Genomic DNA, 55,148 nt, shown 5'->3' with positions numbered 1-55,148 from the left:
GAGAAGAGCGACTGGTCCCAGTCGATCGCGCCCGCGGTGGCCTTCGCATAAGGGTCGAGCAGGAGCTTGTTGGGATTGAAGCGCTGGCCGTTCGCGGGGTCGTACGCGCCGTGCACCCGGTAGCCGTAGCGCTGGCCCGGCTGCACCTGCGGGAGGTACGCGTGCCAGACGAAGGCGTCGACCTCATAGAGGTCGATGCAGGTCTCCACCCCCTCGTCGTCGAAGAGGCACAGCTCCACTTTCTCGGCTCCCTCGCTGAAGAGTGCGAAGTTGGTCCCGCTCCCGTCGTAGGTTGCTCCGAGCGGGTAGGCCGATCCTGGCCATGACTGCATCTGGTCTCCTGTCGATTGCAGTGTTCACCGTACCCGGTTCGCGGTAGCGTTGGCCCATGGCGAACCTCGTGGAAACCCTGACCGACGCGACCAAGTCCATCGGAGTGGGTGCCGCCTACGGCGCGCCTGTCACGCTCGATGGCGCGACCATCGTTCCCGTGGCGCTCGTCTGGTCGGGCTTCGGCGGCGGCAACGGCACCGCATCGTCTCCCGGTGCGTCGCAGCAGAAGATCGGCGCGGGCGATGCCGGCGGCGAGGGCTTCGGCGGTGGCGGTGTCGCGATCCCGATCGGCGCGTACGTCACGACCGACGGGAAGGCCCAGTTCGAGCCCAACCTCATCGCGCTCCTCGCGGTCTCGATCCCCGTGATCGTCACGACGGGCTGGGCGCTCTCGAAGTTCGTCCGGGCCCTCAAGAAGTAGCGGCCGGCCCGGCCCCTGCCGGCCCCCGCCCCCTCCTGCCCGCCGCTTTCACCCACTTGACACAAGATGTGCCAAGTCGGCGCTTTTGGGCGCGACTTCTGTCAAGTCGATGCCTCGAGGGCGGGTAGGGGCGGGGCGCGGCGCGGCGGGGTCGAGCGAGGTCGGGGTCGGGCGCGACGGCGCCCCTCAGAGAGCCGAGCGGTCCGGCCAACCGTGCTCGCGCATCCGTGACTCGACGGCTCGAAGTGCCGCGACTCCCGATCCGCTCATCGCGGTCCGCTCCACGCGCACGAGCCCGATGTCGAGCCGCCGCAGCTGCTCCACCCGCTCGCCGTCCCGCGCGAACTGCCGGTCGCTCGTGCGGTGCTGCTGCCCGTCGTACTCGACGGCCAGCCTCAGCCCGGGGTAGAACATGTCGAGCCACGTGACGACCCCGCCGGACTCGTCGGTGACCCTGACATCGGTGAGCGGTTCCGGAAGTCCGCCGTCGGCGAGGAGCAGTCGGAGCCGCGTCTCCTGCGGCGAGTCGACCCCGTCGCGCACCCGCCCGAGCGCGAGCACGGCGGCCCGGCGGCCACGCCCGCGATGGCCGTCGAGCCGTGCCGCGAGCTCTGCACGGGTGCAGAACGGGCGCAGCTCCTCGGGATCAGGGACGCGGGGCACCCGCACGAGATGATCGCCCACTGCGACCAGCCGACCGTGGTCGACCGCCCGGGCGAGATGCAGGAACGTCGACACGGGGTCGGCGACGCGCAGCCCGTGGCGTTCGAGCACGCGCACCCGAACGTCTTCGAACTGGTGGCCCCGCACCCCGGCGACCCTGGGTGCCCTCAGCGGTGCGGGCTCGGCCACGTCGAGGAGCTCCTCGGGTGACCACGGCGGCACGGGGAGGCCCCACAGCCGTGCCGCGGTCACGTGGCTGAAGAACTGGCTCGATCGCATGATCGTGGCGTAGGCGTGGCACCGTGCGAGCAGCGGGACGAGGTCTGCGCCCGCACGCGCATCCGAGCCGTCGTCCACGCTCTCGAAGACCCCCGGCGGCACGCGCACGGCCCGGTGGGGCCTCCGGAGGTCTCGGCCCCGCATCCGCTGGTCGGTGACACCGGATGCGCGACCGGCGTCGACGGAGAACGGCCGCCACCGCAGGTCGCTCGGAAGTTCGGACGGGGTGCGCATCGCCCTATGGTGCCCGCCCGCCGAAGCCCCGAACGGGTTATCCACAGGACCCGACCCGACCCCCGCCATCGACTTGACACAAGGTGCGCCTAAGTACGCCGACTTGGCACATCTTGTGTCAAGTGGGCGAGGCGGGCGGCGGGAGGGGCGGGGCTATAGTGGAGCCACACGGGAGTCCGGTGAGCCGGGCTGAGAGGAAGGTTCTCAACCTTCGACCGTCGAACCTGATCTGGATCATGCCAGCGCAGGGAGGCATCTCAGGCCCCGCGGCCGAGGCCCGCGTCACGGGCCGCGAGCGCGTGGTCACCCGTGCCCCTTCCTCCGGACGAAAGGGCACGTCAGTGCATTCCACCATCGAGAACCAGGGCGCCAAGCCCTTCACCCGCCGCCGCGGAAGCCTCCGCTGGCGCGTCGTCGACATCGTCGTGGCCGCGGTCATCGGCGTGGCCGCCGGACTCATCTTCTGGGTCTGGAACCTCACCTACACCCCCCTCAGCGCGCCGCTCGAGGCCCTGCTCCCCGGCGCCCAGTCGCTGCTCTACGGCGTCTGGCTCTTCGCCGGCGTGCTCGGCGGCCTCATCATCCGGAAGCCCGGCGCCGCGCTCTTCACCGAACTCGTCGCCGCCACCGTGTCGGCCCTCGTCGGAACCCAGTGGGGCCCGCTCACCCTGGTCTCCGGCCTCGTGCAGGGACTCGGCGCGGAGCTCGTCTTCGCGATCTTCCTCTACGCCAACTACCGCGTCTACGTCGCCGTGCTCGCGGGTGCGGGCGCCGGACTCGCGATGGGCATCAACGACTCCATCCTCTGGTACGCCGGCACCGGCGCCGACTTCAAGACGATCTACATCGTCTGCGCCGTGATCGGCGGCGCACTGGTGGCGGGCCTGCTCTCCTGGGTCGTGGTGCGGGCGCTCGCGAGAACGGGGGCGCTCAGCCGCTTCGCCGCCGGCCGCGAGGTCACGGCCCGGAGCTAGGAGTGCCGATCGGGACCCACGGGGAGGACACCGCTGCCGCGCGCGACGAACGCGCGGCAGCGGGCCTTCGCGCCGAGAACTGGGGCTGGCGCCACGCGGGCCGCTCCTCGTGGGCGCTGCGCGGACTCGACCTCGTGATCGAGCCGGGCGAGCGGGTGCTCCTGCTCGGCGCATCCGGAGCGGGCAAGTCGACCCTCATGCACGCCTTCGCGGGAGTCCTCGGCGGCGCCGACGAGGGCGAGGAGGAGGGCGAGCTGCTCGTGGGCGGCCGCCGGCCGGAGGAGACCCGTGGGCGGGTGGGCCTCGTGCTGCAGGATCCCGACTCCCAGATCGTGCTCGCGCGCGTGGGCGACGACGTGGCGTTCGGATGCGAGAACCTCGGAGTGCCGAGAGACGAGATCTGGCCACGGGTCGGCAAGGCCCTCGCCGAGGTGGGGCTCGACCTCGCCCTCGACCGACCCACCTCGGCGCTCTCGGGCGGGCAGAAGCAGCGGGTCGCGCTCGCCGGTGTCATCGCCATGCGCCCCGACGTGGTGCTGCTCGACGAGCCCACGGCGAACCTCGACCCCGCGGGGGTCGTCGAGGTGCGGGATGCCGTGGCCGGCGTCGTGCGGGCCTCGAACGCCACCTTCGTGGTGATCGAGCACCGGGTCGACGTCTGGCTCGACGTCGTGGACCGCGTGATCGTGCTCGAACCCGGCGGGGGAGTGCTCGCCGACGGCGATCCGGCGACCGTGCTGAGGGAGCGCGGGGAGGAGCTGGCGGCCGGCGGCGTGTGGGTGCCCGGGGCGGATCCGCTCGGCGGCGGGCCCGCCCGCGAGCGGCCCGTCCTCGAGCGTGCCGTCACGCACCCGCTGCTCCTCGAGGCGGCCGCGCTCGCCGTGGAGCGTGTGCCGGGCACAGTTGTGGCCGACTGCATCGACGTGCGCGTCCGGGCGGGCGAGGCCACCGCCGTGACGGGCCCGAACGGCGCGGGCAAGTCGACGCTCGCGCTCACCCTGGCCGGCCTCATCCCGCGCGCCGGGGGCACGCTGGTGGCGACGCCCGAGCTGTCGGGCGTCGATCCCGCCGACGGAGTCCCGCCGCGTCCGCGCCTGCTGCGCCTCGGCCGCTGGCGACACGACGTCACCCCGGCCGCCGATCCGGCCCGCTGGACGTCCCGCGCGCTCCTGACACGCATCGGCACCGTCTTCCAGGATCCGGAGCACCAGTTCGTCTCCGGCTCCGTGCGCGGAGAGCTGGAGGTCTCCCTCAGAGCCCTCCGTCTCCCGCCCGAGGAGATCGCGGAGAGAGTCGCCGACGTCGCAGGACGGCTCCGCCTCGAGGAGCTCCTCGACGCCAACCCCTACACGCTCTCCGGCGGCGAGAAGCGGCGCCTCTCGGTGGCGTCGGCGCTCGTGGCCCGGCCCCGCATCCTCGTGCTCGACGAACCCACGTTCGGCCAGGACTCCCGCACCTGGGCCGAGCTCGTGCGCCTCCTCGGCGAGCAGCTCGACCGTGGCACCGCCGTCGTGGCCGTCACCCACGACCGCGCCTTCATCGAGGCCCTCGCTGACCAGGTGCTCGAGGTGGGTGGCTCATGAGCATCCTCACGCCGATCCGGGGCACGGCCCGCATCTACACTGTCAACCCGGTCGCGAAGCTCGCGGCGGCGCTGCTGCTCAGCGGGTTCCTCATCGTCACCATCGACTGGGTGTCGGCGGCGGTGGCACTCGTGCTCGAGAGCCTTCTGTTCGCGAACGCCGGCCTGGATGGGCGCGCCTTCTTCCGCCGCACGGCCGCGATCTGGATCGCCGCCCCCCTCGCCGGCCTCACCACGCTGCTCTACGGCGTGCAGGACGGCCGGACGTACGTCGAGCTCTGGCTCATCCACATCAGCGACGGCTCGATCGTGCTCGCCATCGCCACCGTGCTCCGCATCCTCGCCATCGGGCTGCCGGCCGTGGTGCTCTTCGCCACGATCGACCCGACCGACCTCGCCGACGGCCTCGCCCAGGTCTGGCACCTCCCGAGCCGGTTCGTGCTCGGAGCGCTCGCGGGACTCCGCCTGATCAGCCTGTTCCTCGACGACTGGCGCCAGCTCGAGCTCGCCCGCCGCGCGAGGGGGCTCGGCGACACCGGCCGCGTGCGCCGCTTCGCCGGGCAGGCCTTCGCGCTGCTCGTGCTGTCGCTCCGCCGCGGCAGCAAGCTCGCCACCGCGATGGAGGCGCGCGGCTTCGGCGGCTCCATCACCCGCACCTGGGCTCGCGAGTCGGTCTTCGGCTCCCGCGAGTGGCTGCTCGTCGCGATCGGTGCCTCGATCGGCGCCATCGCGCTCGCCACCTCCATCGCGACCGGCGCCGTGCGCTTCGTGGTCGGGTGAGAGGCGTGAACGGTGTGAGCGGCGTGAGCGACGTGAACGGCGTGAACGGCGTGAGCGTCATCCTCATCGACGGCCCGAGCGGATCGGGCAAGACCGACTACGCCGAGCGTCTCGTCGCCGAGTGGGCGGGCCCCGTGCCCCTGACCCTCGTGCAGCTCGACAGCATCTACCCGGGCTGGGACGGCCTCGAGGCCGCGAGCGCCCAGATCACCGAGCACCTGCTGCGGCCCTACCGCACAGGAGCCCTGGCGCGCTGGCGCCGCTACGACTGGGCGGAGGAGCGGCAGGCCGAGTGGCACGTGGTCGATCCCGCGGCCCCCCTGGTCGTCGAGGGCTGCGGTGCGCTCAGCCGGGCCAACGCGGCCCTCGCCGACCGCACGATCTGGGTCGAGACCGACGACGCGGAGCGGAAGCGCCGGGCACTCCTCCGCGACGGCGACCTCTACGCGCGGGAGTGGGATCGCTGGGAGCGGCAGTGGAGCGCCTTCGTCGAGCGGGAGCGGCCCCGGGAGCTCGCCGACGTCTTGGTGCCGACCTGACGTTCCAGGACCAGGCCGCGGCGTCGAGCGGCGTCAGTCGGTCCGCGACTCGATGAAGGCCGTGATCACGGGCACGGGGTTGCCGAGCCGCCACATGGGGCCCGGATCGCCGAGCCGGGCGTCGAGCTCGAGCAGCACGGTGACGTCGCCGTCGGGCGTCGACACGGTCACGCTGCCCACGTCGCGGCCGGCGGATGCGGTGCTCAGCTCCTCGGCGTCGACCCGGTACTCCAGGGGCGACGTCACCCACAGCATCCGCGTCTCGGTCGAGCGGGCGACGCCCTGCGCGGTCTCGCCCCAGGCGGTCGTGTAGGTCACGAAGGGCTGCCCCGCGGTGATCACGGGGGTCTGCCGAATGGTGGTCGCCGCCGTCGAGGCGAGCGTCTCGAGGTCGGCGTCGACGGTGTCCCAGTCGGGCTCGCGGAGCAGCGCGCCGTAGAGGGTGACGGTCTCGCCGGCATCGGCCACCGGCACCTGGAGGGCGAAGAGGAAGCAGATGCCCGCCTGGTCGGTGTAGCTCCGCGAGAGGCCGAGGTAGCCGAGGTCGGGCAGGTAGCCCGAGAGGTTCTCGACGGATCGCCCGCCGGTGAGCTTCGCGCCGTCCTCTGCCATCACCTCGGCGATCGCGGGCTCGGCGAAGGCGAGGGCCGTGATGCGGGCGAGATCCGAGGCCGTGCCGATGTCGCCCTCGTCGAGGCCCGTGGCGTCGACGAGCTCGACGCTCGAGAGCCCGCGCTCGGCGAGCCAGGCGTCGGCGGCCGCGAGATAGCCCTCGATCGAGCCGAAGGCCCAGCGCGCGAGCGCGTCGGCGTGGTTGTTGCTCGAGCCGAGCAGGGCGGCCTGCAGCATCTCGCGCTGCGTCCAGGTCTCGCCGGCGATGAAGGGCACGGCTCGGGCGCTCTCGGAGATGTAGCGCACGAAGCCGTCGTAGTCCTCGCGCGAGATCGTGACGGAGCCACCGGGGGAGCCGGCCTCCATGGGCTTCGCGTCGAGCACGACGAGCGCCGTGATGACCTTCGCCGAGCCGCCGATGGGCACCGCCTCGGGAAGACCCGCCGTGGCCAGCACCTGGTCGGAGCCCTCGGCCACGAGGGCGCTCGCGCCCGTCGTGGGCAGCGTGGGTGTGCCGGTGACCCCCGCATCGGCGGAGGTCTCGAGGAGCGTCGCCGTGGCCGGCGGCAGAGGGCCCACGAGCGTGGCGGGGCCGTAGAGCCCGATGGCGAGGATGACGAACACGCCGATCACGATCACGACCGCGCGGATCGCCTTGCGTCCAGCTGAACCTGCCATGCCCCCAGGCTATGGTGCGGTGGGTGCCGATCCCGGCATCGACCCGGCGCGCTCAGCCCCAGCCGAGCTCGTGCAGCTTCTCGTCGTCGATCCCGTAGTAGTGGGCGATCTCGTGCACGAGGGTGACGTGCACCTGGTCGCGCAGCTCGTCGAGGGTCTCCACCATCGCCAGCAGCGGCTCCCGGTAGATCGTGATGCGGTCGGGCATCTCGCCGAAGCCGTACTGGCCGCGTTCGGTGAGCGCGACGCCGTCGTAGAGCCCCAGCAGGTCGAGGGTGCCGTCCTCGGGTCGGTCCTCCACCACGATCACGACGTTGTCGAGACCGTCGACCATCTCGTCGGGCAGTTCGTCGAGCTCGTCGCCCACGAGCTGCTCGAACGCATCGGCGTCCATCTCGACCATCTGCACCTCGCCGTAGACGACGATGGCCCGGCGTGAACCGGGCCATCGTGTGTGTTGGGGTGAATAACGGGACTCGAACCCGCGACATCCGGCACCACAAGCCAGCGCTCTACCAACTGAGCTATATCCACCATGTTCACCTCATGATCATGATCACGGGGCGACGAAGAAAGATTCTATTACATCCGGGCGGCGAATTCTTCCACCACGCTCGAAGAGATGGTTTTCAGCTCTGCGGAGGTGGGGCCGGGCTCGGCGATGAAGACCGCTTTGCGGTAGTACTCGAGCTCGCGGATCGACTCCAGGATGTCGGCGAGGGCACGGTGCCCGCCCGCCTTCTCCGGGGCGTTGAAGTAGACGCGGGGGAACCAGCGGCGCGAGAGCTCCTTGATGGAGGAGACGTCGATGCTGCGGTAGTGCAGGTGACCGTCGACCCGCGGCATGAACTTGGCGAGGAACGCCCGGTCGGTGCCGATGGTGTTGCCCGCGAGGGGGGCCTGCTGCGCAGTGGGGACGTGCTTCAGGATGTACTCGAGCACCTGGTACTCGGCATCCGCGAGACTCACCCCGTGCGGGATCTCGTCGGCGAGGCCGCTCGAGGCGTGCATGTTCGTGACGAACTCGTTCATGTGCGCCAGCGCGGAGTCGTCGGGCTTGATGACGATGCTGAAACCGGGGTCGACGAGGTTCAGGTCGAAGTCGGTCACGACCACCGCGACCTCCACCAGCTCGTCTACCTCCAGGTCGAGCCCCGTCATCTCGCAGTCGATCCAGACGAGGCGGTCGGAGGAAGAACTCATGGTCCGAGTCTAGAGCGCCTCCTAGAATGGCCGGGATGATTACCGCACTCGCCATCCTGCTCATCGTCAACGCCGCGTGGAACGCGATCGTCTGGCCCCAGTTCTACCGTCGGGTCAGTCGCGACGAGCGTGCGAGGGATGCCCTGGGCAAGCCCACGAAGTTCCTCGTCGTGCACGCGGTGCTGATCGCGATCTCGCTGGCCATCGCGCTCGCGTCGCTGATCGCCGCGATCGCGGCTCTCGCCGGCGCCTGGTAGAGGTGCCCCTGGCTGGATTCGAACCAGCGACAAACGGATTAGAAGGCCGGTGCTCTATCCACTGAGCTACAGGGGCGACCCCGAAAGCGTACTACTCCGAGCCGACCTTGCGCGGAGGGAAGGCGTTGACCGGCGGCGGGATCTCGCCCGCGGCCCTGGCCTCGCCGGGGTCGGTCGTGAGCTCGAGATCTCCGAGCGACGACGCCTCCGCCGTGGCCACCGAGCCCGAGGCCTGGGCGGCGCCGCGGCTGCCGGTACCCGCGGCGACCTGCTGCACGGTGGGCCGTGGCTCGTGCGTGGGGGGCAGGGGCGCGGCCGGCGCGATGACCGTCGAGGCCGTGGGAAGGCGCGGAGATTCGTAGGCCCCGGCGCTGGCGGCCGGGATCCCGGATGCCTGCTGCGGCTTCGCGTAGGGCGATGCAGATGCGGATGATGCAGATGCCTTCCCGGCGGCGGGCGCGGAGACGGAGTCCGACGGAGCCCCGAACTGGTTGTGGTGCTGCTGCGCCACCCACGCGTCCTGCTGCGCGAGCAGCTCGCGCTCGCTCGACTCGTCTTCGGCGGCCCAGCGCTCGAGGTCGCTCTGGAAGACGCGCTTGGCGCGGCCCGGCTTCTGCTGCCATTCGATCAGGCGGTCGCGGAACTCGAACACCGCGGGCTCCACCTGGTAGCCGAAGGTGGCGGAGTCGCGCTTCATCTGCGCGAGCGCGTGAGCCGCCCAGTTCGCGGCCACGTCTGCGCCCTTGATCGGCAGCAGGCGCACCTGGATGTCGGACTGCCCGGTGGCGCGATCGGCGAGGATCTGCTCCTGGGGCGTGAGCGAGTTCCAGACGGAGGCCTGCTCGGCGGCGTCGATGAGTGCGGCGATGGCCGAGATCTTGAGCTCGCGATCGTGCTTCGCGAGCAGCTGCTTCACGGCACCGCGGGCGATCCAGGCCGCGAGCAGGCCGGCCACGATGATGGCGACGGCCGGCACGACGATGTTGGAGATGACGGCCTCGCCGTCTGACGAGGAGAGCCACCGGACGAGATCATTCCACCATTCCATGGCGGCACCCTAACCCCGGCCGCGCACGATAGGAGGGAGGGGGAGCCGGTGTGTCAGCGCAGGCTCTGCATCAGCGCAGTCTCGTCATCACCACAGTCTCTTTCAGCGCAGGCACTCGACGGCCTCGGACACGTCGCCGAACTCGCCGACCTCCGCGATGCGCGTGGCGGCGAACAGCCTCTTCGCCCGGAACCGGATGCCTGCTCCCTCTCCCACCTCCTCGACGTAGCCGAGGACGACGCCGGATGCGGCCGTCACCCTCCAGTAGCCGTCGCGGACGCGACGGAGGGCCGGGTGTGCGCTGGCGGTACGTGCGATCGTGGACATGTCCCGACGGTACGGCGAGCCACCGACATCGGACCCGCGTGCCCATTCCGACGCAGTAGAATCCGGACATGGAAACTTTCGTACTCGCAGGCGGCTGCTTCTGGTGCCTCGACGCCGTCTACCGCACCCTCGAGGGCGTGCACGACGTGGTCTCGGGCTACACCGGCGGAACGGTCGAGAACCCCAGCTACGAGGAGGTCTGCACCGGCACGACCGGCCAGGCCGAGGCCGTGGCCGTGACGTTCGACCCCGAGGTCATCCCGGCCGAGGTCATCCTCGACGTGTTCTTCACGCTGCACGACCCGCGCCAGCTCAACCGTCAGGGCAACGACGTGGGCACCCAGTACCGCTCGGCCATGTTCTATGACGGTGACGAGCAGCAGGCCCTCTTCGAAGCGGCCCTCGAGCGGGCCGCGGATCTCTGGGACGGCGGGATCGTGACCACCCTCGAGCCGCTCGGCGCCTACTACCCGGCCGAGGAGTACCACCAGGACTTCTTCGCCAAGAACCCGGGCCAGGGCTACTGCATGGCCGTCGCGGTCCCGAAGGTCAACAAGGTGCGGAAGGCCTACGCGAAGTACATCAAGGCGGCCTGAAGCCGCCTCTCGCTTCCTGCACAGCCATGAACGGCCGGGCACCTCTCCACAGATGAGGCGCCCGGCCGTTCCGTGTCCGGCCCGCCGCGCAGTCTTGGGGGCACGACCGATCGCGTCGTCCCACCTCGACCGCAAGGAGCCCGCAATGCCCGACTTTCTGACCCTCACCGGCGTCGTCGCCACCCCGCCCCGCCACGTCGTCACCAACTCGGGCCTCGACATCGTGAGCTTCCGGCTCGCCTCCGCCCAGCGCCGCTACGACAAGTCGGCGTCGAAGTGGATCGATGCCGACACGAACTGGTACACGGTCTCCGCTTTCCGCCAGCTCGCCCAGAACGTGCTCGTCTCGATCGAGCGGGGTCAGCACGTGGTCGTCACCGGGAGGCTCCGCATCCGCTCGTGGGAGGCGGGTGAGAAGACCGGCATCACCGTCGAGGTCGATGCGGATGCCATCGGGCACGACCTCAGCTGGGGCACGACGGCGCTCACGAGGTCGTTGCATTCGCCGTCGGGGTCGCTGCTCGGGCAGCCGGGTCGGGAGGCCGAGGAGTTCCCCTCCGGCCTGCCGCTCGAGCCCGAGGAGCCCGATCAGGCGGCTCGGGCGGGCTCCGAAGCGCTGATCCCGTTCTGATGACGGCGGGCGGTGGCAAGGGAGTCTCCCAGGCGGCGACGGCGCGCACGCCCTAAACTCAGGGAGGTTTCAGGAGCCGCCGCACCGGGGGGACCGCGATCGAGAGGACGCTGCGAGGCATGCAGAGAGCGACATCGAGGCTGGGGCGTTCACGCGCGAGCGAGACGACCGGAACGCGGGGCACGGGCAGCGCCACCGGCATGGGCGAGGCCACCGCGACCGCTGCGGGCACGCCCACGGCGGCACGGGGGTCGCTGCGCTGGGCGGCGGCCGCACTCGTGCCGGCAGCGCTCCTCGTGGTGCTCACGGGCTGCGTGCCGAGTGACGGCGGTGCCACCCCCGCGGCCACGACCGCTCCTCCCACCTCGGCGGCCCCCACCCCGCCGCCCGCTCCCGACCCCACGCTGCAGCTCCTCCCCGAGGGCACGGCGCTCGAGAACCAGCCGTTCTTCGACTCGGTCAACCGCACGCTCATCGCGGCGAATCCGGCCGCAGGCGGCGTGGAGTTCACGAGCACCCTCCGCGACAACGGCTTCGACCTGGCGGCGATGCAGGTCACGCCCGACATCACGACGGTCGGCGTCGCGGCCGACGCGGTGCAGTTCTCCGTGCGGTGGAAGGACAACAACTGCCTGATCGGCCAGTACGGCCACGGCATCTACACGAGCACGGTCGTGCCCGCGCTCGGAACCGGGGCGTGCCTCGTGGGGCAGACCCGGCCAATAGACTGGTAACCATGGCCGAATACATTTACTCGATGGTGCGCGCCCGCAAAGCGGTGGGCGACAAGGTGATCCTCGACGACGTCACGATGGCGTTCATCCCGGGAGCCAAGATCGGGGTCGTCGGGCCGAACGGCGCCGGCAAGTCCACCATCCTCAAGATCATGGCGGGGCTCGACACCCCGTCCAACGGCGAGGCGAAGCTCACGCCGGGCTTCACCGTGGGCATCCTCATGCAGGAGCCCGAGCTCGACGAGTCGAAGACCGTCCTCGAGAACGTGCAGGAGGGCGTCGGCCCGATCAAGGGCAAGCTCGACCGCTTCAACGAGATCAGCGCCCTGATGGCCGAGCCCGACGCCGACTTCGACGCACTGCTCGAAGAGATGGGCACGCTCCAGGAGGCCATCGACGCGGCCGATGCGTGGGATCTCGACTCCCAGCTCGAGCAGGCGATGGACGCCCTGCGCACCCCGCCAGGCGACTACGAGGTCGCGAACCTCTCCGGTGGTGAGAAGCGCCGCGTCGCGCTCTGCAAGCTCCTGCTGCAGAAGCCCGACCTGCTGCTGCTCGACGAGCCCACCAACCACCTCGACGCCGAGAGCGTGCTCTGGCTCGAGCAGCACCTGGCCCAGTACCACGGCGCCGTGCTCGCCGTCACGCACGACCGGTACTTCCTCGACCACGTGGCCGAGTGGATCGCGGAGGTCGACCGCGGCCGCCTCTACCCCTACGAGGGCAACTACTCCACCTACCTCGAGAAGAAGCGCGAGCGGCTCGCGGTGCAGGGCAAGAAAGACGCCAAGCTCTCCAAGCGCCTCGCCGAGGAGCTCGACTGGGTGCGCAGCAACGCCAAGGGCCGCCAGGCCAAGTCGAAGGCCCGACTCGCACGCTACGAGGAGATGGTCACCGAGGCCGAGCGTACCAAGAAGCTCGACTTCGAGGAGATCCAGATCCCGGTGGGCCCGCGCCTGGGTTCCCAGGTGATCGACGCCAAGAAGCTCCGCAAGGGCTTCGGCGAGCGCGTGCTCATCGACAACCTCTCCTTCACCCTCCCGCGGAACGGCATCGTCGGGGTCATCGGCCCGAACGGTGTCGGCAAGTCGACGCTCTTCAAGACGATCGTGGGGCTCGAGCCGCTCGACGGCGGTGACCTCAAGATCGGTGAGACGGTCGACATCTCCTACGTCGACCAGTCGCGTGGCGGGATCGACCCGAACAAGACACTGTTCGAGGTCGTGTCGGACGGATTCGACTACATCCAGGTGGGCAAGACCGAGATCCCCGCTCGCGCCTACGTGGGCACCTTCGGCTTCAAGGGCCCCGACCAGCAGAAGAAGGCCGGTGTGCTCTCCGGTGGTGAGCGCAACCGTCTCAACCTCGCGCTCACGCTCAAGCAGGGCGGCAACCTGCTGCTGCTCGACGAGCCCACGAACGACCTCGACGTCGAGACCCTCTCGAGCCTCGAGAACGCGCTGCTCGAGTACCCCGGCTGCGCCGTGGTCATCACGCACGACCGGTGGTTCCTCGACCGCATCGCCACCCACATCCTCGCCTACGAGGGCACGGAGGACGACCCGGCCAACTGGTACTGGTTCGAGGGCAACTTCGAGTCCTACGAGGAGAACAAGATCGAGCGGCTCGGGCCCGATGCGGCCAAGCCGAACCGGTCGGCCTACCGCAAGCTCACCCGCGACTAGCGCACGGGCCCCGATGCGACTGCACGTGCCGATCCAGCTCCGCTGGTCGGACCTCGACGCCTACGGGCACGTCAACAACGCCTCGATGCTGAAGATCCTCGAGGAGGCACGCGTCTTCGCGTTCTGGGTCGACGGCGATGTCGCCGACCCGGCGCAGGCGGAGTGGACCACGGCGGTCATCGACGCGAGCCCCACGACCGACACCAAGAGCGTGATCTCCCGCCAGGAGATTGAGTACGTACGGTCGATGCCCTACATCCGGCAGCCGATCGACGTCGAGCTCTGGATCGGGCACCTGGGCGGCGCGAGCCTCGACGTGTACTACGAGATCAAGAGCCCGCTCGGCGGCGAGCCCCAGATCACCTACGTCAAGGCCTCGACCACGCTCGTGCTCGTCGATGCGGCCACCGACCGGCCCCGTCGCATCCTGCCGCACGAGCGGGCGGCCTGGGAGCCGTACCTCGACGAGCCGCTGACCTTCCGCCGCCGCAGCTAGTCGCCGACGCGGATCATGCCCTCCTGGGCGACCGTGGCGATCAGCCGTCCCTCGCGGTCGAAGATGGTGCCGCGCGAGAGCCCGCGCCCTCCGCTCGCGCTCGGGGATTCCTGCACGTAGAGCAGCCACTCGTCGGCGCGCGCGAACCGGTGCCACCACATCGCATGGTCGAGGCTCGCCATCTTGAAGTTCGGCCGCGCCCAGGCCACACCGTGCCGCCGCATGACGGGCTCGAGGATGCTGTAGTCGCTCGCGTAGGCGAGGGCCGCGCGGTGCACGGCCGGGTCGTCGGGCAGGCGTCCGAGGGCCCGGATCCACACGGCCTGCTTTGCCTCGCGCGGGCCGTCGACCGACATGTAGACCGACGACGGGATGTGCCGCATGTCGAAGGCCCGCTCGCGGGCCCAGACCGCGGCGACCGGGTGCGAGAACGCCGACAGCACCTCGACAGCACTCGGCAGCTCCTCCGGCTGGGGCAGGTCGGTCGGCATCTCGGCCTGGTGCTCGAGCCCCTCGTCCTCGGTCTGGAACGACATGATCGCCGAGAGGATGGGGACCCCGCTCTGGTAGGCCTGCGTACGCCTGGTCGAGAACGAGCGGCCGTCGTGGATCCGGTCGACCCCGAAGGTGATGCCCGCCGACGCGTCGCCCGGGCGCAGGAAGTAGCCGTGCAGGGAGTGCACCGAGCGGTCGTCATCGACCGTGCGGGTGGCGGCGATCAGCGCCTGCGCGAGCACCTGGCCGCCGAAGACCCGGCCGTTCGGCATCCACTGCGAGGGTCCGGTGAAGATGTCCTCATCGGTGCGGGCTCCCGTGTCGACGAGGTCGAGGGTGGTGAGGAAGCCGGCGAGGGGGTCGGACATGGATCCTCCGGTGTGGTTCGGTGGGCGGCGGGCTCGCTGTGAAGTAGTTTAGACAGCACAGATGGTCCAGTCCTTCAGCCTCATCGACGCCGCGTCGCTCGGCGACCTCAAGGTGTACCTGGGGCGCGCAGCCCGGGTCGAGAACGGGTCGGTGCGCCTCATCGGCGGCCTCGGCGTGCTCGCCGCGTACACCGCCACCCTCACACCGAAGGGCCTGCTCGACCGCACGCCCACGGTGCTCGGCCTCCGCACGTTCGCGCTCGCGGTGTCGGACGGCTTCGACGTGGTCGTGCCGATCCGTGCGATGCTCGACCGCCTGGCGCAGCTCTCGCTCCAGGCCAACTCCAACGAGGGGCCGCTCGAGGTGTCCCTCCCGCCGGCCGAGACGGGCGTCGCCTGGGCGGGCATCAGCCCCCCGCGGGGCGGCTGGCAGGCTGCGGGAACGCTCGAGGCGAACGTGCTCGAGCACATCGCGCGCGCGGGCATCGCCGAGGTGGCCGAGACCGTGGGCTCCGAGACGGGGGAGCAGCTCGTGCACCGTGTGCGCTCCGAGGTCTGGGGCCGCGACATCGAGACCCCGGATGCCGTGGACGTCGTCATCCCCGCCGGCGCCGCCTTCGCCGCCGACAGCCTCGGCTTCATCAAGCGCGACGACATCGTGATGATCTACTCCTCCGGCCCGTGGGTGCGCCTCACCACCCGCCGGGGCCACGTGCTGGTCCGTCGCTAGCCGCCACGACCTCCCCGGAGACTGCACGGCCGCTACACGGACTCCGCGGCCGCCCGTCCCGCCACGCGCCCGGAGAACAGGCACCCGCCGAGGAACGTGCCCTCGAGCGCCCGGTAGCCGTGGATGCCACCTCCGCCGAAGCCGCTCGCCTCGCCCGCCGCGTAGAGGCCGGGCACCGGCTGCCCGGCGGCATCGAGCGCGCGCCCTGACAGGTCGGTCTGCACCCCGCCGAGCGACTTGCGCGTGAGCACGTGCAGCTTCACGGCGATCAGGGGCCCGGCTTTCGGATCGAGCAGCCGGTGCGGCTTCGCCACCCGGATGAGCTTGTCGCCGAGGTACTTCCGTGCGCCGCGGAGAGCCGTGATCTGCGAGTCCTTGCTGAACGGATTCGCGAGCTCGCGATCCCGGGCGAACACCTCGCGCGTCACCTGGGCGGCGTCGAGCACGGGTGACTCCTCGAGCGCCCTCATGCCCCGCACGAGCTCCGGCAGCGAGTCGGCCACCACGAAGTCGGCGCCCTTCTCCTTGAACGCCTCCACCGGCCCCGGGGCGCCGGGACGGATGCGCTGGGCGAGCAACCGCAGGTCGCGGCCGGTGAGGTCCGGGTTCTGCTCGCTGCCCGAGAGGGCGAACTCCTTCTCGATGATCGCCTGCGTCAGCACGAACCAGCTGTGGTCGTGGCCGGTCGAGAGGATGTGCTCGAGGGTGCCGAGCGTGTCGAAGCCGGGGAACAGCGGCACCGGCAGGCGCTTCCCGGTGGCGTCGAGCCAGAGCGACGAGGGGCCGGGGAGGATGCGGATGCCGTGCCGCGCCCACACCGGAGCATGGTTGGCGATGCCCTCCGTGTAGTGCCACATGCGGTCGGTGTTCACGAGGCGCGCGCCGGCCCGCTCGGTGATGCCGAGCATCCGCCCGTCGACGTGCGCAGGAACGCCCGAGAGCATCGAGGCCGGGGGAGTGCCGAGACGCTCGGGCCAGAGCGAGCGCACGAGGTCGTGGTCGCCGCCGATGCCGCCTGAGGCGACCACGACGGCGCCCGCCTCGAGCGAGAACGAGCCCGCCGCATCCCGGCTGCTCGCCTCGCCGCGGCCGACGGCGCTCGCGGCGAGCACGGTGCCTCGCGCACCTGTGACGCGCCCCGCGGAGACGATCAGCTCGTCCACGCGATGCCGGTGCAGGATGCGCGCCCGGCCCTCCGCGACGCCCGCGGCGAACCGTGCGAGGAACGGGTCGAGCACGCCCGGTCCGGTGCCCCACGTGATGTGGAAGCGCGGGACCGAGTTGCCGTGCCCCATCGCCACGCCGCCCCCGCGCTCGGCCCAGCCGACCACCGGGAAGAAGCGCACCCCGAGCCCGTGCAGCCACGACCGCTTCTCGCCCGCGGCGAACTCGAGGTAGGCATCCGCCCAGCGGCGTCCCCACTCGTCCTCCGGCCGGTCGAACCCGGCGCTGCCGAACCAGTCTTGGCGGGCGAGGTCGATCGAGTCCCGCACGCGCATACGACGCTGCTCAGGGCTGTCGATGAGGAAGAGCCCGCCGAACGACCACCAGGCCTGACCGCCCAGAGACGCCGCGGGCTCCTGCTCGAGCACGGTCACGTGCCGTCCGGCATCGAGCACCTCGCAGGCGGCCACGAGGCCCGAGAGGCCGCCCCCCACCACGATCACGTCGGTCTGGGCAGGGCTCATGCGGCAACTCCCTCGTCGCGGCTACTCGTCGAACGTATTCACCATGGCATGTGCGGCGCGCTCGAGATAGTCCCAGATCAGATCGCGGTCGGCCGGGGCGAGCTCGAGCGAGTCGACGGCCACGCGCATGTGCGAGAGCCAGCGGTCCCGCGCATCCGGGTTCACCTTGAAGGGGTTGTGGCGCATCCGGAGTCGCGGGTGGCCGCGCTGCTCGCTGTAGGTGCCCGGGCCGCCCCAGTACTGCTCGAGGAAGGCGGTGAGGCGCCAGACCGCGCCGTCCCAGTCGTCGGCCGGGTACATCGGCGCGAGCACCTCGTCGTCGCGGATGCCGGCGTAGAAGGTCTCGACGAGCTTCACGAACGTCTCGTGGCCGCCGACCTGCTCGTAGAACGGGTTGCGGTCGGGGACCTTGGGGGTGAGCTCGATCATGGGACTATCTTCCGCTGTTCGGCGTCTGCGGGGTGTTCGTGGGGATGGGGCGGGTGCCGGGCGGGCGGGCGCCCTTGACGCTCGCGGCGCCGTCGAAGCCCGAGAGCACGACGGTGTTGAGCGAGGGCAGGGTCACCTCGAGCTCGTCGAGGGAGCGCTTCAGGCGCATGCGGAGCTCGCGCGCCACGTCGTCCTTCGCCGAGGTGCGGGTCTTCACCACGAGGCGGATGACGAGCGCCTCGGCCGAGATCGACTCGAGCCCCCAGATCTCGGGCCGCTCCACGATGCGCGAGCGCCACTTCGGCTCGGTCGACATGGCGACGGCGGTGTCGAGCATCTTCTCCTGCACCGTGTCGAGGTCGGAGTCGTAGGGGATGGCGAGGTCGATGATGACCCGCGACCAGCCCTGCGACATGTTCCCGACGCGCAGGATCTCGCCGTTCCGCACGAACCAGAGCGTGCCGTTCACGTCGCGCACCTGGGTGATGCGGATGCCGACGGCCTCGACCACGCCCGTGGCCGGCCCCAGGTCGACGACGTCGCCCACACCGAGCTGATCCTCGAACACCATGAAGAGGCCGTTCAGCACGTCTTTCACGATGTTCTGGGCGCCGAAGCCGAGGCCGGCGCCGAGAGCCGCGGTGAGCAGCGCGAGCGAGCCGATGATGTTCGGATCGATCGTGGTGACGATGAGGATGATCGCCACGATCACCACGGTCACGTTGATGACGTTCGTCGAGACGGTGCCGATCGTGCGGGTGCGCTGCACGATCCGCACGGCTGCGAGCGGCGAGGCGACGAGCGCCTGCGTGTCGGTGACGTTCTGCTTCTTCTTGACGCCGTTGACAACCTGGTCGACGAGTCGTCGCACCAGGAACAGCAGCACCGCGCGCGCGATGAACGCGACGATGATGATCGTCAGGATGCCGATGGGGATGCGGTAGTCGTGCATGAACGACCCGAGGTTCGCCCAAAAAGTGTTCCAGTCCATAGGTGGAAGATCTTAGGCGGGCACGCTTAGTACACCCTGAGGTGACCTCCTGGGGGAGACGAACGCAACGGGCCGTACTCGACGACCCAGGGTGGGGTCCCGGCCGCGAAGCGACCGGAACCCCACATGTCGCGCTGCGCCGCAGAGGCGGCGGCGCAGCCTGCGGGGGCCGCGCGAAGCACGGCCCCCGCAGCAGCCAGCATCTGTTACTTGCTGCCTGCGTCCTTCTTCTGTGCCGCCAGGGCCCGATCCACACCCGCGAGGTTCTCGATCACGATCCTCCGGAGGGCCGGGGGCTCGGGGTTCGCGTCGAGCCAGGCGGCCGTCGCGTCGCGGAGCGCCTGGTTCGCGAGGGCGCCAGGGTAGAGGCCGTTGATCACGGAGGCGGCGATCGCGTAGCTGCGGGTCTCCCAGAGGGACTGCAGCGAGGCGAAGTAGCGCTCCACGAGCGGCTCGAACAGGGCGGGATCGGTGCCGCGCTGGAAGCCGAGGCCCGTGGCGCGCACGATCGCGTTCGGTGCCGCATCGCTCTCGACGAGTGAGGCGAACGCCGCCGCCTTGCCCTCCGGGGTGGCGATGGCGGCGCGGGCGTGCGCGGCCGACTGCTGGCCCGAGGCCGTGCTGTCGGCGGCGAGCGTCGCGTCGATCTCGGCGTCCCCGGCCTTGCCGCCCGCCACGAGCGAGATGAGCAGCTCCCAGGTGAGGTCGGTGTCGATGTCGAGACCCTCGAGCACGACGGTGCCGTTCAGCAGGTGCGACACGTTCTCGAGCTGCTCCTCGGTGCCCGCGAGGGCGGCGAAGAACTTCACGAACTGGAACTGCGCGTCGCTGCCGGGGGCGGCGTCGAGGGCGAGTCTCCACAGCGCGTCCGCGGCCGTCCGCACGGTCTCGTCGCGCGCATCCGGAGCCACGTACGAGGTGGCGGCGAGCACGAGCTGCCCGAGCACGGTGCGGATCGTGGTCGACTCGGTCTCGCTCGCGATGTTGCCGAGAACGAGCCGCACGAAGTCGCGGGCCGGTGTCTCGGCGTCGCGCGTCGCATCCCACGCCGAACCCCACACGAGAGAGCGGGCGAGGGGGCTCTCGATGCCGGCGAGGCGCTCGATCGCCACGTCGAGCGAGTACGCGTCGAGGCGGATCTTGGCGTAGGCGAGGTCGTCGTCGTTCAGCAGCACGAGCGCCGGGCGGGCGCGGCCCACGAGGGCGGGCACCGGGGTGGAGGTGCCGTCGACGTCGAGCTCGACGCGGTAGGTGCGCACGAGCGAGTCGCCCTCGAGGTCGTAGAAGCCGATCGCCAGGCGGTGCGGGCGGATCGTCGGGTAGTCGAGCGGAGCCTCCTGCAGCACCTCGAACGAGGTGATGACGTCGTTCTCGTCGAACTCGATGGCCGGCCGCAGGGTGTTGACGCCCGCGGTCTCGAGCCAGAGCTGCGACCACTCGGTGAGGTCGCGGCCGCTCGTGGTCTCGAGCTCGGTGAGCAGGTCGACGAGCTCGGTGTTGGCGAACTGGTGCTTGTTCACGTAGGCCGCGACGCCCTTCATGAACTCCTCCTGGCCCACCCACGCCACGAGCTGCTTGAGCACCGAGGCGCCCTTGGCGTAGGTGATGCCGTCGAAGTTCACCTGCACGTCTTCGAGGTCGTTGATCTGCGCCACGATCGGGTGGGTCGAGGGCAGCTGGTCCTGGCGGTAGGCCCAGCTCTTCTCCATGGCGGCGAAGGTGGTCCAGGCCTCCTTCCACTCCGTGGCCTCGGCGGCGGCGAGGGTCGACATGTACTCGGCGAACGACTCGTTCAGCCACAGGTCGTTCCACCAGCGCATGGTCACCAGGTCGCCGAACCACATGTGGGCGAGCTCGTGCAGGATCGTGATGACCCGGCGCTCGCGCACCGCCTCGGTGACCTTGGAGCGGAACACGTAGGTCTCGGTGAAGGTCACCGCTCCCGCGTTCTCCATCGCGCCCGCGTTGAACTCGGGCACGAAGAGCTGGTCGTACTTCTCGAACGGGTAGGGGAAGTCGTACTGCTTCTCGTAGAACTCGAAGCCCTCGCGGGTCTTCTCGAAGATGTAGTCGGCGTCCATGTACTGCGAGAGCGAGGCGCGGCTGAAGACGCCGAGCGGGATCTCGCGGCCGTCGGCGCTCGTGAGGCTCGAGCGCTCCACGATGTAGGGGCCGGCCACGAGAGCGGTGATGTAGCTCGAGATGCGCGGGGTGGGGGCGAAGGTCCAGGTGGCCGACTCGCCCTCGACCGCGGTGATGGGCTCGGGGGTGGGGGAGTTCGACACGACCTCCCAGTAGTCGGGGGCCGTGACCGTGAAGGCGAACGTGGCCTTGAGGTCGGGCTGCTCGAACACCGCGAACATACGGCGCGAGTCCGGCACCTCGAACTGGCTGTAGAGGTAGACCTCGTCGTCGACGGGGTCGACGAAGCGGTGCAGGCCCTCTCCGGTGTTGGTGTAGATCATGTCGGCGTCGACCACGAGCTCGTTCTCGGCCGCGAGGGAGGGCAGCTGGATGCGCACACCGTCGCTCACCTCCGCGGGGTCGAGCGACTCGCCGTTCAGCGTCACCGCGTGCACCGTGCGGGTGATGGCGTCGACGAAGGTCGAGGCTCCCGGGGTGGCGGTGAAGCGGATCGTGGTGGTGCTGCGGAACGTCTCGGGACCCGTCGTGAGGTCGAGGGCCACGTCGTAGCTCGTGGTGGCCACGATCGAGGCGCGTTCGCGGGCTTCTGCGCGGGTGAGGTTTTCTCCAGGCACTGAATGCTCTCCTTCTTCGATTGCCCGATCAGCCTAGTTCGGGTGCGAGGATGGCCGTATGACTTCTGAGAAGACGCTGGTGGATTTCTGGTTCGACCCCTCGTGCCCCTGGGCCTGGATGACCTCGCGCTGGGTCGACGAGGTCGCCGCGCACCGCGACCTCGAGGTGACGTGGCACATCATGTCGCTCGCCGTGCTCAACGAGGACAACCACGACCTCCCCGAGGAGTACAAGGCCTTCTTCCCGCGCGCCCTCCGCTACACGCGGCTCGTGGCCGCGGCCCAGGAGCGCCATGGCAAGGAGGTCGTGAAGCCCCTCTACGACGCGCTCGGCACGCGCATCCACCCGGGCGGCAGCCTCGACCCCGACGAGGTCATCCCCGCGGCGCTCGCCGAGGTGGGCCTGCCCGCCGACCTCGCCGCCTTCTCGCTCTCGGACGAGTACGACGACGCCATGCGCGCCTCCCACTTCGACGGCATCGGCCGTGTGGGTCAGGACGTCGGCACCCCCGTCATCGCCGTCAACGGCACGGCCTTCTTCGGCCCGGTCATCAGCCCGGCCCCCACGGGCGAGATCGCCCTCACCCTCTGGGACGGCATCGTGGCGGCGGCCTCCTACGACGGCTTCTTCGAACTGAAGCGGTCGCGCACGCGCGAGCCGCAGTTCTAAATAAACTCATTCCCATGCGCATCCACATCGGCACCGATCACGCCGGGCTCGAGTTCAGTCGGCACATCCAGGATCACCTGACGGCGAAGGGGCACGAGGTCGTCGACCACGGCCCCGAGAGCTATGACCCCGTCGACGACTACCCCTCGTTCTGCATCAACGCCGCGCACGCGGTGGTTCAGGACCAGCAGGCCGGGGTGGAGTCGCTCGGCGTGGTGTTCGGCGGCTCCGGCAACGGCGAGCAGATCTCGGCGAACAAGGTGAAGGGCGTGCGCGCGGCGCTCGCCTGGAACGAGGCCACCGCGAAGCTCGCCCGCGAGCACAACGACGCGAACGTCATCTCGATCGGCGCCCGCCAGCACACCCTCGAGGAGGCCACGGCCCTCATCGACTGGTTCATCGAGGAGCCCTTCTCGTTCGAGGAGCGGCACGTGCGCCGGATCGCCCAGATGGCCGAGTACGAGACCACCGGCACCATCGCCGACCGCGTCGTCGACGCCTAGCCGGCGCGGCCGTTCCATGCCCGAGGGTCATTCCGTCCATCGCATCGCGCGCCAGTTCGCCCGCAACTTCGTGGGGCGACGGATCGCGGTGAGCTCGCCGCAGGCCCGCTTCGTCGACGGCGCGGCGATGCTCGACGGCAAGACGATGACGGCGTCGCGCGCCGTGGGCAAGCAGATGTTCCTCGAGTTCGACGGCGTGCTGTGGCTCCGCGTGCACCTCGGCATCTACGGCGCGTGGGACTTCGCGGGCGAGATCACCACCGACGCCACCATCCGCTCGGCGGGCGGCCGGATGGGCCAGACGAACCAGCGCGGCACCGACGAGCCGGCCGGTCTCGGCGAGCAGGCGGAGGGGGCCCTCGCCGACATCGCACCCGGAGCCATGGGCGTCGACGATGCCGACGGTGAGGACTCCGTGCGCTCCATCGGCGCCCCGCGGCTCGCCCGCGTGCGGATGGCCGAGCAGGAGAAGGAGGGCGAGCTCGAGACGTTCCCGCCCGAGCCCGTCGGCGCCGTGCGCGTGCGCCTGCTCACCGAGACCGCCGTCGCCGACCTCCGCGGCCCCACCGCCTGCCAGGTGCTCGAACCGGCCGAGGTCGACGCCGTGATCGCGAAGCTCGGCCCCGATCCGCTGCTCGACGACTCCGCCGAGGCCGAGCAGCGCTTCGTCGACGTCGTGCGCCGGAAGCCCACCCCCATCGGTCTGCTGCTCATGGACCAGTCGGTCGTGAGCGGCATCGGCAACGTCTACCGGGCCGAGATGCTCTTCCGCGCGAGGCTCAACCCGCACACCCCCGGCAAGCTCGTGCCCGAGGAGACGGCGCGGGCGCTCTGGCGCGACTGGGCCTACCTGCTCGACCTCGGGGTGCGCACCGGGCAGATGATGACGATGGACGACCTCGATCCGGATGCCTACGCCAAGGCGATGGCCAAGCGCGAGGACCGGCACTGGGTCTACAAGCGCGAGGGCCTGCCCTGCCGGCTCTGCGGCACCCACATCGTGCTCGAGGAGTTCGGTGCCCGCAAGCTCTACTGGTGCCCGAAGGACCAGGCCTGACGTGACGGGCTCCCTGCTTCTCCTGGGTGCCCGCCTGCCCGGATCCGGCGCCCCGGTCGACGTGCGGATCGACGACGGCGTCGTGACCGGGATCGGCCCGGCCGGGGTGGTGGAGACGAGCTCGGCCACCGAGCGCATCCGCCTCGACGGCCGGTGGCTCGTACCCGGCCTCTGGGACAACCACGTGCACTTCACCCAGTGGGCGTCGTCGGCCCGGCGGCTCGATGTCTCGACCGCGCGCTCGGCCGCGGAGACGGTGGCGCTGGTGGCGGCCGCAACGGCCGCAACGACGGCGTCGGCCGAGTCAGCAGCACGAGAGAGGCAGGCCGGCTCTCCCGCCCTCCTCGTGGGCATCGGCTTCCGCGACGGCCTCTGGAGCGACGCCCCCACGGCCGCCGCCCTCGACGCCGTCACGGGCGACCGCCCGGTGGTGCTCATCAGCGCCGACCTGCACTGCTGCTGGCTCAACACGGCCGCGCTCGCCTCGTTCGGCGTCACGGGGCATCCGGATGGCGTGCTGCGCGAGGAGGACGCCTTCGCGGTGCACCGCGCCCTCGACGACGTGCCCACCACCACGAGCGACGCCTGGGCCCAGGATGCGGCCCGCGCCGCCGCCGCGCGCGGTGTCGTGGGCGTCGTCGACCTCGAGATGGCCTGGAACCACGAGGTCTGGCAGCGGCGTTCCGCCGCCGGCCACGACCTCCTGCGGGTGGAGTTCGGCGTCTACCCGCAGCACCTCGAGCGCGCGATCGCCGAGGGCCTGCAGACGGGCGACGCGGTGACCGATCTCGTGACGGTGGGCCCGTTCAAGGTCATCACCGACGGATCGCTCAACACCCGCACCGCCTTCTGCTTCGACGAGTACCCGGGGCTCGAGGGCCTCCCGGCGTCCCGCGGCGTCCTCACCGTCGAGCCCCACGAGCTCGAACCCCTGCTCGCCCGTGCGAGCGCCGCCGGGTTCACGGTGGCCGTGCACGCGATCGGCGACCACGCCAACCGCCTCGCGCTCGACGCCTTCGCGGCCACGGGCAGCACGGGATCGATCGAGCACGCGCAGCTGCTCGCGCCCGAGGAGTTCCCGCGCTTCGCCGCGCTCGGCGCGGTCGCGAGCGTGCAGCCCGAGCACGCGCTCGACGACCGCGACGTGGCCGACCGCTTCTGGGCGGGTCGCACCGGGCGGGCCTTCGCCCTCGGTGCCCTGCTCGAGGCGGGGGCGCAGCTCGCGCTCGGCTCGGACGCCCCCGTGGCGCCGCTCGACCCCTGGGTCACGATCGCCGCCGCCGTGGGTCGAGAGCGCGACGGCCGGGCTCCCTGGCACCCCGAGCAGCGCATCCCGGTGTCAGCGGCCCTCGCAGCGTCGGCACGGGGACGCGAGGGCGTCGCGGTGGGCGACGTGGCCGACCTCGTGGCGGTCGACCGCGATCCGCTCGCCGCCTCGCCCGCGGAGCTCCGCTCGATGCCGGTCGCGCTGACGCTCCTCGCCGGCCGCCCCACGCACACGAGCCTCTGACCCCGACCGGCCCCGAACGACGCCGCGCGGCCGCGAACGCCGAACGGCGGGTGCGCCCCGAAGGGTGCACCCGCCGTTCGCGAGGGGAAGAGGCTCTACTCGGAGATGTGAGCGAAGAGGAACCAGCGGTCCTTGTCGAGGCCGCGGGCGATCTCGATCGCCACGTCCTGGCTGGAGGCGTCGATCTCGGCGAGCTCCTTGACGGCCTTGTTGACCACGGCGAGCGCCACGTCGATCTGACCGATGATGGTCGCGATCGTCGCATCCGACTTCTGGAAGCCGGCGGGCATCGGGGCGGTGCCGGTCTTGGCGGCGACCGTCTGGATGCGGGCGTCGATCGGCAGTCCCAGGGCGACGACGCGCTCGGCGGCGGTGTCGGCGTAGTCCTGGGCGTGCTCGACCACGGTGTCGAGGAGCTCGTGGACACCGATGAAGTTCGATCCGCGCACGTGCCAGTGCGCCTGCTTGCCGTTGACCGCGAGGGCCTGCAGCTCGATGACCACGGGGCTCAGGAACTGGGCTGCCGCGGCGGCCACATCGGGGCTCGTGGTGCTGGTGGGGGTGGTGATGACTTCAGTCATGGTCGGTGTCCTTTCGTCCCTACTGACAGCAACGCTACTCAGCTGGAAATCTTCCGCAAGCAAGCTGAGGCTGGGCTAACCGCCGCTACTTGGCGGGGAAAGGGGCCCGGAAGTAGGCGTTCGAGTTGGGCAGGAACATCGTGATGAGGGCCACCACGAGCACGAGCGCGTGGGCGATCGCGACGGCCGGGTTGGCCTGGAACTCGAGGATGATGCCGAAGAGTCCGAGCACACCGAGGATCGTGAGGGTGTTGCGGGCCCAGACGCGGCCCCGCAGCATGAGCACGGTGGCCACGATCCGGAACACGGCCACGAGGATGAGCACGACGCCGATCACGGTCATGATGGCGAGCGTCGCCTCGGCGGCAGCGCCGTCGGCACCGGCCACGGCCAGCACGAGGCCGGCGGCGGCGATCACGAGCACACCGTTCACGATGCCGAGGATGGCCTCTGCGAGCCACAGGGCGAACGAGAGCTTGAGCTCCCACGGCGCGGCCTGCAGTGCGGTTTCTCCGGTGAATTCCGGGCCGGAGAGTTCTGAACGAGACATGCGTCGGCGCCTTTCGTCGAGCGGGTGTGATTCAGAGACTAGGGGATCCGGGTGCCTCGTCCTCGTCCCAGCCGGTCTCCGGAGTGGCGCAGGTGTTGCGGAAGACGTACTGCGACGGCAGCTTGCGTTCGTGGCTCGACCAGTCGATCGCGGGCCGCTTCGCGTCGTGCGGGAGGTAGCCGAGGCGGTAGACGGCCATCAGCTCGAGGTCGTCGGGCACGCCGAGCAGCTCCTCGATCTGCGCCCAGCGGCCCGGCACCTCCATGGGGAAGGACACGAACTGGATGCCCATGCCGAGCTCCACCGTGGTCAGCCAGATGTTCTCCATCGCGGCGCCCATGCTGAAGACGGAGTAGAAGGAACTCAGTTCGCCGGGCCGGTACTCCGAGCGGTCGAGCATGACGCCGATCAGGAGCGGTGACCCCGCCACGAGTGCACGGTTCTCCTCGCCGAGGGTCTGCGGCACGCGGAAGGTGTTCATGAGCTTCTGCCCGCGGGGCGTGAAGACCTGCTTGGTGAAGGGCCTGAGCGCCGCCGGGAGCTTGTCGAAGAGCATGCCGCTGCGCTTCTGCCGCATCTCGTCGGCGCTGAACCGGAAGTAGGGCTTGTAGCGCTCGAAGAAGGTGCCGTTCGACATCGCCTCCGTCATGCTCTCGCCGCTGATGCCGGCGATCCGCTCGATCACGGCGCGGTCGTCCACGAGCACGAACCGCCACGGCTGGCTGTTCAGCTGCGAGGGTGCTCGCCCGGCCACCTCCATGAGGAGGCGCTGGTGCTCCCGGCTCACCGCGTCCGGGCGGAAGGGCCCGTTGGTGGTCTTCCGTCGTCGCACGACGTCGAGGAACTCCATGTCACTTCCCTCCAGGGCGGCGGCGAGCGGATGCGGGGCGCGCCGAGAGCAGGAGCCCGGCGACGAAGAAGGGTGCGGCCGTGAGCGCGAGCTTCACGTGCCCGCTCGAGCGGGCGCTGATGCGGGGGATGAGCGCCAAGGGCACCGCGGCCGGTGCCAGGGCGAGGGCGGCGAGCGCGGTGCGCGGATGCGGCGCCCTGCCTCGCCTGCCCGGGCCGCTCGGCACGAACGGCGTCAGAGCAGCGGATGCGGCGAGCACGCAGGTGGCGATGTAGACGGCGTGGTGCAGCCACCGGAATCCGCTCGTGTCGACCAGGCGGAGGGCCACGGATGCGCCCAGCGCGCAGTTCGCCGTATAGCTCGCGGCGGCTGCGACGAAGAGCGGCTGCGGTCCCATGCGGCCAGACTACGCGGGCCGGTGCCCGGGCCGCACCGGGCCGTGACACACTGAATCCGATGACGAACGCGCCACCGCCCTCCGACCTCCCGCCGGTCCCGGAGCTCCCGTCGGGATACTCGACCGGAGCGGTCGAGGCGGCCCCGGCGTCGCCGGCCGGTGCTCCCGCGGTTGCGGCGCCGAAGAACCCCGCACTGCCCCCGCTGCCGCGCGGGGTCGACCCGGATGCGCCGCCGGCGAGCCCGCTGGAGGGCGTCCCACCTGTAGGCACGGGGTGGCCTGTGCCCAGCCTTCCTCCGGTGAATGCTCCGACAACCGCCGCTGCACGGCCCGCCCCTGCACAGACTCCGTACGTCAAGACGGTCCGCAGCCGCCACGAGCCCCGCCGTGGTTCCTCCCGCCCGCCGGAGCCTGCTCGCGGCAGCCGGGTGAGCCCACTGGTCGTCGCCGCCGTCGTGGTGGGGATCGTCGCCCTGGCCCTCGCGTTCGTCCCGATCGTCAACTACGGGGCCTGGCTGCTCGCGGTCGCGGGAGTCGTGCTCGGTGCGGTCGCCCTCATCCGTCGGCGTCGGCCCCGGACGCTCGCTCTCGCGGGCACCGTCATCTCCGGCCTCGCGTTCGTGCTCTCGATCGTGCTCGCCCTCGTCTACACGGCGGGCCTCCTCTCATCCGTCGGTGGCGGCGGAGTCGCGCCTGCTCCCGCGCCCACGGACCAGGCTCCGGATGCGACGGCCGTCGAGTCGGTCCCCGCGACCTTCGGCCAGACCGTCACCTACGACGACGGCATGCAGATCGCCGTGAGCGAGCCGCTGCCGTTCACCCCCTCGGCCGACGCCGCCGGGCTCGAGGGCGACCTCGCCCTCTCGTTCACGGTCACGATCTACAACGGCACCGAGGCCGACTACGAGCTCTTCCCGTTCACGCTCGTGACAGCCGACGGCCAGCCGGGCAGCGTGGTCGTCGACGAGGCCAACTCGATGCCCGGTGTCCCGCCGGTCGCCACGATCGCCGCGGGCCAGACGGTCACCTCGATCGAGGGCTACTCGTTCCCGGCCGCCGCCGACGCCTCCGCCGCGGTCGTCTACCAGGTGGCTCCCGGGCCGGAGTACCTGCCCTCGCGCTTCACGCAGTAGAGCGTCGTCTGTCTGGAGGGGATGACGGGAATCGAACCCGCGTGATCAGTTTGGAAGACTGAGGCTCTACCATTGAGCTACATCCCCGGGCACGGCGTGAGCCGGGCACTCGCAACATCGTAGTACAGCTTCGAAGGCGCTGTGTGACCAGTGTCGGGCGTGCGGTAGAGTTGCCGAGGCCATTTCGCCACCGGGGCGTAGCTCAGCTTGGCTAGAGCGCCCGCTTTGGGAGCGGGAGGTCGCAGGTTCGAATCCTGTCGCCCCGACACGACACCGAACCACAGAAACCATCAGGAGAGACCCAACGTGAAGACCTCGGTCGAAAAGCTCAGCCCCACCCGCGTGAAGATCCAGATCTTCGTCACCCCCGATGAGCTGAAGCCCAGCATCGATCACGCCTACAGCCACATCGCTGAGCAGATCAACATCCCCGGCTTCCGCAAGGGCAAGGTTCCGCCGCCCATCATCAACCAGCGCGTCGGCAAGGAAGCCGTGCTCGAGCACGCCGTCAACGACGGCCTCGACCGCTTCTACCGCGAGGCCGTGACCGAGAACGAGCTGCGCCCGCTCGGCCGCCCGCAGGCCGACATCGTCGAGTGGCCCAAGGCCGCCGACTTCTCCGGTGACCTCGAACTCGCCATCGAGGTCGACGTGCGCCCCGAGATCGAGCTGCCCGACTACGAGGGCTTCGAGGTGGCCGTGGAGCCCGCCGTCGTCGCCGACAGCGACGTCGACGACGAGCTCGAGCGCCTGCGCAGCCGCTTCGGCACCCTCGTCACGGTCGAGCGCCCCGCCAAGAAGGGCGACTTCGCCCAGCTCGACCTCGTGGCCACGGTCGACGACGTCGAGGTCGACACCGCCTCCGGCATCTCCTACGAGATCGGCTCGGGAGAGCTGCTCGAGGGCATCGACGAGGCCCTCGACACCCTCACCGCCGGTGAGACCACTACGTTCGAGGCCCCGCTGCTCGGCGGCGAGTACGCCGGACGCGACGCCCTCGTGACCGTCACCCTCAACGCCGTCAAGGAGCGCGAGCTCCCCGAGGCCGACGACGACTTCGCCCAGATCGCGAGCGAGTTCGACACGCTCGACGAGCTGAAGAAGTCGCTCAAGGAGCAGGTCGAGAAGCAGAAGGCGTTCGGCCAGGCCTCCGAGGCCCGCACCAAGATCGTGGAGTCGCTCCTCGAGAAGGTGGAGATCCCGGTTCCGCCCGCGCTCATCGAAGACGAGGTGCACCGCCACCTCGAGGGCGAGAACCGCCTCGAGGACGACGAGCACCGCGCCGAGGTCACCGAGTCGTCGACGAACACCTTCAAGACCCAGATCCTGCTCGACGCGGTCGTCGACAAGGAGCAGGTCAAGGTCTCGCAGGACGAGCTGACCCAGTACCTCGTGCAGTCCGCCGCCCAGTACGGCATGGAGCCCAACGAGTTCGTCAAGATCCTCTCCGAGTCCAACCAGATCCCGGCGATGGTGGCCGAGGTGGCCCGCAACAAGGCCCTCGCCATCGTGCTGTCGAAGGCCAAGGTCGTCGACACCGACGGCAAGGCCGTCGACATCTCCGAGTTCACGACCCTCGCGGCCGACGACGAAGAGGGCGACAACCTCCTCGACGCCGCCGACGAGCCGGCCGGTCACGACCACGACGACCACGAGGGCCACTCGCACTAGTCGCGACACCCCGTTCCGAAAGGGCCTGCATCCAGCGGATGCGGGCCCTTTCGCGTGAGGGCGTGCGGGATGCTCCCGACACCGTCACACTGGGGGCATGGCCGCGCCGACGAAAGACGCCCCCGCCCATCCCCACGCGCTCGACGACGGTGATCGCCGCTGGGCGAACTGGGGGCTCGTGCCGGCCTTCCTCGTGTGCGCGGCGGCGTTCTTCATCTTCGCGCTGCTGACACCGATCCCGGGCTACACGATGCTCGTGCTGGGTGTCGGCCTCGCCTTCCTGCTCGAGCGGCGCGGGCTCACCACGGCCGGGCTCGGCCGCGACCTCTTCCTGGTGGCGCTCGGCCAGAGCATCGTGAGCACCATCTCGGTCAAGGCTGACATCGGCTGGGGCAACATGGTGCTGATGGGCTCGGTGCTCGCGGTCGCGGTGGCCGCGCCCTACCTCATCTCGCGCTTCGTCTTCAAGGACCACGCCATCCGCTTCCCGTGGCGTGGAGGCGGCCGGTGGGGCCGGTTCCACTGGGGCTACATCGCCCTCGTGATCGGTCTGGGCTGGTTCATCCTGCCGTTCTACTTCATCACCTCGGGCGTCTACCTCAACTGGCCCACCGTGGCCGAGCCCTCGGAGCTCGCCCGGCTCTTCGTGGGCGTGAACGCCGTGGGCACCTGGGACGAGCTCTTCTTCATCTGCACGATCTTCGCCCTGCTGCGCCGCCACTTCCCGTTCTGGGCCGCGAACCTGCTGCAGACCATCGTGTTCGTCTCGTTCCTCTGGGAGCTCGGCTACCAGGCCTGGGGCCCCCTCCTCACCATCCCGTTCGCCCTGCTGCAGGGCTTCATCTTCGTGCGCACGAGGTCGCTCGCCTACGTGGTCACGGTGCACCTGCTGTTCGACGCGGTGGTCTTCCTCGTCATCGCGCGGGCCCACAATCCGAGCTGGCCGCCGTTCTTCCTGGTCGGCTGAGAGGCGGCCGATCCGGCGCCGGACTCTGCCGACGGCGAACACGGGCGCCGAGGCGGGACGGCTCCAGTAGATTCAAACCACTGCAAGCGAATTGGAGCGACACACATGGCCGAACAGGCTCTCCCATCCAGCGTCTTCGACCGACTGCTGAAGGACCGCATCATCTGGCTCGGATCCGAGGTGCGTGACGACAACGCCAACGAGATCTGCGCCAAGATCCTGCTCCTGGCGGCCGAGGACCCCGAGCGCGACATCTACCTCTACATCAACTCGCCCGGCGGCTCGATCACGGCCGGCATGGCGATCTACGACACGATGAAGTTCGTGCCGAACGACATCGTGACCGTGGGCATCGGGATGGCGGCCTCCATGGGCCAGTTCCTCCTCACGAGCGGCACCAAGGGCAAGCGCTACATCACGCCCAACGCCCGCGTGCTCCTGCACCAGCCGCACGGCGGCTTCGGCGGCACCGCGAGCGACATCCAGACCCAGGCCCAGCTCATCCTGAGCATGAAGAACACCCTCGCCCAGATCACCGCAGACCAGACGGGCAAGACCGTCGAGCAGGTCAACGAAGACGGCGACCGCGACCGCTGGTTCAGCGCGCAGGAGGCCCTCGAGTACGGCTTCGTCGACCACGTGCGCGAGTTCGCCACCGACGTCGTCGGCGGCGGCGGCACCATCGAAGCAGACAACTAGCACCGGATCTTTCGAGAGAACAGGTAAAGAGAACTCATGGAAACCCCCACTTTCGGTGCGAGCGCCTACGGCAACGGCACCATGCCGACCGACCGCTACATCCTGCCGAGCTTCGAGGAGCGCACGGCCTACGGCTTCAAGCGCCAGGACCCGTACGCGAAGCTGTTCGAGGATCGCATCATCTTCCTCGGCGTGCAGATCGACGACGCGTCGGCCGATGACGTGATGGCCCAGCTGCTCGTGCTCGAGTCGCAGGATCCCGACCGCGACATCGAGATGTACATCAACTCGCCCGGTGGCTCCTTCACCGCGATGACCGCGATCTACGACACGATGCAGTACGTGCGCCCGCAGATCCAGACCGTGTGCCTCGGCCAGGCGGCCTCCGCCGCCGCCGTGCTGCTCGCGGCCGGCAGCCCCGGCAAGCGTCTCGCCCTCCCGAACGCCCGCATCCTCATCCACCAGCCGGCCACCGGCCAGGGCGGCGGCCAGGCGTCGGACATCGAGATCCAGGCGCGCGAGATCCTGCGCATGCGCTCGTGGCTCGAGACCACCCTCTCGCACCACTCCAAGCGCAGCCCCGAAGAGGTCAACAAGGACATCGACCGCGACAAGATCCTGTCGGCGAACGAGGCCCTCGAGTACGGCCTCATCGACCAGGTGCTCTCGTCGCGCAAGAACGTGCCGGCACTGGTCGGCTGACCCGCCGCCGCACCGACATGGGCGACCAGGACTGGTTGCACGACAGCCGGGCCATCCGCGAGATCTCCTTCTTCGCGGATGCCCCGGCTGTCGCCGGTTCGTGGCCCATGACGGTCCCCGCGGTCGCGCAGCTCGGCCGCGGGCTCGAGCTGCCCGCCGGCGTCACGTTCCTGGTGGGCGAGAACGGCAGCGGCAAGTCGACGGTGCTCGAGGGCATCGCCATGGCCTTCGGCTTCCCCGCCGAGGGCGGCAGCCGCAACGGCGGTGCCGCCACGCGCTCGAGCGAGTCGCCGCTGGGGGAGTGGCTGAAGCTCCGGCGCGGCCTGGTGTCACCGAAGTGGGGCTTCTTCCTCCGCGCCGAGACCATGCACGGCTACTACAGCTACCTCGAGTCGCTCGGCTACCAGGACGCCGATCTGCACGAGATGAGTCACGGCGAGTCATTCCTCGCCCTGCTCGAGCGCAAGATCGACTCGCCGGGCTTCTTCTGTCTCGACGAGCCGGAGGCGGCCCTGTCGTTCCAGTCGACGCTGCGCTACATGGCCCAGCTCGACTCCCTCGCGAAGGCGGGCGCGCAGATCGTCTGCGCCACGCACTCGCCAGTGCTGGCGTCGCTCCCGGGCGCCACGATCCTCGAGCTCGGGGAGTGGGGCATCCGCGAGACCACGTGGGAGCAGCTCGAGATCGTGCAGCACTGGCGGAGCTTCCTCGAGGCTCCGGGCCGCTACCTGCGCCACCTTCTCGAGTGACGACGGGTGTCGGCCCAATCCTGCGTGGTTGTCGAGCAGTGTCGGGCGTTCGGGTTAGGCTCGTGAGAAGACAGCGTTTAGGAGGCTGGGCATGGCACGCATAGGTGAGAGCGCCGATCTGCTCAAGTGCTCGTTCTGCGGAAAGAGCCAGAAGCAGGTGCAGCAGCTCATCGCCGGGCCCGGCGTCTACATCTGCGACGAGTGCGTCGAGCTCTGCAACGAGATCATCGAGGAGCGTCTCTCCGAGGCCAGCGAAGAAGCGGCCGGCGAGTTCGAGCTCCCGAAGCCCAAAGAGATCTACTCCTTCCTCGAGGAGTACGTCATCGGTCAGGATGCCGCGAAGCGCGCCCTGAGCGTGGCCGTCTACAACCACTACAAGCGCACGAAGGCCCGCACGGCCATCGTCTCGGCCGAGGCGCAGGCCTCCGAGGTCGAGATCGCCAAGAGCAACATCCTGCTCATCGGCCCCACCGGCTGCGGCAAGACCTATCTGGCGCAGACCCTGGCGAAGCGGCTCAACGTGCCGTTCGCGGTGGCGGATGCGACGGCGCTCACCGAGGCCGGCTACGTCGGCGAAGACGTCGAGAACATCCTGCTGAAACTCATCCAGGCCGCCGACTACGACGTGAAGCGCGCCGAGACCGGCATCATCTACATCGACGAGGTCGACAAGATCGCCCGCAAGGCCGAGAACCCGTCGATCACGCGCGACGTGTCGGGCGAGGGCGTGCAGCAGGCGCTGCTGAAGATCCTCGAGGGCACCGTGGCGAGCGTGCCGCCGCAGGGCGGGCGCAAGCACCCGCACCAGGAGTTCATCCAGATCGACACCACGAACGTGCTCTTCATCGTGGCGGGCGCCTTCTCGGGGCTCGAGGAGATCATCTCCCAGCGTGCGGGCCGTCGCGGCATCGGCTTCAACTCCCCGCTCTACAGCAAGAAGGCCGAAGCCAACCTCTTCGGCGAGGTGCTGCCGGAAGACCTGCACAAGTTCGGCCTCATCCCCGAGTTCATCGGCCGTCTCCCCGTGGTCACCACGGTCACCCCGCTCGACCAGGCCGCGCTCATGCAGATCCTCACGGAGCCGCGCAACGCCCTCGTGCGCCAGTACCAGCGCATGTTCGAGCTCGACGGTGTGGAGCTCGAGTTCGAGACCGACGCCCTCGAGGCCATCGCCGATCTCGCGGTGCTCCGCCAGACCGGTGCTCGCGGCCTCCGCGCCATCATGGAGGAGGTGCTCGGCCCCATCATGTTCGAGGTGCCCTCCACCGACGAGGTGGCAGGCGTGATCGTCACCCGCGAGGCCGTGCTCGAGAACGCAGCTCCCACGATCGTGCCGCGCAAGGCACGTCGCGAGGAGAAGTCGGCCTAGCCATCATCCAGCCGATCTCGGCGGGGATCGTCTCCGCCCTCACCGGGTTCGCCAGTTCGTTCGTGCTGGTCGTCGCGGGCCTCAGGGCCGTCGGGGCCAGCGAGCAGCAGGCCTCGAGCGGCCTGCTCGCGGTGTGCGTCATCAGCGGACTGTGCTGCATCCTGCTCGCGTGGCGGTTCCGGATGCCGATCTCGTTCGCGTGGTCGACTCCCGGAGCGGCCCTCCTCGTCGCCGCGGCCGCCACCACCGACGACTTCGGCGCGGCGGTGGGCGCGTTCCTCGTCTGCGGCACGCTCATCCTCCTCTGCGGGCTGTGGCCGGCGCTCGGCCGCGCCATCACGCGCATCCCGAAGCCGCTCGCGAGCGCGATGCTCGCCGGCATCCTGTTCCCCATCTGTCTCGCGCCCATCACGGCGGCGGTCGAGATCCCGTGGCTCGCGCTGCCGGTCATCCTCACCTGGCTCGTGCTCTTCCGGTCCGCCCCGCGCTGGGCGGTGCCGGCCGCCATGGTCGTGGCGCTCGTGGGCATCGGCGTGAGTGCGGGCCCGAACGCGCTCACCGGCGCGAGCCTGCTGCCGCAGGTCACGTTCGTGGTGCCGCAGTTCGACCCGCTCGTGATCGTGAGCCTCGGGCTGCCGCTCTTCATCGTCACGATGGCGGGGCAGAACGTGCCGGGCTTCGCCGTGATGTCGACCTTCGGCTACACGGTGCCGCCTCGGCCGGCACTCCTGGCCTCGGGCCTCGGCACGATGGCGGGCTCGTTCTTCGGCGGGCACCCGGTCAACCTCGCCGCGATCACGGCGGCGCTCATGGCCGGTCCCGACTCGCATCCCGACAAGTCGAAGCGGTGGGTCGCGACCGTCACCTCCGGCATCCTGTTCATCGTGCTGGGCCTGGCGGCGGGCGTCGCCACGGCGCTCATCTCGGCCGCCCCTCCCGTGCTCATCACCGCCGTGGCCGGGCTGGCTCTGCTCGGGGCGCTCGTCACCGCCGTCGTCTCGGCGCTGGAGGACCCGGCCCATCGCATCCCGGCCATCGCCACGTTCCTCGTCACCGCCTCCGGCATCGTCATCGTCAGCATCGGCTCCGCCTTCTGGGGTCTGCTGGTGGGCGGCGTCGTCATGCTCTGGAGCGCCTTCCCCGGGCGCCGGAGCACTCCCCGCACCGTCGCGAAAGGATGAACACCATGGAACCCGTCCGTCTGGGCCGCTCAGGCCTGAAGATCTCGCCCGTGGTCCTCGGCTGCATGAGCTACGGCGAGCCCCTCCGCGGGCCGCACTCGTGGACCATGCCCGAGGCCGAGTCCCGGCCCTTCTTCGAGCGCGCGCTCGAGGCCGGCATCACGACCTTCGACACCGCCGACATGTACTCCGACGGCACGAGCGAGGAGATCGTGGGCCGTGTGCTCGGCGAGATCGCGCAGCGCGAAGAGATCGAGATCGCCACGAAGGTGTTCTTCCCCTCGCGCCCCTCGGCCAACGGGGGCGGGCTCTCGCGCCGGCACATCCTCACCGCGATCGACGACAGTCTGCGCCGACTCGGAACGGACTACGTCGACCTCTACCAGATCCACCGGTTCGACCCGGAGACGCCGGTGGAGGAGACGATGGAGGCGCTGCACGACGTCGTGAAGTCGGGCAAGGCGCGCTACATCGGGGCCTCGTCGATGTGGGCGTGGCAGTTCGCCACGATGCAGCACGCGGCCGACCTCGGGGGCTGGACGAGGTTCGTCTCGATGCAGGACCAGTACAACCTGCTTCAGCGCGAGGAGGAGCGGGAGATGCACCCGTATGCCCTCGACCAGGGCGTGGGCGTGCTGCCCTGGAGCCCACTCGCCCGCGGCCGCCTCGCCCGCCCCTGGGGCGAGGAGACGTCGCGCACCGGCACCGACCTCGTGACCCAGTCGATGTACAACCAGGCCGAAGACGCCGACCGCGCCATCACCGAGGCGGTCGCCCAGGTGGCCGAGGCCCGTGGCATCCCACGCGCCCAGGTGGCCCTCGCCTGGGCGCGCCAGCAGCCGGCGGTCACGTCCCCCATCGTCGGCGCCACGAAACCCCACCACATCGACGACGCGGTAGCCAGCGTCGCCCTCACCCTCACCCCCGACGAGCTCGCGTCCCTAGAGTCCCCCTACACCCCCCGAAACCCCGAGGGCTTCGAGTAGGGGAGGGCAGACCCCGGTTTTCAGGAACCGGGGGTGACGACCGCCGCGTCGTTCTCCGCGTCGTACTCCACCACGGTCTCGTCGTCGAGCTCGACGACGGGCCGCCCCTCGAGCCACGTCAGCGTCCAGCTCCAGTCGGAGGCGTCGACGCCCTGTTCGGCGAGCTCGCCCTCGACCTCGTAGATCGCGTCGATCACGGCCTGCGGGAGCCTGGAGGGCGGCTCGTCGCCGACGAGCCAGCGGGTGCCGAGCTGGATCATCATCAGAGCGCCTTGTCGTAGGTGACCCACTTGGTCTTCTCGGCGACCTGGTCGTAGAGGGCGCGGGCGGCCTCGTTGTCCTTCGCCGTGATCCAGCGCAGGATGGTGGCCTTGCGGGCGCGCCCCACGTCGGCCACGCCCTCGATCAGGGCCCGGCCGACTCCGTGCTTGCGGGCCTCGGGCAGCACGAAGAGGTCGTCGATGTAGATGCCCTTCGAGCCGTCGAGCGGGCGGCTGAACGAGCGGTAGTGGGCGACCCCCACGAGGGAGCCCTCCTCGTCGACGGCCACGAGGCACTCGAGCTCGTGCGCGTCGTCGATGATCCAGCTCCACACGAGCACGGCCTTCTTGTCGTGCAGCGGCGTCTCGTAGAACTCGCCGTAGCCCGTGTACACCGCGTGCCAGGGGAAGAACTCTCCCGCCGCCACCGGTCTGACCTCGATCGGCATCGTCGCCTCCTGGCTCATGCTGTCGCCTCCGGCTTGTCCTCGGGCGCTAGAACTACATCCTGCACCACGAGCTCGTCGCCCGTGGCGAACGACAGCCCGGCGATCCGGCCCACCGCCTGCAGGTCGGCGGCGGCGAGCTCGAGCAGTGCGATCTCCTCGCCGGGGCCGGCGATCACCGCGGTCCCGACCGGGGTCTTCTGCGAGGCCTTGGCGTCGGTCTTGGCGCGACGGATGCCCACGAGGGCCCGCGAGGCCAGCGGCAAGAGCCCGGCGTGCTGCGGCAGCTCGGCGACCACGCCCGAGGGCAGGGCCGACGAGACCGTCGTGGGCCACGCGGCGGTGTGCACCGAGCCGTCGTGGGTCCACGACCAGACCTCCTCGGTGGCGAAGGGCAGGTAGGGCGCGAACAGGCGCAGCAGCACGTCGACCGCGGCCTGCAGCGCGAGCACGGCCGAGGCCTTGCCGGCCGGGTCGGACTCGGCGCGGTAGGCGCGCTCCTTGACGAGCTCGAGGTAGTCGTCGCAGAAGGTCCAGAAGAACGTCTCCGCGACCTCGAGGGCGCGTGCGTGGTCGTACTTGTCGAGCGCGGCGGTCGCGGTGCGCACCACGTCGTCGAGCTCGGTGAGCATGCTCACGTCGAGCGCCTCCGAGACGGTCGAGTGCCCCTCGGGCAGCTCGAAGCCGTAGACGAACTTCGCCGCGTTCAGGATCTTGATGGCCAGTCGCCGCCCGATCTTGATCTGGGTGGGGTTCTTCTCGTCGAAGGCCGCGTCGGTGCCGAGGCGCGACGAGGCGGCCCAGTAGCGCACCGCATCCGAGCCGTGGCTGGCCAGGATGTCGGCGGGTGTGACGACGTTGCCCTTCGACTTCGACATCTTCTTGCGGTCGGGGTCGACGATGAAGCCGGAGAGCGCGGCGTGAGCCCAGGGCTTCTCGTTCGTCTCGAGCGTCGAGCGCAGCATGGTGGAGAAGAGCCAGGTGCGGATGATGTCCTGCCCCTGGGGCCGCAGGTCGAACGGGAACACGGTCTCCCAGAGCTCCTGATCGCGCTCCCAGCCGCCCGCGAGCTGCGGGGTGAGCGAGGAGGTCGCCCAGGTGTCCATGACGTCGACCTCGCCCTGGAAGCCGCCGGGCACTCCCCGCTGCGACTCGTCGTAGCCGGGTGCGGCATCCGAGGAGGGATCGACGGGCAGGATGTCCTGGGTCGCCACGATCGGCCGGTCGAACACGGGGTTGCCGTCGCCGTCGAGCGGGTACCAGACGGGCAGGGGCACGCCGAAGAAGCGCTGGCGCGAGATGAGCCAGTCGCCGGTGAGCCCGCCCACCCAGTTCTCGTAGCGCACCCGCATGAAGTCGGGGTGCCACTCGAGTTCGGCGCCGAGCTCGAGCAGGCGCGCGCGCAGCTCCTCGTCGCGGGCGCCGTTCCGGATGTACCACTGGCGGGTCGACACGATCTCGAGGGGCCGGTCGCCCTTCTCGAAGAACTTCACGGGGTGGGTGATGGGCTTGGGCTCGCCGATCAGCTCGCCGGTGCCCCTCAGCAGCTCCACCACGGCCTGCTTGGCCGAGAAGACGGTCTTGCCGGCGAGCTGCGCGTACGCCTCGCGTCCGGCCTCGGAGGTGATCGCACCCGGAGCCTCGCTCACCACGCGGCCGTCGAAGCCGATGATCGCGCGGTTGGGCAGGTCGAGGTCGCGCCACCAGATCACGTCGTTGAGGTCGCCGAAGGTGCAGACCATGGCGATGCCCGAGCCCTTGTCGGGCTGGGCGAGGTGGTGGGCCACCACGGGCACCTCGACGCCGAACACGGGGGTCGTGACGGTGGTGCCGAACAGCGCCTTGTAGCGCTCGTCGTCCGGATGCGCCACGAGCGCCACGCAGGCGGGGAGCAGCTCCGGCCGGGTCGTCTCGATGAAGACGGGGGAGCCGTCGGCGCCGTGGAACTCGAGCCGGTGGTAGGCGCCCGGCTGCTCCTTGTCCTCGAGCTCGGCCTGGGCCACCGCGGTGCGGAACGTCACGTCCCAGAGCGTGGGCGCCATGGCCTGGTAGGCCTCGCCGCGCTCGATGTTGCGGAGGAAGGCGAGCTGGGAGGCGGCCTGGGACTCCCGCGAGATGGTGCGGTAGGTCTGGGTCCAGTCGACCGAGAGGCCGAGGTCGCGCCAGAGCGACTCGAACTGCTTCTCGTCCTCGACCGTGAGCACCTCGCAGAGCTCGATGAAGTTGCGGCGCGAGATGGGGATCTGGTCGGCGGCCTTCGACGACTTGTTGTCGCCGCCCTCGAACGGCGGCGTGAAGTCGGGGTCGTAGGGGAGCGTGGGGTCGCAGCGCACGCCGTAGTAGTTCTGCACCCGGCGCTCGGTCGGCAGGCCGTTGTCGTCCCAGCCGATGGGGTAGAACACGCGCTTGCCCGTCATGCGCTGGTAGCGGGCGATCACATCCGTGTGCGTGTAGGAGAAGACGTGCCCGATGTGCAGCGATCCGGAGGCGGTGGGCGGCGGGGTGTCGATCGAGTAGACCGTCTCGCGGGTGGCGCCGTCGCGCGGGAAGAGGTAGGTGCCCTTCTCCGTCCACTCGGCGTCCCACTTGGCTTCGAGGCCTTCAAGGGCGGGCTTGTCGGGCACGTGCGCGGTCATGGGACCTCCAGGTATGGGCGGCACCGTGTCAGTGGTGAGGTGCCTCGATGCGTCTCACCAGAATACAGTTCGGCAGGATGCCGAACGGCCGCCACCCGGTGGGCGACGGCCGTTCTGGTCGGGCAGAGCGCGTCAGCGGATGTTCGACCGCAGCGTCGAGAGCTCGCGCTGCAGGCGGTCGGGGACCGCGGATCCGCTGCCCTCGGAGAGCTCGTCGAAGTAGCGGGCGACCTCGTCGACCTCGCGGTTCCAGGCCGGCCGGTCGACCGCGAGGATGGCCTGCAGCTGCTCGTAGGGCAGGTCGAGGCCGTCGACGTTGAAGTCGCGCACCTTGGGCAGCTTGCCGATGGGCGTCTCGACCACCTCGACGTCGCCCTCGAGCCGGCGCACGATCCACTCGAGCACACGTGCGTTCTCGGAGAAGCCGGGCCAGATGAACTTCCCGTCCGCGTCCTTCCGGAACCAGTTGACCGAGAACACCGGGGGAGCGTCGTCGCCGAGCGAGTCGCCGATCTCGAGCCAGTGGGCGAAGTAGTCGGTGATGTTGTAGCCGCAGAACGGCAGCATCGCGAACGGGTCGTGGCGGAGGCGCCCCACGGCGCCCTCGGCGGCCGCGGTGGTCTCAGAGGCCATTGTGGCCCCCATGAACACGCCGTGGGTCCAGTCGCGGGCCTGGGAGACGAGCGGAACCGTGGAGGGCCGGCGTCCGCCGAAGAGGATCGCGTCGATCTGCACGCCGTCCGGGGAGTCCCAGTCAGAGGCGATCGAGGGGCACTGGTCGGCCGTCACCGTGAAGCGCGAGTTCGGGTGCGCCGCGGGCGTCGACGACGCGGGGGTCCAGTCGTTGCCCTGCCAGTCGATGAGGTGCGCGGGCGCCTTCGGGGTGAGGCCCTCCCACCAGATGTCGCCGTCGTCGCGGAGCGCGACGTTGGTGAAGATCGAGTTGCCCCACACGGTGTCGACCGCGGTGGGGTTCGTCGTGATGCCCGTGCCCGGAGCCACACCGAAGAAGCCGCGCTCGGGGTTGATGGCCCGGAGCTTGCCGTCGGGGCCCTGACGCATCCAGGCGATGTCGTCGCCGATGGTCTCGACCTTCCAGCCCGGGATCGACGGGTTCAGCATGGCGAGGTTCGTCTTGCCGCACGCCGAGGGGAACGCGGCGGCCACGTGGTAGACCTTGCCGGCGGGCGAGGTGATCTTGATGATGAGCATGTGCTCGGCGAGCCAGCCCTCGTCGCGGGCCATGACGCTCGCGATGCGCAGGGCGAAGCACTTCTTGCCGAGCAGGGCGTTTCCGCCGTAGCCGGAGCCGAACGACCAGATCTCGCGCGTCTCGGGGAAGTGGCTGATGTACTTCGTGGGGTTGTGCGGCCAGGCCACGTCGTCGCGGCGGGTGCCGTCGGCGTCGACGAGGGGCGCTCCGACCGAGTGCACGGCGGGCACCCAGGGGGTCTCCTCCTCGATCAGGTCGAGGGCGGCCTTGCCCATGCGGGTCATCAGCTGCATGCTGATGACGACGTAGGGGGAGTCGGTGACCTGCACGCCGAGCTGCGAGATCGGCCCGCCGAGGGGGCCCATCGAGAAGGGCACGACGTACATCGTGCGGCCGCGCATGCTGCCGGCGAAGAGGGTGTCGAGCTCCTCGCGCATGGCGAAGGGGCTCTTCCAGTTGTTGGTGGGGCCGGCATCCGCCTCGCGCTCGGAGCAGATGAACGTGCGGTCCTCGACGCGCGCCACGTCGGCCGGGTCGCTGCGGGCGAGGAAGCTGTTGGGGCGCCACTCGGGGTTCAGCCGGATGAGGGTGCCCTGGGCGACCATCATCTTGGTGAGGTCGTCCCACTCGCGGGTCGAGCCGTCGCACCAGACCACGCTGTCGGGCTTCGTGAGCCGCGCGATGTCGCGCACCCACTCGTTGACCGCACTGTTGCGGCTGGGACCGTCGATATCGACCATGCTGCTCGTCTCGAGGATGCTCATCTGTGACCTTCTTCTCATCAACTGCGGGTCTGTTCTTCTACTATTCGCGATATTTCGGCTCGATCCGCGGTACTTTGATGTAAAGATCGGCACTTCTTGACAAGGAGACAAAATGGACGAGGCGAGCGACCTCATCACGCTGGGGCGGCGCATCCGGCACCATCGAAAGCTCCACGGGCTCACGCTCGACCAGCTCGGTGCGAAGGTGGGGGTCGTGGGCAGCCAGCTCTCGCTGATCGAGAACGGCCGGCGCGAGCCCAAGCTGTCTCTCCTGCAGGCGATCAGCGCCCAGCTCGGGGTGCCCGTGCCCGACCTCCTCAGCGCTGAGGCCCCGGATGCGCGAACGGCTCTCGAGATCGAGCTCGCGAAGGCGCAGCAGAGCCCGCTCTACGCCTCGCTCGGCCTGCCCGCGGTGCCGCCGAGTCGCTCGTTGCCGCTCGAGACCCTCGAGTCGCTCGTGGGCCTCCACCGGGAGCTGCGCCGCCGGGCGAGCGAGTCGATCGCCACCCCCGAGGAGGCTCGCCGTGCCAACACGGAGAACCGCCTCGCGATGCGCACGAGGAGCAACCATCTGCCGGATCTCGAGCGGCTGGCCGAGGAGACGCTCGCGACCGTGGGCCACACCTCGGGGGCGCTCACCCACCGCAGCGTCTCGCTCCTGGCCGAGAAGCTCGGCTTCACCCTGATCTACGTCGACGACCTACCGCACTCGGCCCGCTCGGTCACCGACCTCGCCAACGGCCGCATCTACCTGCCGCCGGCCTCCATCCCCGGAGGCCACGGCCTGCGGTCGATGGCGCTGCAGGCGATGGCGCACCGCCTGCTCGGGCACACGCCGCCCTCGAGCTACGCCGAGTTCCTGCAGCAGCGGCTCGAGATCAACTACTTCGCCGCCGCCTGCCTCATGCCCGAGACGGCCTCCGCCGCCTTCCTGCAGGCGGCCAAGCAGCGCAAGGACCTCTCGGTGGAGGACTTCCGTGACGCCTTCGGCGTGACCCACGAGGCCGCGGCTCTGCGCCTGACGAACCTGTCGACCGTGCACCTGGACATGCAGGTGCACTTCCTGCGCGTGGGGGAGGACGGCGCCATCTACAAGGCCTACGAGAACGACGGCCTGCCGCTCCCCGTCGACGTCACCGGGGCCGTGGAGGGACAGCTGGTGTGCCGCAAGTGGGCGGCCCGCGGTGCGCTCGGCCGAACCAACCGCACGACGGAGTTCTACCAGTACACCGACACCCCGGCCGGCACCTTCTGGTGCGCCACCCAGACCGGCAAGACCGACGCGGGGGAGTTCTCGATCTCGTTCGGCGTGCCGTTCGCCGACGCGAAGTGGTTCCGGGGCCGCGACACCCAGATGCGCCAGCGCTCCTACTGCCCCGACGAGTCGTGCTGCCGGAAGCCGGCCAGCGACCTCGCCGAGCGCTGGGGCGACGCGGCCTGGCCGAGTGCCAAGCTGCATGCCCACATCCTGTCGCCGCTGCCCTCGGGCAAGTTCCCGGGGGTCGACGAGAACGAGGTGTTCCAGTTCCTCGAGGCGCATTCGGCCAGTTGACGCGCGGCTAGAGGGCCTTGAGCTTGTCCGCCAGGCCGGCGCCGTCGGGGGCGTAGACCTTGGGGGTGCCGGGGGCGGCGGCGGCCTGCTCCGACTTCGAGCGGCCACCCGCGAGCACGGCCTCGCTCGGCGAGAGCTGGCGGATGGCGATCGCCCGCACGCTCTCGGGGTGCTCGAGCGCGAACTCCCCGTAGATCTCCTCGTCGTGCTGACCGTCGTCGCCGATCAGCACCCAGCGGATGTCGGGGAACTCCTTGGCGAGCCGCCGGAGGTTCGTCTCCTTGTGCTCGCGCCCGCTGCGGAAGAAGCGGTCGTGCGTGGGGCCCCAGTCGGTGAGGAGGAGGGGACCGCGCGGGTAGAGGTTGCGGCCGAGGAACCGGGTGAGCGTGGGCGCGACGTTCCAGGCGCCCGTCGAGAGGTAGATGAAGGGCGACCCCGGATGATCGGCCGTGAGGCGCTCGAGGAAGACGGCCATGCCGGGGGTCGGGGTGCGGGCGTGCTCGTCGAGCACGAACGTGTTCCAGAACGCCAGGAAGGGGCGGGGCAGCGCCGTCACCATCACGGTGTCGTCGATGTCGCACACGACGCCGAACGAGGTGTCGGGGTCGACGATGAAGACGGGGGCCTCGACGGCATCCGAGTCGTGCGTGCGCATCGTGATGGTGTGCCAACCCGGCTCGAGCTCGACATCCACCGAGGTGTCGACCACGCCGCCTCGATCGGCACGAACGGTGCGCACGGTGCCCTCGATCTCGATGGTCACCTCGATGTCGCCGACCGGCACGCTCGTGAAGCTGCGCCAGCCCCGCACGCGCTCCTCGCGCCGCTGCATGGAACGAGAGGACTCGCCCTCGCGAGGCGGCTTCGTGAGGAGCACACGGCCGAGCACCCGGATCCGCTCGGTCGAGCCGTACCCGGCGTAGGGAATGACCGTCGGCAGGTGCCCCCAGCGCCTGACCACCTTCTCCCGGAAGTCGTGGATCGCGTCGTCGATACGGGCGGCACGGTGCAGCCGTGATGCCGCGGCTGGTTTCTTGGGCACGCCCCCAGTCTGTCACGATGCGGGAGCCCAACTACACTGGGGGTCTGGGAACTGCGGAAGGAACGGTCTGAAGTGACATTCAACGATCTCATCAGCGGTGCGATGACGTCGACCGGCCAGGTGCGCAACGAACCCGTGCAGGCCAGGAGCAGCGAGCGCATCGACGCCCTGCTCGACGCGGCGTCGGCCGTCGTGGCCGAGGTCGGCATCGAGCGCCTCACCACCGCCATGGTGGCCGAGCGGGCCGGTGCGTCCATCGGCACCGTCTACCGCTACTTCCCCGACCGCATCGCCGTGCTGGCGGCCATGAGCCTCCGCGGCTTCGAGCGGTTCCTCCGCAAGAGCGTCGAGAAGCTCGAGGAGCATCCCCCCGCGACGGTCGACGACGTCTTCTCCGCCCTCATCGACGCGGGAGTGCAGATGCACCGCGATGAGCCGGGCTTCACGTCCATCCGGCTGGGCGACCAGATCGCCCTCCCCGCCGTCGACGGCGGCACCGCGGCCTCGGCGCGCATCGCGGCCTCGCTCGCCACCATCGTCTCCGCCGAGCTCGGTGTGGCCGACGACGGGTCGCTCGCCGGCCGCTTCGACATCGCGCTCACCGTGCTCGACGCGCTGCTCGTGCGGGCGTTCGTGATCGACTCCTCGGGAGACGAGCAGGCGATCGCCGCCTGCCGGACCGTGGTGGCCGGCTACCTCGCCGAGGCGCCGATCGCCGCCTGACGGACCTCCTGATCCTCACGATTGTGTGACGTCTTCTGACGTGAGGGTTTGCGTTTGCCCGAAGTGATGTTTGGGTAGGGCGAAGGGCCGCATCCCGCGACCCGACGACTGATAGGGCCCCGCGATGATCGAGTTCCGATCGGTGACGAAGCAGTTCCCCGACGGGACGGTGGCGGTCGACTCCTTCGATCTCGTCATACCGCCCCGCAAGACCACGGTGCTCGTGGGCTCCTCCGGCTGCGGCAAGACCACGCTGCTCCGCATGATCAACCGGATGATCGACCCGTCCTCCGGCAGCATCCTCATCGACGGCGAGGACACCGGATCGCTCGAGCCCGTGAAGCTCCGGCGACGGATCGGCTACGTCATGCAGAACTCGGGCCTGATGCCGCACCGCAAGGTCATCGACAACGTGGCCACCGTGCCGATCCTGAGCGGCGTGCCGAAGAAGAAGGCGCGCGACGACGCGATGGCGCTCCTCGACACCGTGGGCCTCGACCGCTCCCTCGCCCTGAAGTATCCGCGCCAGCTCTCCGGCGGTCAGCAGCAGCGTGTGGGCGTGGCGCGCGGGCTCGCCGCCGACCCCAACATCCTGCTCATGGACGAGCCGTTCGGTGCCGTCGACCCGATCGTGCGGGCGGAGCTGCAGCAGGAGACGATCCGGCTGCAGGACGGCCTCGGCAAGACCGTCGTGTTCGTGACCCACGACATCGACGAGGCGTTCCTGCTCGGCCACCAGGTCGTCATCCTGCAGAAGGGCGGACACATTGCCCAGGTAGGCACACCGGCCGAGATCCTCGCCCACCCGGCCAACGACTTCGTGGCCTCGTTCGTGGGCGCCGACAGGGGCAAGCGGGCTCTCCGCATCCAGCGCGTCGGCGACCGCGACGTGGTGGTCGATGAGAACGGCACGCCCACGGGGGTCCTCCAGCCGTGAACTGGGTCTCCTCCAACCTCGACCTGGTCTGGGAGCTGACGCTCGCGCACATCGCGCTGAGCGTTCCTCCGATCGTGGTCGGCTTCCTCCTCTCGGTGCCGATCGGCTGGATCGCCAACCGCTTCCGGCTGACGCGCGGCACCATCCTCGTGGTGCTGGGGCTGCTCTACACGATCCCGTCGCTGCCGCTGTTCATCTTCATGCCCCTCATCCTCGGCACGCCGCTGCTCTCCTCGCTCAACGTCAGCGTCGCGCTCACGATCTACGCCGTCGCCCTCATGGTGCGCACGGCCGCCGACGGGCTCGCCTCGGTCGACAAGGACGTGCTCCAGGCCGCGAGCGCCATGGGGTACTCCGGCTGGCAGCGGTTCTGGCGGGTCGAGCTGCCCTTGTCGGGCCCCGTGCTGCTCGCCGGGCTCCGCGTGGTGTCGGCGAGCACGGTGAGCCTCGCCACCATCGGTTCGGTCGTGGGGGTCACGAGCCTCGGCTACCTCTTCATCAACGGCTTCCAGCGCAACATCCCGGCCGAGGTGGTGAGCGGCATCGTGGCGGTGCTCCTCATCGCCGTCGTGTTCGACCTGCTGCTCGTGCTGCTCGGCAGGGTCACCCTCCCGTGGAGCCGCCGTGAGCGCACGGGCAGCCCGCGCTCGGCCAGGCAGCGCACCGCCCTCCTCGCGGGAGGCGTGTCGTGAACCTCCTCCTCGACGGGATCGCCTGGATCCTGGATCCCGCCAACCAGACCGGCCCGTCAGGCTGGTTCGCCCGTCTCGGCGAGCAGCTCGCCTACACGTTCGGGGCCGTGGCGATCGCCGCGCTGATCGCCGTTCCGCTCGGCTACCTCGTCGGCCACACCGGCCGAGGCCGTGACATCGCGGTCTCGCTGTCCGGCGGGTTCCGTGCCCTGCCGAGCCTGGGTGTGCTGATCCTGCTGGGGCTCGGCCTCGGCATCGGGTTCAAGGCACCGCTGCTCACCTTCGTCGTCCTCGCCGTCCCGCCCATCCTCGCCGGCGCGTACGCCGGCTTCGAGGCCGTCGACCGCCGGACCATCGACGCGGCGAGGGCCGTGGGCATGACCGAGTCGCAGGTCATCCGCAAGGTCGAGGTGCCGCTCGGCCTTCCGCTCCTGATCGGCGGGCTCCGCTCGGCCGTGCTGCAGGTCGTGGCCACCGCGACGCTCGCCGCCTACGTGAGCGGCGGTGCGCTCGGCGCCTTCATCTTCGCGGGTGTGGCGACCAGGGACTACGCCCAGACTCTCGGTGCGTCGATCCTCGTGACCACGCTCGCGCTGGTCCTCGAGGGAATCTTCGCGCTGCTGCAGAAGTTGGTCGTTCCACGCGGCGTCGTCGCGAAGGAGCTGAAAGACGTCCGTGCGCGGTCATCCCGAACGCGTGCGGTGATGGGGACTCCCATCCGAGAAGGGAAATGAATCACATGTTCACAGCAATCAAGAAAGGCCGGCTCCTCACTGGGCTAGTCGCGGTCGGCGCTGTGGTGGCGCTGGCAGGGTGTGCGTCGGGCGATCCGCTCGACACCTCGTCGACATCCGGCGGAGACGCCGCCGAGGGTGGCGCGATCGTCATCGGCTCGCAGGCCTACTACTCCAACGAGATCATCGCCGAGATCTACGCCCAGGCGCTCGAGGCGAACGACATCGAGGTGGAGCGCCAGTTCAACATCGGCCAGCGCGACGCCTACCTGCCGGCGCTCGAGTCGGGCGAGGTGCAGCTGTTCCCGGAGTACACCGGCAACCTGCTGCAGTACTACGACCCCGAGACCACCGCCAAGACGAGCGACGACGTCTACTCGGCGCTCGCCGGAGCCCTCCCCGAGGGCCTCGAGGTGCTCGACCAGGCGCCCGCGACCGACCAGGACTCCTACAACGTCACCAAGGAGTTCTCCGAGTCGAACGGCGTCACGAGCCTCAGCGACCTCGCCTCGGTCACGACCCCGCTCACGCTCGGCGGCAACTCCGAGCTGCAGACCCGCCCCTACGGCCCCGAGGGACTCCTCGCGACCTACGGCGTGACCGTCGGCTTCACTCCCATCGAGGACTCGGGCGGACCGCTGACGCTGCAGGCTCTGAAGGACAACCAGGTGCAGCTCGTCAACATCTACTCGGCTGACCCGAACATCGCGGCCGCCGGGCTCGTGACGCTCGAGGACCCGGAGGGACTGTTCCTCGCCTCGAACGTCGTGCCGCTCATCAACACCGACGCCGCGACCCCCGAGGTCTCCGACGTCATCAACAAGGTCAGCGCGGCGCTCACCGCCGAAGACCTGGTCGAGCTCAACTCGCAGAGCCAGAACGACCAGGAGTCGGCCGACACCATCGCGAAGAACTGGCTGGAGAAGGTCGCGCTCTTCTAAGAGCGGATCCCTCCTAGCGGGCCCCGTCCTCCTCCGCCTCGGCGGCGGCGGGCGGGGCCTCTTCCATGTGCCGGCGCTCGAGCCGCTGCAGCACCTTCTTGACCACGAAGACCAGGACGCCGAAGAGCACGATCACGCCCACGAAGACGTAGCCGGCCCAGTGCAGCTCCTTCGAGAGCTCCCGGTAGCCGCCCGCGGCGAAGGTGCCGACGGAGACGTACGCGAAGGCCCAGATGACGCACGCGGGCACGGTCCAGGCCATGAAACGCCGGTAGCGCATGGGGCTCATGCCCACCGTGAGCGGGATGAGCGAGTGCAGCACCGGCAGGAAGCGCGACAGGAACACGGCGATGCCGCCGCGCCGCGCGAGGTAGTTCTCGGCCTTCACCCAGTTCTTCTCGCCGACGCGACGGCCGAGCCTTGACGCGCGGAGCCTCGGCCCGAAGAACCGGCCGAGGGCGAAGCCGATGCTCTCGCCGGAGAGGGCTCCGATGATCACCACGGCCACGAGACACATGTATTCAAGTGGTGTCGACACGCCTGTCGACGCCACGATGACCACGGTGTCTCCCGGCACGATCAGCCCGACGAGCACGCTCGTCTCGAGCAGGATCGCGACTCCGGCCAAAAGAGTCCTGACCAGGGGATCCACCGACGAGACGGTATCCAGGAGCCAGGACAGCGCCTCGTTCATGGATGTATTCCACAGAGCATGCAGCAAACCCTATCGTGGGCTGTATGAGATTCCCTGAATGGGCGGAATGCTTGTATACAAGCAGGTAGCATGGAGGTGTCGCACACCCCCGCGATGGCAGCGTGGCCCCGTTTCCCACAAGGAGTTCCGCGTGAACGAGTTCCTCGATCCTCTGCTGCTGTCACGGTGGCAGTTCGGTCTCACCACCATCTACCACTTCCTCTTCGTGCCCCTCACGATCGGGCTCGTCACGACGGTCGCGATCTTCCAGACCGCGTGGGTGCGCACCGGGTCGCTGAAGTACCTGCAGCTCACGCGCTTCTTCGGCAAGATCTTCCTCATCAACTTTGCGATGGGCGTTGTCACGGGCATCGTGCAGGAGTTCCAGTTCGGCATGAACTGGAGCGACTACTCGCGCTTCGTCGGCGACGTCTTCGGCGCACCGCTCGCGCTCGAGGGGCTCCTCGCATTCTTCCTCGAGGCCACGTTCATCGGGCTGTGGATCTTCGGCTGGGACAAGCTGCCCAAGAAGCTGCACCTCGCGAGCATCTGGGCTGCCACGGTGGGCAGCATCCTCTCGGCCTACTTCATCATCGCCGCGAACTCGTTCATGCAGAACCCGGTCGCCTTCCGCATCAACGAGGAGAAGGGCCGCGCAGAGCTCACGAACATCTGGGAGCTGCTCACCAACAAGGTCGCGCTCGCCGCGTTCCCGCACACGATCTTCGCCTGCTTCATGGTCACGGCCGGCCTCATCATCGCCACGGCCGCCTGGCACCTCTACCGCAACCAGCACCTCGAGACCATGCGCCCGGCGCTGAAGTTCGGGCTCTGGATGATGGTGGGCGCGGGTGCGCTGACCGTGCTCACGGGCGACCAGCTCGGCCTCGCGATGGTCGAGACGCAGCCCATGAAGATGGCGGCCGCCGAGGCGCTCTACCACACGGCCACGGGGGCGAACGCGTCGTTCTCGGTCTTCACGCTCGGCACGCCCGACGGTGTGCACGAGCTGTTCTCGATCCGCATCCCGTACCTGCTGTCGTTCCTCTCGACGCACACCTTCGACGGCACGGTCGAGGGCATCAACAACCTGCAGGAGCAGTACGTGCAGCTCTACGGCCCCGGCGACTACTCGCCGACCATCTGGATCACCTACTGGTCGTTCCGCTGGATGATCGGGCTCGGCATGTCGCACGTGCTCATCGCGGTCGCGGGCCTCTGGCTCACCCGCCGCGGCCGCTCGCCGCGCTGGCGCTGGATGTGGCGGGTGGCGGTGTGGGCGTTCCCGCTCTCGCTCGGCGCCATGATCGTGGGCTGGATCTTCACCGAGATGGGCCGGCAGCCCTGGATCGTGTTCGGTCTTCTGAAGACCCAGGATGCGGTGTCGCCCGGCGTCACCGGTGTCGAGGTCCTGATCTCGCTGATCGCCTTCACCCTCATCTACGGCACGCTCGCCGTGGTCGAGTTCAAGCTCATCAAGAAGGCCATCCAGAAGGGCCCGGATGACGCACCCGAGGAGGACCCGGAGACGGGGAAGCTCCAGCACACGGCCACGGTCTACTAGGAGACGCTCATGGACCTCCCCACCCTCTGGTTCTTCATCGTCGGCTTCCTCTTCGTCGGCTACTTCGTGCTCGACGGCTTCGACTTCGGCGTGGGCATGTCGCTGCCCTTCCTCAGCAAGGACGACACAGACCGGCGCGTGCTCATCAACACGATCGGCCCGGTCTGGGATCTCAACGAGACCTGGGTGATCGTGGCGGGCGCCTCGCTGTTCGCCGCGTTCCCCGAGTGGTACGCGACGCTGTTCAGCGGGTTCTACCTGCCGCTCCTGCTCATCCTGCTCGCGCTCATCCTCCGGGGAGTCTCGTTCGAGTACCGGCACCAGCGGCCCGAGAGGGTCTGGAAGGCGCGCTTCGACCGGATGATCGTGGTCGGCTCGGCCGTGCCCGCGTTCCTCTGGGGCGTGGCGTTCGCCAACATCGTGGCGGGCGTGCCGCTCGACGCGAACCACGACTACATCGGCACCTTCTTCGGGCTGCTGAACCCGTACGCGCTCCTCGGCGGGCTCACGACGCTGCTGCTGTTCTTCACGCACGGCGTGGTGTTCGTGGCGCTCAAGACCGACGGCGAGATCCGGGGCCGTGCACGCCGGCTCGCGGTGCGGGCCGGGGCGCTCACGATCGTGGTCGCCGCGTCGTTCCTCGTCTGGACCTCGGTGGCGTTCGGCACGCCGGCGTCGATCCTGCTCTCGGCGGGCGCCGCTGTGGTGCTGGTCGGCTCGTTCCTGGCCAACCTCCGCGGCCGCGAGCGACTGGCGTTCGGCCTCATGGCCGCCACGATCGGGCTCGCGGTGCTGAGCCTGTTCCTCGCCCTGTTCCCGGGCGTCATGCCCGCCTCGAACGATCCCGCGAACAGCCTCACCATCGTCAACGCGTCGTCGTCGCAGTACACGCTCGAGATCATGAGCTGGGTCGCGCTGATCTTCCTGCCGCTCATCCTCGCCTACCAGGGCTGGACCTACTGGATCTTCCGCAAGCGCGTGACGCGCGAGCAGATCCCCGTCGAGGCCGCACACTAGTACGGTGCGACCCGTCGATCCCAGGCTCCTGAAGTACGCCGCCTCCGCTCGCGCGTTCTTCGTGGCCGGTGGCCTCCTGGCCGTGCTGCAGACGGCGGCGGTGGTCGGGTTCGCCTACCTCGTGACGCAGCTGATCGTGCAGGCGATCGACGGCGCACCGTTGTCGTCGCTCGTGCCGCTCCTCGTGGCCCTCGCGGTCGTGGTCGCGGTGCGGTTCGTCGTGAACTGGATCGCCGACGTGAACGCGGCGCGCGGAGCCGCCGTGGTCAAGAGCGAGCTGCGGCAGCGCGTGGTCGGGGCGGTCTCGGCCCTCGGGCCGGGCTGGCTGGGCGGTCGGAGCGCCACGGCGGTGGGGGTCACGGTGGGCCCGGGGCTCGATCTGCTCGACACCTACTTCTCCAAGTACCTGCCCCAGCTCATCCTCACGGCCGTCGCGACGCCCGTCATCGTGGTCGTCATCTGGTGGCAGGACTGGATCTCGGGGCTGACCATCGCGCTCACGCTCCCGCTCATCCCGGTGTTCATGATCCTCATCGGGTGGGCCACGCGCGCGGTGCAGCAGAGGCAGTGGGAGAAGCTCTCGCGGCTGTCGACCGCCTTCCTCGACGTGGTGGGCGGGCTCTCAACGCTCAAGATCTACGGCCGCCAGGAGCGGCAGTCGGCGCGCATCCGCGCCGTCACCGAGGACTACCGCGGCCAGACCATGAAGGTGCTCCGGGTGTCGTTCCTCAGCGGCTTCGCGCTCGAGCTCGCGGCGAGCCTGTCGGTGGCACTCGTGGCGGTGTCGATCGGCATCCGGCTGATCGAGGGCGGGCTCGGGCTCGGCGTCGGGCTGTTCGTGCTGCTGCTCGCGCCGGAGGCGTTCCTGCCCATCCGGAACGTGGGGGCGCAGTTCCATGCCGCGGCCGATGGGGTGGCGGCGTCGACCGAGGTGTTCGAGATCCTGGATGCGGGGGCCGGGGTGGGTGCGAGCGCTGCGGCGGTAACCGGTGCCGGCGCGGGGGCGGTGACCGGTGCGGCCGAGCGGCTCTCGGCGTCGGTCGCTGTCGCTGGTTCTGCGTCGGGCGACGGGCTCGTGCTCGACGGGCTCGTGCTCGACGGGCTCGGGGTCCGCTACGGCGACGACGTCGTGCTCTCCGGGCTCCACGCACGGTTCGAGGCGGGGGCTGTGACGGCGGTGACGGGGCCGAGCGGCAGCGGCAAGTCGTCGCTCGTGGCCGCGCTCGTGGGCTTCGTGCCTGCCGACGGCCGCATCCTCGTCGACGGGGTCGACGCATCCGGTGCCCCTGCGCCCCGTGGGTGGATCGCGTGGGCGGGGCAGCGTTCGACCCTCGTCTCCGGGAGCGTGCTCGGCAACGTGGCGCTCGGCGACGATGCGCCCGACGCCTCGCTAGCCCGAGAGTCGCTCGACCTCGCTGGTGCCGTCGACGTCGATCTGGCGGTGGCGATCGACGCGCGCGGTGAGGGGCTCTCGGGCGGTCAGGCCCAGCGGGTCGCGAGTTCGCGCGCCGTCTACCGTGCGCGGCGGCTCGACTGCCGGGTCGTGGTCTTCGACGAGCCGACGTCGGCGCTGGACGCCGAGACGGAGCAGGCGTTCATCCGGTGCCTGCGGGCGCTCGCCGACGAGGGGCGGGTCGTGGTGGTGGTGAGCCACCGGCGGCCGGTGATCGCGGCGGCCGATGCGGTTCTGGCGCTCGCCGGGGCATCCGCCCTGCATGTTCGGGCAGGGCGCTCATGAGGCGCGCGGAGGTGCTGCGACTCGCGCAGCCACGGCTGCGGCGGTTCCTGCCGGGAATCGTGTTCGGGCTGCTGAGTGCGCTCTGCGCCGTGGGGCTCCTCGCCACCTCGGCCTACCTCATCACGCGGGCGGCCGAGCAGCCGCCCATCCTCTACCTCTCGATGGCCATGGTCGGGGTGCGGGCGTTCGCGCTCGGTCGCGCCGCGTTCCGCTACGTGGAGCGCCTTTTCGCCCACGACGCCGCATTCGCGACGCTGCCCGACCTGCGGGTCGGTGTCTACGAGCGTCTCGTCCCCGTGTCGCCCGACGGTCTGGGCCGGAGCCGCAGGGGCGACCTCCTCAGCCGCCTCGTCTCGGATGTCGACGAGCAGCAGAACCTGCCGCTCCGAGTCGTGTCACCGCTCGTGGTCTCGGGGCTCACGGCCGGGGCGGCGGTCGTGGTGGTGTGGCTGCTGCTCCCCGCGGCCGGTCTCGTGCTGCTGCTCGGACTCGCGCTCGCCGCGGTGCTCGGCACCCTCGTCAACGCGGCGGTGTCGGGGCGCCAGGAGCGAGCGGTCGCGGGCCTTCGCGGCGACTACCAGGCCGAGCTCGCCGACCACCTCGAGAACCTCGACGTGCTCGTGGCCTACGGGGCCGACGCCGCCCACCGCGAGCAGCTCGCCCGCCGCGACGAGACCCTCACCCGCGCGCTCGTGCGCCGTGCGGCCGGTTCGAGCGTCACGGCCGCGCTCGTGGCCTCGGTCTCGGGAATCGTGACGGTCGTCTCCCTCGCGGTCGGCATCCCGCAGCTCGGAACGGGAGGTTTTGAGGGCCCGGCGCTCGCCGTGATCGCCCTCGTGCCGCTCGCGGTCTTCGAGGTCTTCGCCATGGTGCCCCTCGCCCTCGGAGCCTGGCGCCAGGTGGCGGCCAGCGCCACCCGCATCGCCGAGGTCGTCCCCGACGAGGTGCCCCGCGGCATCCCGGTCGATGCCACGGCCCCGGACGCCTCCACCTCGGGCGGTCCCGCCGCCAGCGCTGCCTCCACCTCGGCCGGTCCCACCGCGCCCGCGGCCTCCACCACCACCTCCGCCGTCGCGGGCGCACGGGTG

General features: G+C 70.0%; 57 protein-coding genes, 4 tRNA genes and 1 riboswitch (1 of these 62 running past the window's edge). Of the genes, 36 read left to right on the top strand and 25 right to left on the bottom strand.

Annotated elements, in window-relative coordinates:
• Positions 1-332: the beginning of a glycogen debranching protein GlgX gene (glgX, locus tag Q0D57_RS05250; protein ID WP_291039371.1), read on the bottom strand. Its footprint begins 1,870 nt before the window's first position; the window shows 332 of its 2,202 coding nt (coding positions 1-332); it begins with the start codon at positions 330-332; its stop codon lies beyond the left edge, outside the window.
• A 56-nt stretch (positions 333-388) separates the two neighbouring features.
• Here glgX and Q0D57_RS05245 point away from each other — a divergent pair, with 56 nt between their 5' ends.
• A complete protein-coding gene (locus tag Q0D57_RS05245; RefSeq protein WP_291039368.1) occupies positions 389-754 on the top strand; it encodes a hypothetical protein in 366 nt (121 codons plus the stop codon).
• 186 nt (positions 755-940) lie between these two features.
• Here the strand turns inward: Q0D57_RS05245 and Q0D57_RS05240 are convergent, their stop codons facing one another.
• The gene (locus Q0D57_RS05240) at positions 941-1,930 is read right to left on the bottom strand and encodes a hypothetical protein (protein ID WP_291039365.1); all 990 of its coding nucleotides are present in this window, start codon (positions 1,928-1,930) and stop codon (positions 941-943) included.
• A 158-nt stretch (positions 1,931-2,088) separates the two neighbouring features.
• Positions 2,089-2,196, top strand: a riboswitch (TPP riboswitch).
• A 75-nt stretch (positions 2,197-2,271) separates the two neighbouring features.
• On the opposite strand from Q0D57_RS05240, the gene Q0D57_RS05235 reads away from it, so the two are divergent.
• The 4 genes from Q0D57_RS05235 to Q0D57_RS05220 are packed head-to-tail and all read left to right on the top strand — an operon-like array spanning position 2,272 to position 5,805.
• Positions 2,272-2,904 carry an ECF transporter S component gene (locus tag Q0D57_RS05235; RefSeq protein WP_291039362.1) on the top strand — a complete coding sequence of 211 codons (633 nt, stop codon included), beginning with the start codon at positions 2,272-2,274 and terminating at the stop codon, positions 2,902-2,904.
• Between the two features lie 2 nt (positions 2,905-2,906).
• Positions 2,907-4,487, top strand: coding sequence for an ABC transporter ATP-binding protein (locus tag Q0D57_RS05230; protein ID WP_291039359.1), 1,581 nt, complete (start codon positions 2,907-2,909; stop codon positions 4,485-4,487).
• Positions 4,484-5,266: an energy-coupling factor transporter transmembrane component T gene (locus tag Q0D57_RS05225; RefSeq protein WP_291039355.1), complete on the top strand. Its 783-nt coding sequence runs from the start codon at positions 4,484-4,486 to the stop codon at positions 5,264-5,266. Before Q0D57_RS05230 ends, Q0D57_RS05225 begins: the two co-directional genes overlap by 4 nt.
• A 5-nt stretch (positions 5,267-5,271) precedes the next feature.
• Positions 5,272-5,805, top strand: coding sequence for an ATP-binding protein (locus Q0D57_RS05220; protein WP_291039352.1), 534 nt, complete (start codon positions 5,272-5,274; stop codon positions 5,803-5,805).
• A gap of 33 nt (positions 5,806-5,838) precedes the next feature.
• Here the strand turns inward: Q0D57_RS05220 and Q0D57_RS05215 are convergent, their stop codons facing one another.
• From Q0D57_RS05215 to orn, 4 genes are all read right to left on the bottom strand, one after another.
• Positions 5,839-7,095, bottom strand: a complete 1,257-nt coding sequence (locus Q0D57_RS05215) for a hypothetical protein (protein WP_291039350.1) — start codon at positions 7,093-7,095, stop codon at positions 5,839-5,841.
• 52 nt (positions 7,096-7,147) lie between these two features.
• Positions 7,148-7,489, bottom strand: a complete 342-nt coding sequence (locus tag Q0D57_RS05210) for a metallopeptidase family protein (RefSeq protein ID WP_291039347.1) — start codon at positions 7,487-7,489, stop codon at positions 7,148-7,150.
• A 64-nt stretch (positions 7,490-7,553) separates the two neighbouring features.
• A tRNA-His gene (locus Q0D57_RS05205) sits at positions 7,554-7,629 on the bottom strand.
• 48 nt (positions 7,630-7,677) lie between these two features.
• Positions 7,678-8,298 carry an oligoribonuclease gene (gene orn, locus Q0D57_RS05200; protein ID WP_291039344.1) on the bottom strand — a complete coding sequence of 207 codons (621 nt, stop codon included), beginning with the start codon at positions 8,296-8,298 and terminating at the stop codon, positions 7,678-7,680.
• 35 nt (positions 8,299-8,333) lie between these two features.
• Between orn and Q0D57_RS05195 the strand changes: the two genes are divergently transcribed.
• Complete coding sequence (locus Q0D57_RS05195) at positions 8,334-8,555, top strand: SCO4848 family membrane protein (RefSeq protein ID WP_291039341.1); 222 nt, start codon at positions 8,334-8,336, stop codon at positions 8,553-8,555.
• 3 nt (positions 8,556-8,558) lie between these two features.
• On the opposite strand, the gene Q0D57_RS05190 is transcribed toward Q0D57_RS05195, so the two are convergent.
• From Q0D57_RS05190 to Q0D57_RS05180, 3 genes are all read right to left on the bottom strand, one after another.
• A tRNA-Arg gene (locus Q0D57_RS05190) sits at positions 8,559-8,631 on the bottom strand.
• A gap of 15 nt (positions 8,632-8,646) precedes the next feature.
• On the bottom strand, positions 8,647-9,603 hold the full coding sequence (locus Q0D57_RS05185; protein ID WP_291039338.1) for a hypothetical protein: 957 nt from the start codon (positions 9,601-9,603) through the stop codon (positions 8,647-8,649).
• 102 nt (positions 9,604-9,705) lie between these two features.
• The gene (locus Q0D57_RS05180) at positions 9,706-9,930 is read right to left on the bottom strand and encodes a hypothetical protein (protein ID WP_291039336.1); all 225 of its coding nucleotides are present in this window, start codon (positions 9,928-9,930) and stop codon (positions 9,706-9,708) included.
• Between the two features lie 68 nt (positions 9,931-9,998).
• Here Q0D57_RS05180 and msrA point away from each other — a divergent pair, with 68 nt between their 5' ends.
• The 5 genes from msrA (at position 9,999) to Q0D57_RS05155 (ending at position 14,072) form a co-directional block, all read left to right on the top strand.
• On the top strand, positions 9,999-10,526 hold the full coding sequence (msrA, locus tag Q0D57_RS05175; RefSeq protein WP_291039333.1) for a peptide-methionine (S)-S-oxide reductase MsrA: 528 nt from the start codon (positions 9,999-10,001) through the stop codon (positions 10,524-10,526).
• Between the two features lie 145 nt (positions 10,527-10,671).
• A complete protein-coding gene (locus Q0D57_RS05170; protein ID WP_291039330.1) occupies positions 10,672-11,157 on the top strand; it encodes a single-stranded DNA-binding protein in 486 nt (161 codons plus the stop codon).
• A 119-nt stretch (positions 11,158-11,276) separates the two neighbouring features.
• On the top strand, positions 11,277-11,891 hold the full coding sequence (locus tag Q0D57_RS05165; protein WP_291039327.1) for a hypothetical protein: 615 nt from the start codon (positions 11,277-11,279) through the stop codon (positions 11,889-11,891).
• Positions 11,892-11,893: 2 nt separating this feature from the next.
• Entirely contained in the window at positions 11,894-13,576 is a 1,683-nt protein-coding gene (ettA, locus tag Q0D57_RS05160; protein ID WP_291039324.1) for an energy-dependent translational throttle protein EttA, read from the top strand.
• A gap of 13 nt (positions 13,577-13,589) precedes the next feature.
• Complete coding sequence (locus Q0D57_RS05155) at positions 13,590-14,072, top strand: thioesterase family protein (RefSeq protein ID WP_291039321.1); 483 nt, start codon at positions 13,590-13,592, stop codon at positions 14,070-14,072.
• Here Q0D57_RS05155 and Q0D57_RS05150 read toward each other — a convergent pair.
• Positions 14,069-14,935, bottom strand: coding sequence for an acyl-CoA thioesterase II (locus tag Q0D57_RS05150; protein WP_291039318.1), 867 nt, complete (start codon positions 14,933-14,935; stop codon positions 14,069-14,071). The genes Q0D57_RS05155 and Q0D57_RS05150 overlap by 4 nt on opposite strands.
• A 61-nt stretch (positions 14,936-14,996) precedes the next feature.
• Here Q0D57_RS05150 and Q0D57_RS05145 point away from each other — a divergent pair, with 61 nt between their 5' ends.
• Positions 14,997-15,665: a hypothetical protein gene (locus Q0D57_RS05145; RefSeq protein ID WP_291039315.1), complete on the top strand. Its 669-nt coding sequence runs from the start codon at positions 14,997-14,999 to the stop codon at positions 15,663-15,665.
• Between the two features lie 32 nt (positions 15,666-15,697).
• Here the strand turns inward: Q0D57_RS05145 and Q0D57_RS05140 are convergent, their stop codons facing one another.
• From Q0D57_RS05140 to pepN, 4 genes are all read right to left on the bottom strand, one after another.
• Complete coding sequence (locus tag Q0D57_RS05140; protein ID WP_291039310.1) at positions 15,698-17,353, bottom strand: FAD-binding dehydrogenase; 1,656 nt, start codon at positions 17,351-17,353, stop codon at positions 15,698-15,700.
• Between the two features lie 21 nt (positions 17,354-17,374).
• Positions 17,375-17,782 carry a globin gene (locus tag Q0D57_RS05135; protein ID WP_291039308.1) on the bottom strand — a complete coding sequence of 136 codons (408 nt, stop codon included), beginning with the start codon at positions 17,780-17,782 and terminating at the stop codon, positions 17,375-17,377.
• Positions 17,783-17,786: 4 nt separating this feature from the next.
• Positions 17,787-18,773 carry a mechanosensitive ion channel domain-containing protein gene (locus tag Q0D57_RS05130; RefSeq protein ID WP_291039302.1) on the bottom strand — a complete coding sequence of 329 codons (987 nt, stop codon included), beginning with the start codon at positions 18,771-18,773 and terminating at the stop codon, positions 17,787-17,789.
• A gap of 206 nt (positions 18,774-18,979) precedes the next feature.
• Positions 18,980-21,532 carry an aminopeptidase N gene (pepN, locus tag Q0D57_RS05125; RefSeq protein ID WP_291039299.1) on the bottom strand — a complete coding sequence of 851 codons (2,553 nt, stop codon included), beginning with the start codon at positions 21,530-21,532 and terminating at the stop codon, positions 18,980-18,982.
• A 58-nt stretch (positions 21,533-21,590) separates the two neighbouring features.
• Here pepN and Q0D57_RS05120 point away from each other — a divergent pair, with 58 nt between their 5' ends.
• The 4 genes from Q0D57_RS05120 to Q0D57_RS05105 are packed head-to-tail and all read left to right on the top strand — an operon-like array spanning position 21,591 to position 25,272.
• Complete coding sequence (locus Q0D57_RS05120; protein WP_291039296.1) at positions 21,591-22,202, top strand: DsbA family protein; 612 nt, start codon at positions 21,591-21,593, stop codon at positions 22,200-22,202.
• Positions 22,203-22,216: 14 nt separating this feature from the next.
• Positions 22,217-22,705: a ribose-5-phosphate isomerase gene (locus tag Q0D57_RS05115; RefSeq protein WP_291039294.1), complete on the top strand. Its 489-nt coding sequence runs from the start codon at positions 22,217-22,219 to the stop codon at positions 22,703-22,705.
• A gap of 16 nt (positions 22,706-22,721) precedes the next feature.
• Entirely contained in the window at positions 22,722-23,762 is a 1,041-nt protein-coding gene (locus Q0D57_RS05110; RefSeq protein WP_291039289.1) for a DNA-formamidopyrimidine glycosylase family protein, read from the top strand.
• 1 nt (position 23,763) lies between these two features.
• Positions 23,764-25,272: an amidohydrolase family protein gene (locus Q0D57_RS05105; RefSeq protein WP_291039269.1), complete on the top strand. Its 1,509-nt coding sequence runs from the start codon at positions 23,764-23,766 to the stop codon at positions 25,270-25,272.
• Between the two features lie 95 nt (positions 25,273-25,367).
• On the opposite strand, the gene Q0D57_RS05100 is transcribed toward Q0D57_RS05105, so the two are convergent.
• The 4 genes from Q0D57_RS05100 to Q0D57_RS05085 all read right to left on the bottom strand — a co-directional run bounded on the left by Q0D57_RS05100 (position 25,368) and on the right by Q0D57_RS05085 (position 27,650).
• A complete protein-coding gene (locus Q0D57_RS05100) occupies positions 25,368-25,853 on the bottom strand; it encodes a DNA starvation/stationary phase protection protein (protein ID WP_259524783.1) in 486 nt (161 codons plus the stop codon).
• Between the two features lie 85 nt (positions 25,854-25,938).
• Positions 25,939-26,403 (bottom strand): hypothetical protein, encoded by a 465-nt coding sequence (locus Q0D57_RS05095; protein WP_291039260.1) that lies wholly within the window; start codon positions 26,401-26,403, stop codon positions 25,939-25,941.
• A 31-nt stretch (positions 26,404-26,434) separates the two neighbouring features.
• Positions 26,435-27,253, bottom strand: a complete 819-nt coding sequence (locus Q0D57_RS05090) for a nitroreductase family protein (protein ID WP_291039257.1) — start codon at positions 27,251-27,253, stop codon at positions 26,435-26,437.
• Position 27,254: 1 nt separating this feature from the next.
• Positions 27,255-27,650: a hypothetical protein gene (locus Q0D57_RS05085; protein WP_291039254.1), complete on the bottom strand. Its 396-nt coding sequence runs from the start codon at positions 27,648-27,650 to the stop codon at positions 27,255-27,257.
• 59 nt (positions 27,651-27,709) lie between these two features.
• On the opposite strand from Q0D57_RS05085, the gene Q0D57_RS05080 reads away from it, so the two are divergent.
• The gene (locus Q0D57_RS05080; protein ID WP_291039251.1) at positions 27,710-28,783 is read left to right on the top strand and encodes a DUF4190 domain-containing protein; all 1,074 of its coding nucleotides are present in this window, start codon (positions 27,710-27,712) and stop codon (positions 28,781-28,783) included.
• 13 nt (positions 28,784-28,796) lie between these two features.
• On the opposite strand, the gene Q0D57_RS05075 is transcribed toward Q0D57_RS05080, so the two are convergent.
• A tRNA-Gly gene (locus Q0D57_RS05075) sits at positions 28,797-28,870 on the bottom strand.
• A gap of 104 nt (positions 28,871-28,974) precedes the next feature.
• Here Q0D57_RS05075 and Q0D57_RS05070 point away from each other — a divergent pair.
• The 9 genes from Q0D57_RS05070 to Q0D57_RS05030 all read left to right on the top strand — a co-directional run bounded on the left by Q0D57_RS05070 (position 28,975) and on the right by Q0D57_RS05030 (position 37,107).
• Positions 28,975-29,049 (top strand) — tRNA-Pro (locus tag Q0D57_RS05070).
• Between the two features lie 40 nt (positions 29,050-29,089).
• Positions 29,090-30,454 carry a trigger factor gene (gene tig, locus Q0D57_RS05065; RefSeq protein WP_291039247.1) on the top strand — a complete coding sequence of 455 codons (1,365 nt, stop codon included), beginning with the start codon at positions 29,090-29,092 and terminating at the stop codon, positions 30,452-30,454.
• Positions 30,455-30,551: 97 nt separating this feature from the next.
• Entirely contained in the window at positions 30,552-31,421 is an 870-nt protein-coding gene (locus tag Q0D57_RS05060) for a CPBP family intramembrane glutamic endopeptidase (protein WP_291039226.1), read from the top strand.
• 105 nt (positions 31,422-31,526) lie between these two features.
• Positions 31,527-32,120, top strand: coding sequence for an ATP-dependent Clp protease proteolytic subunit (locus Q0D57_RS05055; RefSeq protein WP_291039222.1), 594 nt, complete (start codon positions 31,527-31,529; stop codon positions 32,118-32,120).
• A gap of 36 nt (positions 32,121-32,156) precedes the next feature.
• Positions 32,157-32,822, top strand: a complete 666-nt coding sequence (locus tag Q0D57_RS05050; protein WP_291039219.1) for an ATP-dependent Clp protease proteolytic subunit — start codon at positions 32,157-32,159, stop codon at positions 32,820-32,822.
• A gap of 17 nt (positions 32,823-32,839) precedes the next feature.
• Positions 32,840-33,571, top strand: a complete 732-nt coding sequence (locus Q0D57_RS05045) for an AAA family ATPase (protein ID WP_291039216.1) — start codon at positions 32,840-32,842, stop codon at positions 33,569-33,571.
• A gap of 91 nt (positions 33,572-33,662) precedes the next feature.
• Positions 33,663-34,940, top strand: a complete 1,278-nt coding sequence (clpX, locus tag Q0D57_RS05040; protein ID WP_291039212.1) for an ATP-dependent Clp protease ATP-binding subunit ClpX — start codon at positions 33,663-33,665, stop codon at positions 34,938-34,940.
• Positions 34,941-34,942: 2 nt separating this feature from the next.
• Positions 34,943-36,121, top strand: a complete 1,179-nt coding sequence (locus Q0D57_RS05035; protein WP_291039443.1) for a benzoate/H(+) symporter BenE family transporter — start codon at positions 34,943-34,945, stop codon at positions 36,119-36,121.
• A gap of 5 nt (positions 36,122-36,126) precedes the next feature.
• Complete coding sequence (locus Q0D57_RS05030) at positions 36,127-37,107, top strand: aldo/keto reductase (RefSeq protein WP_291039208.1); 981 nt, start codon at positions 36,127-36,129, stop codon at positions 37,105-37,107.
• 20 nt (positions 37,108-37,127) lie between these two features.
• Here Q0D57_RS05030 and Q0D57_RS05025 read toward each other — a convergent pair whose 3' ends face one another.
• From Q0D57_RS05025 to Q0D57_RS05010, 4 genes are all read right to left on the bottom strand, one after another.
• Positions 37,128-37,370, bottom strand: coding sequence for a hypothetical protein (locus Q0D57_RS05025; RefSeq protein WP_291039205.1), 243 nt, complete (start codon positions 37,368-37,370; stop codon positions 37,128-37,130).
• Entirely contained in the window at positions 37,370-37,834 is a 465-nt protein-coding gene (locus Q0D57_RS05020) for a GNAT family N-acetyltransferase (RefSeq protein ID WP_291039202.1), read from the bottom strand. Before Q0D57_RS05020 ends, Q0D57_RS05025 begins: the two co-directional genes overlap by 1 nt.
• Positions 37,831-40,449: a valine--tRNA ligase gene (valS, locus tag Q0D57_RS05015; protein WP_291039199.1), complete on the bottom strand. Its 2,619-nt coding sequence runs from the start codon at positions 40,447-40,449 to the stop codon at positions 37,831-37,833. Before valS ends, Q0D57_RS05020 begins: the two co-directional genes overlap by 4 nt.
• 132 nt (positions 40,450-40,581) lie before the next feature.
• Positions 40,582-42,426 (bottom strand): phosphoenolpyruvate carboxykinase (GTP), encoded by a 1,845-nt coding sequence (locus tag Q0D57_RS05010; RefSeq protein WP_291039196.1) that lies wholly within the window; start codon positions 42,424-42,426, stop codon positions 40,582-40,584.
• A gap of 112 nt (positions 42,427-42,538) precedes the next feature.
• Between Q0D57_RS05010 and Q0D57_RS05005 the strand changes: the two genes are divergently transcribed.
• Positions 42,539-43,978, top strand: a complete 1,440-nt coding sequence (locus Q0D57_RS05005; protein WP_291039193.1) for a helix-turn-helix transcriptional regulator — start codon at positions 42,539-42,541, stop codon at positions 43,976-43,978.
• A 7-nt stretch (positions 43,979-43,985) separates the two neighbouring features.
• Here Q0D57_RS05005 and Q0D57_RS05000 read toward each other — a convergent pair whose 3' ends face one another.
• Positions 43,986-45,020 (bottom strand): phosphatase domain-containing protein, encoded by a 1,035-nt coding sequence (locus tag Q0D57_RS05000; protein WP_291039190.1) that lies wholly within the window; start codon positions 45,018-45,020, stop codon positions 43,986-43,988.
• A 72-nt stretch (positions 45,021-45,092) separates the two neighbouring features.
• Here Q0D57_RS05000 and Q0D57_RS04995 point away from each other — a divergent pair, with 72 nt between their 5' ends.
• From Q0D57_RS04995 to Q0D57_RS04975, 5 genes are all read left to right on the top strand, one after another.
• The gene (locus Q0D57_RS04995; protein ID WP_291039186.1) at positions 45,093-45,743 is read left to right on the top strand and encodes a TetR/AcrR family transcriptional regulator; all 651 of its coding nucleotides are present in this window, start codon (positions 45,093-45,095) and stop codon (positions 45,741-45,743) included.
• 124 nt (positions 45,744-45,867) lie between these two features.
• On the top strand, positions 45,868-46,680 hold the full coding sequence (locus tag Q0D57_RS04990; RefSeq protein WP_291039182.1) for an ATP-binding cassette domain-containing protein: 813 nt from the start codon (positions 45,868-45,870) through the stop codon (positions 46,678-46,680).
• Positions 46,677-47,372, top strand: coding sequence for an ABC transporter permease (locus Q0D57_RS04985; RefSeq protein WP_291039179.1), 696 nt, complete (start codon positions 46,677-46,679; stop codon positions 47,370-47,372). The genes Q0D57_RS04990 and Q0D57_RS04985 overlap by 4 nt, the downstream gene beginning before the upstream one ends.
• A 26-nt stretch (positions 47,373-47,398) precedes the next feature.
• Positions 47,399-48,106 carry an ABC transporter permease subunit gene (locus Q0D57_RS04980; RefSeq protein WP_291039437.1) on the top strand — a complete coding sequence of 236 codons (708 nt, stop codon included), beginning with the start codon at positions 47,399-47,401 and terminating at the stop codon, positions 48,104-48,106.
• Between the two features lie 5 nt (positions 48,107-48,111).
• Positions 48,112-49,047 carry an ABC transporter substrate-binding protein gene (locus Q0D57_RS04975; RefSeq protein ID WP_291039176.1) on the top strand — a complete coding sequence of 312 codons (936 nt, stop codon included), beginning with the start codon at positions 48,112-48,114 and terminating at the stop codon, positions 49,045-49,047.
• 13 nt (positions 49,048-49,060) lie between these two features.
• Here the strand turns inward: Q0D57_RS04975 and Q0D57_RS04970 are convergent, their stop codons facing one another.
• Positions 49,061-49,741 carry a DedA family protein gene (locus tag Q0D57_RS04970; protein ID WP_291039173.1) on the bottom strand — a complete coding sequence of 227 codons (681 nt, stop codon included), beginning with the start codon at positions 49,739-49,741 and terminating at the stop codon, positions 49,061-49,063.
• Positions 49,742-49,892: 151 nt separating this feature from the next.
• Here Q0D57_RS04970 and Q0D57_RS04965 point away from each other — a divergent pair, with 151 nt between their 5' ends.
• The 4 genes from Q0D57_RS04965 to Q0D57_RS04950 all read left to right on the top strand — a co-directional run.
• The gene (locus Q0D57_RS04965) at positions 49,893-51,305 is read left to right on the top strand and encodes a cytochrome ubiquinol oxidase subunit I (protein WP_291039166.1); all 1,413 of its coding nucleotides are present in this window, start codon (positions 49,893-49,895) and stop codon (positions 51,303-51,305) included.
• A gap of 9 nt (positions 51,306-51,314) precedes the next feature.
• Positions 51,315-52,322: a cytochrome d ubiquinol oxidase subunit II gene (gene cydB, locus Q0D57_RS04960; RefSeq protein ID WP_291039163.1), complete on the top strand. Its 1,008-nt coding sequence runs from the start codon at positions 51,315-51,317 to the stop codon at positions 52,320-52,322.
• A gap of 4 nt (positions 52,323-52,326) precedes the next feature.
• A complete protein-coding gene (gene cydD, locus Q0D57_RS04955) occupies positions 52,327-54,060 on the top strand; it encodes a thiol reductant ABC exporter subunit CydD (RefSeq protein WP_291039160.1) in 1,734 nt (577 codons plus the stop codon).
• On the top strand, positions 54,057-55,148 hold a 1,092-nt coding region (locus tag Q0D57_RS04950), incomplete at its 3' end, for an ABC transporter transmembrane domain-containing protein (RefSeq protein ID WP_291039157.1). The genes cydD and Q0D57_RS04950, both read left to right, overlap by 4 nt.

The organism is Herbiconiux sp. (assembly GCF_023264895.1).
GTDB lineage: Bacteria > Actinomycetota > Actinomycetes > Actinomycetales > Microbacteriaceae > Herbiconiux.
The sequence above is the reverse complement of the archived record's forward strand: the minus strand, read 5'-3'. Positions and strand labels throughout refer to the sequence as shown.

Coding starts and splice junctions, on each gene's coding strand:
- Q0D57_RS05245 (WP_291039368.1), top strand. CDS start 389: ATGGCGAACCTCGTGGAAACCCTGACCGACGCGACCAAGTCCATCGGA.
- Q0D57_RS05240 (WP_291039365.1), bottom strand. CDS start 1,930: ATGCGCACCCCGTCCGAACTTCCGAGCGACCTGCGGTGGCGGCCGTTC.
- Q0D57_RS05225 (WP_291039355.1), top strand. CDS start 4,484: ATGAGCATCCTCACGCCGATCCGGGGCACGGCCCGCATCTACACTGTC.
- Q0D57_RS05215 (WP_291039350.1), bottom strand. CDS start 7,095: ATGGCAGGTTCAGCTGGACGCAAGGCGATCCGCGCGGTCGTGATCGTG.
- Q0D57_RS05210 (WP_291039347.1), bottom strand. CDS start 7,489: ATGGACGCCGATGCGTTCGAGCAGCTCGTGGGCGACGAGCTCGACGAA.
- orn (WP_291039344.1), bottom strand. CDS start 8,298: ATGAGTTCTTCCTCCGACCGCCTCGTCTGGATCGACTGCGAGATGACG.
- Q0D57_RS05195 (WP_291039341.1), top strand. CDS start 8,334: ATGATTACCGCACTCGCCATCCTGCTCATCGTCAACGCCGCGTGGAAC.
- Q0D57_RS05185 (WP_291039338.1), bottom strand. CDS start 9,603: ATGGAATGGTGGAATGATCTCGTCCGGTGGCTCTCCTCGTCAGACGGC.
- Q0D57_RS05180 (WP_291039336.1), bottom strand. CDS start 9,930: ATGTCCACGATCGCACGTACCGCCAGCGCACACCCGGCCCTCCGTCGC.
- msrA (WP_291039333.1), top strand. CDS start 9,999: ATGGAAACTTTCGTACTCGCAGGCGGCTGCTTCTGGTGCCTCGACGCC.
- Q0D57_RS05170 (WP_291039330.1), top strand. CDS start 10,672: ATGCCCGACTTTCTGACCCTCACCGGCGTCGTCGCCACCCCGCCCCGC.
- Q0D57_RS05165 (WP_291039327.1), top strand. CDS start 11,277: ATGCAGAGAGCGACATCGAGGCTGGGGCGTTCACGCGCGAGCGAGACG.
- ettA (WP_291039324.1), top strand. CDS start 11,894: ATGGCCGAATACATTTACTCGATGGTGCGCGCCCGCAAAGCGGTGGGC.
- Q0D57_RS05155 (WP_291039321.1), top strand. CDS start 13,590: ATGCGACTGCACGTGCCGATCCAGCTCCGCTGGTCGGACCTCGACGCC.
- Q0D57_RS05150 (WP_291039318.1), bottom strand. CDS start 14,935: ATGTCCGACCCCCTCGCCGGCTTCCTCACCACCCTCGACCTCGTCGAC.
- Q0D57_RS05145 (WP_291039315.1), top strand. CDS start 14,997: ATGGTCCAGTCCTTCAGCCTCATCGACGCCGCGTCGCTCGGCGACCTC.
- Q0D57_RS05140 (WP_291039310.1), bottom strand. CDS start 17,353: ATGAGCCCTGCCCAGACCGACGTGATCGTGGTGGGGGGCGGCCTCTCG.
- Q0D57_RS05135 (WP_291039308.1), bottom strand. CDS start 17,782: ATGATCGAGCTCACCCCCAAGGTCCCCGACCGCAACCCGTTCTACGAG.
- Q0D57_RS05130 (WP_291039302.1), bottom strand. CDS start 18,773: ATGGACTGGAACACTTTTTGGGCGAACCTCGGGTCGTTCATGCACGAC.
- Q0D57_RS05120 (WP_291039296.1), top strand. CDS start 21,591: ATGACTTCTGAGAAGACGCTGGTGGATTTCTGGTTCGACCCCTCGTGC.
- Q0D57_RS05115 (WP_291039294.1), top strand. CDS start 22,217: ATGCGCATCCACATCGGCACCGATCACGCCGGGCTCGAGTTCAGTCGG.
- Q0D57_RS05110 (WP_291039289.1), top strand. CDS start 22,722: ATGCCCGAGGGTCATTCCGTCCATCGCATCGCGCGCCAGTTCGCCCGC.
- Q0D57_RS05100 (WP_259524783.1), bottom strand. CDS start 25,853: ATGACTGAAGTCATCACCACCCCCACCAGCACCACGAGCCCCGATGTG.
- Q0D57_RS05095 (WP_291039260.1), bottom strand. CDS start 26,403: ATGTCTCGTTCAGAACTCTCCGGCCCGGAATTCACCGGAGAAACCGCA.
- Q0D57_RS05090 (WP_291039257.1), bottom strand. CDS start 27,253: ATGGAGTTCCTCGACGTCGTGCGACGACGGAAGACCACCAACGGGCCC.
- Q0D57_RS05085 (WP_291039254.1), bottom strand. CDS start 27,650: ATGGGACCGCAGCCGCTCTTCGTCGCAGCCGCCGCGAGCTATACGGCG.
- Q0D57_RS05080 (WP_291039251.1), top strand. CDS start 27,710: ATGACGAACGCGCCACCGCCCTCCGACCTCCCGCCGGTCCCGGAGCTC.
- Q0D57_RS05060 (WP_291039226.1), top strand. CDS start 30,552: ATGGCCGCGCCGACGAAAGACGCCCCCGCCCATCCCCACGCGCTCGAC.
- Q0D57_RS05055 (WP_291039222.1), top strand. CDS start 31,527: ATGGCCGAACAGGCTCTCCCATCCAGCGTCTTCGACCGACTGCTGAAG.
- Q0D57_RS05050 (WP_291039219.1), top strand. CDS start 32,157: ATGGAAACCCCCACTTTCGGTGCGAGCGCCTACGGCAACGGCACCATG.
- Q0D57_RS05045 (WP_291039216.1), top strand. CDS start 32,840: ATGGGCGACCAGGACTGGTTGCACGACAGCCGGGCCATCCGCGAGATC.
- clpX (WP_291039212.1), top strand. CDS start 33,663: ATGGCACGCATAGGTGAGAGCGCCGATCTGCTCAAGTGCTCGTTCTGC.
- Q0D57_RS05030 (WP_291039208.1), top strand. CDS start 36,127: ATGGAACCCGTCCGTCTGGGCCGCTCAGGCCTGAAGATCTCGCCCGTG.
- Q0D57_RS05025 (WP_291039205.1), bottom strand. CDS start 37,370: ATGATGATCCAGCTCGGCACCCGCTGGCTCGTCGGCGACGAGCCGCCC.
- Q0D57_RS05020 (WP_291039202.1), bottom strand. CDS start 37,834: ATGAGCCAGGAGGCGACGATGCCGATCGAGGTCAGACCGGTGGCGGCG.
- valS (WP_291039199.1), bottom strand. CDS start 40,449: ATGACCGCGCACGTGCCCGACAAGCCCGCCCTTGAAGGCCTCGAAGCC.
- Q0D57_RS05010 (WP_291039196.1), bottom strand. CDS start 42,426: ATGAGCATCCTCGAGACGAGCAGCATGGTCGATATCGACGGTCCCAGC.
- Q0D57_RS05005 (WP_291039193.1), top strand. CDS start 42,539: ATGGACGAGGCGAGCGACCTCATCACGCTGGGGCGGCGCATCCGGCAC.
- Q0D57_RS04990 (WP_291039182.1), top strand. CDS start 45,868: ATGATCGAGTTCCGATCGGTGACGAAGCAGTTCCCCGACGGGACGGTG.
- Q0D57_RS04975 (WP_291039176.1), top strand. CDS start 48,112: ATGTTCACAGCAATCAAGAAAGGCCGGCTCCTCACTGGGCTAGTCGCG.
- Q0D57_RS04970 (WP_291039173.1), bottom strand. CDS start 49,741: ATGAACGAGGCGCTGTCCTGGCTCCTGGATACCGTCTCGTCGGTGGAT.
- cydB (WP_291039163.1), top strand. CDS start 51,315: ATGGACCTCCCCACCCTCTGGTTCTTCATCGTCGGCTTCCTCTTCGTC.